General features: G+C 64.2%; 51 protein-coding genes (2 of these 51 cut by a window edge). 37 read left to right on the top strand and 14 right to left on the bottom strand.

Going from position 1 to position 57671, the window contains the following annotated elements; all coding sequences use genetic code 11:
* Positions 1 to 746, bottom strand: the 5' portion of a protein-coding gene (gene metF, locus VN934_10985) for a methylenetetrahydrofolate reductase [NAD(P)H] (protein ID HXM19316.1). 193 nt of this gene lie to the left of the window's left edge; only the first 746 of its 939 coding nucleotides appear in the window; its start codon is at positions 744 to 746; its stop codon lies off the left edge, out of view.
* Positions 747 to 832: 86 nt separating this feature from the next.
* On the opposite strand from metF, the gene murJ reads away from it, so the two are divergent.
* From murJ to VN934_10960, 5 genes are read left to right on the top strand one after another with little or no spacing between them, the layout of a single operon-like run.
* Positions 833 to 2443, top strand: coding sequence for a murein biosynthesis integral membrane protein MurJ (gene murJ / locus VN934_10980; protein HXM19315.1), 1611 nt, complete (start codon positions 833 to 835; stop codon positions 2441 to 2443).
* Positions 2440 to 3273: a purine-nucleoside phosphorylase gene (locus VN934_10975; protein HXM19314.1), complete on the top strand. Its 834-nt coding sequence runs from the start codon at positions 2440 to 2442 to the stop codon at positions 3271 to 3273. The genes murJ and VN934_10975 overlap by 4 nt, the downstream gene beginning before the upstream one ends.
* Complete coding sequence (locus VN934_10970; protein ID HXM19313.1) at positions 3270 to 4520, top strand: thymidine phosphorylase; 1251 nt, start codon at positions 3270 to 3272, stop codon at positions 4518 to 4520. Before VN934_10975 ends, VN934_10970 begins: the two co-directional genes overlap by 4 nt.
* Positions 4517 to 5386: a dTDP-4-dehydrorhamnose reductase gene (rfbD, locus tag VN934_10965; GenBank protein ID HXM19312.1), complete on the top strand. Its 870-nt coding sequence runs from the start codon at positions 4517 to 4519 to the stop codon at positions 5384 to 5386. The genes VN934_10970 and rfbD overlap by 4 nt, the downstream gene beginning before the upstream one ends.
* Positions 5383 to 5817 (top strand): DUF5069 domain-containing protein, encoded by a 435-nt coding sequence (locus tag VN934_10960; GenBank protein ID HXM19311.1) that lies wholly within the window; start codon positions 5383 to 5385, stop codon positions 5815 to 5817. Before rfbD ends, VN934_10960 begins: the two co-directional genes overlap by 4 nt.
* Here VN934_10960 and VN934_10955 read toward each other — a convergent pair.
* The 6 genes from VN934_10955 to VN934_10930 all read right to left on the bottom strand — a co-directional run bounded on the left by VN934_10955 (position 5814) and on the right by VN934_10930 (position 11339).
* Positions 5814 to 6335: a hypothetical protein gene (locus VN934_10955; protein ID HXM19310.1), complete on the bottom strand. Its 522-nt coding sequence runs from the start codon at positions 6333 to 6335 to the stop codon at positions 5814 to 5816. The genes VN934_10960 and VN934_10955 overlap by 4 nt on opposite strands.
* A gap of 9 nt (positions 6336 to 6344) precedes the next feature.
* Complete coding sequence (locus tag VN934_10950) at positions 6345 to 6899, bottom strand: hypothetical protein (GenBank protein HXM19309.1); 555 nt, start codon at positions 6897 to 6899, stop codon at positions 6345 to 6347.
* 3 nt (positions 6900 to 6902) lie between these two features.
* Positions 6903 to 7235: a hypothetical protein gene (locus VN934_10945; GenBank protein ID HXM19308.1), complete on the bottom strand. Its 333-nt coding sequence runs from the start codon at positions 7233 to 7235 to the stop codon at positions 6903 to 6905.
* Between the two features lie 130 nt (positions 7236 to 7365).
* Entirely contained in the window at positions 7366 to 8445 is a 1080-nt protein-coding gene (locus tag VN934_10940) for an SDR family oxidoreductase (GenBank protein HXM19307.1), read from the bottom strand.
* A gap of 76 nt (positions 8446 to 8521) precedes the next feature.
* Entirely contained in the window at positions 8522 to 10054 is a 1533-nt protein-coding gene (locus VN934_10935; protein HXM19306.1) for a hypothetical protein, read from the bottom strand.
* Between the two features lie 43 nt (positions 10055 to 10097).
* Positions 10098 to 11339: a PLP-dependent aminotransferase family protein gene (locus tag VN934_10930; GenBank protein HXM19305.1), complete on the bottom strand. Its 1242-nt coding sequence runs from the start codon at positions 11337 to 11339 to the stop codon at positions 10098 to 10100.
* 101 nt (positions 11340 to 11440) lie between these two features.
* Between VN934_10930 and larB the strand changes: the two genes are divergently transcribed.
* The 11 genes from larB (at position 11441) to VN934_10875 (ending at position 25303) form a co-directional block, all read left to right on the top strand.
* Positions 11441 to 12178: a nickel pincer cofactor biosynthesis protein LarB gene (gene larB, locus VN934_10925; GenBank protein HXM19304.1), complete on the top strand. Its 738-nt coding sequence runs from the start codon at positions 11441 to 11443 to the stop codon at positions 12176 to 12178.
* Positions 12175 to 13398, top strand: coding sequence for a nickel pincer cofactor biosynthesis protein LarC (gene larC, locus VN934_10920; protein HXM19303.1), 1224 nt, complete (start codon positions 12175 to 12177; stop codon positions 13396 to 13398). The genes larB and larC overlap by 4 nt, the downstream gene beginning before the upstream one ends.
* Positions 13395 to 14207, top strand: a complete 813-nt coding sequence (larE, locus tag VN934_10915) for an ATP-dependent sacrificial sulfur transferase LarE (GenBank protein HXM19302.1) — start codon at positions 13395 to 13397, stop codon at positions 14205 to 14207. Before larC ends, larE begins: the two co-directional genes overlap by 4 nt.
* Positions 14208 to 14215: 8 nt before the next feature.
* Positions 14216 to 15499, top strand: a complete 1284-nt coding sequence (locus tag VN934_10910; protein HXM19301.1) for a hypothetical protein — start codon at positions 14216 to 14218, stop codon at positions 15497 to 15499.
* Between the two features lie 14 nt (positions 15500 to 15513).
* Entirely contained in the window at positions 15514 to 16908 is a 1395-nt protein-coding gene (locus VN934_10905) for an aminotransferase class III-fold pyridoxal phosphate-dependent enzyme (GenBank protein HXM19300.1), read from the top strand.
* Entirely contained in the window at positions 16886 to 18475 is a 1590-nt protein-coding gene (locus tag VN934_10900) for an aldehyde dehydrogenase family protein (protein ID HXM19299.1), read from the top strand. Before VN934_10905 ends, VN934_10900 begins: the two co-directional genes overlap by 23 nt.
* 102 nt (positions 18476 to 18577) lie before the next feature.
* Positions 18578 to 19918, top strand: coding sequence for an acetyl ornithine aminotransferase family protein (locus VN934_10895; GenBank protein ID HXM19298.1), 1341 nt, complete (start codon positions 18578 to 18580; stop codon positions 19916 to 19918).
* Positions 19915 to 20823, top strand: a complete 909-nt coding sequence (locus VN934_10890; GenBank protein ID HXM19297.1) for a CoA-transferase — start codon at positions 19915 to 19917, stop codon at positions 20821 to 20823. The genes VN934_10895 and VN934_10890 overlap by 4 nt, the downstream gene beginning before the upstream one ends.
* Before the next feature lie 52 nt (positions 20824 to 20875).
* Positions 20876 to 21604: a CoA-transferase gene (locus VN934_10885; protein HXM19296.1), complete on the top strand. Its 729-nt coding sequence runs from the start codon at positions 20876 to 20878 to the stop codon at positions 21602 to 21604.
* Between the two features lie 71 nt (positions 21605 to 21675).
* Positions 21676 to 23745, top strand: a complete 2070-nt coding sequence (locus VN934_10880; GenBank protein HXM19295.1) for a M3 family metallopeptidase — start codon at positions 21676 to 21678, stop codon at positions 23743 to 23745.
* Between the two features lie 109 nt (positions 23746 to 23854).
* Positions 23855 to 25303 (top strand): serine hydrolase, encoded by a 1449-nt coding sequence (locus tag VN934_10875; GenBank protein HXM19294.1) that lies wholly within the window; start codon positions 23855 to 23857, stop codon positions 25301 to 25303.
* 37 nt (positions 25304 to 25340) lie between these two features.
* Here the strand turns inward: VN934_10875 and VN934_10870 are convergent, their stop codons facing one another.
* The 3 genes from VN934_10870 to VN934_10860 are packed head-to-tail and all read right to left on the bottom strand — an operon-like array spanning position 25341 to position 27542.
* Entirely contained in the window at positions 25341 to 26366 is a 1026-nt protein-coding gene (locus VN934_10870) for a hypothetical protein (GenBank protein ID HXM19293.1), read from the bottom strand.
* Positions 26363 to 26896: a zf-HC2 domain-containing protein gene (locus VN934_10865; protein HXM19292.1), complete on the bottom strand. Its 534-nt coding sequence runs from the start codon at positions 26894 to 26896 to the stop codon at positions 26363 to 26365. The genes VN934_10870 and VN934_10865 overlap by 4 nt, the downstream gene beginning before the upstream one ends.
* Positions 26877 to 27542, bottom strand: coding sequence for a sigma-70 family RNA polymerase sigma factor (locus VN934_10860; GenBank protein HXM19291.1), 666 nt, complete (start codon positions 27540 to 27542; stop codon positions 26877 to 26879). The genes VN934_10865 and VN934_10860 overlap by 20 nt, the downstream gene beginning before the upstream one ends.
* A 49-nt stretch (positions 27543 to 27591) precedes the next feature.
* Here VN934_10860 and VN934_10855 point away from each other — a divergent pair, with 49 nt between their 5' ends.
* From VN934_10855 to VN934_10800, 12 genes are all read left to right on the top strand, one after another.
* A complete protein-coding gene (locus tag VN934_10855) occupies positions 27592 to 28107 on the top strand; it encodes an acyl-CoA thioesterase (protein HXM19290.1) in 516 nt (171 codons plus the stop codon).
* Positions 28104 to 29027, top strand: coding sequence for a DMT family transporter (locus VN934_10850; protein HXM19289.1), 924 nt, complete (start codon positions 28104 to 28106; stop codon positions 29025 to 29027). Before VN934_10855 ends, VN934_10850 begins: the two co-directional genes overlap by 4 nt.
* Entirely contained in the window at positions 29009 to 29980 is a 972-nt protein-coding gene (gene gmd, locus VN934_10845; protein ID HXM19288.1) for a GDP-mannose 4,6-dehydratase, read from the top strand. Before VN934_10850 ends, gmd begins: the two co-directional genes overlap by 19 nt.
* Positions 29980 to 30936, top strand: a complete 957-nt coding sequence (locus tag VN934_10840) for a GDP-mannose 4,6-dehydratase (GenBank protein ID HXM19287.1) — start codon at positions 29980 to 29982, stop codon at positions 30934 to 30936. Before gmd ends, VN934_10840 begins: the two co-directional genes overlap by 1 nt.
* Positions 30933 to 31541, top strand: a complete 609-nt coding sequence (locus tag VN934_10835) for an isoprenylcysteine carboxylmethyltransferase family protein (GenBank protein HXM19286.1) — start codon at positions 30933 to 30935, stop codon at positions 31539 to 31541. Before VN934_10840 ends, VN934_10835 begins: the two co-directional genes overlap by 4 nt.
* Positions 31542 to 31836: 295 nt before the next feature.
* On the top strand, positions 31837 to 32676 hold the full coding sequence (locus VN934_10830; protein HXM19285.1) for a 3-hydroxybutyryl-CoA dehydrogenase: 840 nt from the start codon (positions 31837 to 31839) through the stop codon (positions 32674 to 32676).
* A complete protein-coding gene (locus VN934_10825; protein ID HXM19284.1) occupies positions 32676 to 33896 on the top strand; it encodes an acyl-CoA dehydrogenase family protein in 1221 nt (406 codons plus the stop codon). Before VN934_10830 ends, VN934_10825 begins: the two co-directional genes overlap by 1 nt.
* Positions 33896 to 35029 (top strand): ADP-forming succinate--CoA ligase subunit beta, encoded by a 1134-nt coding sequence (gene sucC / locus VN934_10820; protein HXM19283.1) that lies wholly within the window; start codon positions 33896 to 33898, stop codon positions 35027 to 35029. Before VN934_10825 ends, sucC begins: the two co-directional genes overlap by 1 nt.
* Positions 35030 to 35080: 51 nt before the next feature.
* Entirely contained in the window at positions 35081 to 35965 is an 885-nt protein-coding gene (sucD, locus tag VN934_10815; protein HXM19282.1) for a succinate--CoA ligase subunit alpha, read from the top strand.
* Positions 35966 to 36153: 188 nt separating this feature from the next.
* The gene (locus VN934_10810; GenBank protein ID HXM19281.1) at positions 36154 to 39816 is read left to right on the top strand and encodes a TonB-dependent receptor; all 3663 of its coding nucleotides are present in this window, start codon (positions 36154 to 36156) and stop codon (positions 39814 to 39816) included.
* Positions 39817 to 40044: 228 nt separating this feature from the next.
* Positions 40045 to 41094, top strand: coding sequence for a hypothetical protein (locus VN934_10805; GenBank protein ID HXM19280.1), 1050 nt, complete (start codon positions 40045 to 40047; stop codon positions 41092 to 41094).
* A gap of 120 nt (positions 41095 to 41214) precedes the next feature.
* The gene (locus VN934_10800) at positions 41215 to 41670 is read left to right on the top strand and encodes a transposase (GenBank protein HXM19279.1); all 456 of its coding nucleotides are present in this window, start codon (positions 41215 to 41217) and stop codon (positions 41668 to 41670) included.
* Between the two features lie 117 nt (positions 41671 to 41787).
* On the opposite strand, the gene VN934_10795 is transcribed toward VN934_10800, so the two are convergent.
* Positions 41788 to 42978, bottom strand: coding sequence for an acyl-CoA dehydrogenase family protein (locus VN934_10795; GenBank protein ID HXM19278.1), 1191 nt, complete (start codon positions 42976 to 42978; stop codon positions 41788 to 41790).
* A 63-nt stretch (positions 42979 to 43041) separates the two neighbouring features.
* On the opposite strand from VN934_10795, the gene ftsE reads away from it, so the two are divergent.
* The 9 genes from ftsE to VN934_10750 all read left to right on the top strand — a co-directional run bounded on the left by ftsE (position 43042) and on the right by VN934_10750 (position 53680).
* Positions 43042 to 43731, top strand: a complete 690-nt coding sequence (ftsE, locus tag VN934_10790) for a cell division ATP-binding protein FtsE (protein HXM19277.1) — start codon at positions 43042 to 43044, stop codon at positions 43729 to 43731.
* A complete protein-coding gene (gene ftsX, locus VN934_10785; GenBank protein ID HXM19276.1) occupies positions 43718 to 44602 on the top strand; it encodes a permease-like cell division protein FtsX in 885 nt (294 codons plus the stop codon). The genes ftsE and ftsX overlap by 14 nt, the downstream gene beginning before the upstream one ends.
* Positions 44599 to 45837: a peptidoglycan DD-metalloendopeptidase family protein gene (locus VN934_10780; protein ID HXM19275.1), complete on the top strand. Its 1239-nt coding sequence runs from the start codon at positions 44599 to 44601 to the stop codon at positions 45835 to 45837. The genes ftsX and VN934_10780 overlap by 4 nt, the downstream gene beginning before the upstream one ends.
* Positions 45838 to 45978: 141 nt before the next feature.
* Positions 45979 to 47424, top strand: a complete 1446-nt coding sequence (locus tag VN934_10775; protein HXM19274.1) for a S41 family peptidase — start codon at positions 45979 to 45981, stop codon at positions 47422 to 47424.
* Positions 47424 to 48776, top strand: a complete 1353-nt coding sequence (locus VN934_10770; GenBank protein HXM19273.1) for a S41 family peptidase — start codon at positions 47424 to 47426, stop codon at positions 48774 to 48776. Before VN934_10775 ends, VN934_10770 begins: the two co-directional genes overlap by 1 nt.
* 39 nt (positions 48777 to 48815) lie before the next feature.
* The gene (locus VN934_10765; GenBank protein HXM19272.1) at positions 48816 to 50753 is read left to right on the top strand and encodes an AMP-binding protein; all 1938 of its coding nucleotides are present in this window, start codon (positions 48816 to 48818) and stop codon (positions 50751 to 50753) included.
* A 35-nt stretch (positions 50754 to 50788) separates the two neighbouring features.
* Positions 50789 to 52075 (top strand): tetratricopeptide repeat protein, encoded by a 1287-nt coding sequence (locus VN934_10760; GenBank protein ID HXM19271.1) that lies wholly within the window; start codon positions 50789 to 50791, stop codon positions 52073 to 52075.
* Between the two features lie 23 nt (positions 52076 to 52098).
* Positions 52099 to 52797: a VIT1/CCC1 transporter family protein gene (locus tag VN934_10755; GenBank protein HXM19270.1), complete on the top strand. Its 699-nt coding sequence runs from the start codon at positions 52099 to 52101 to the stop codon at positions 52795 to 52797.
* Positions 52798 to 52837: 40 nt separating this feature from the next.
* Positions 52838 to 53680 (top strand): cyclase family protein, encoded by an 843-nt coding sequence (locus VN934_10750; GenBank protein HXM19269.1) that lies wholly within the window; start codon positions 52838 to 52840, stop codon positions 53678 to 53680.
* 24 nt (positions 53681 to 53704) lie between these two features.
* Here VN934_10750 and VN934_10745 read toward each other — a convergent pair whose 3' ends face one another.
* The 3 genes in view from VN934_10745 to VN934_10735 are tightly spaced (at most 7 nt apart) and all read right to left on the bottom strand, a layout consistent with a single transcriptional unit that may run on beyond the window.
* Positions 53705 to 54577 (bottom strand): carotenoid biosynthesis protein, encoded by an 873-nt coding sequence (locus tag VN934_10745; GenBank protein HXM19268.1) that lies wholly within the window; start codon positions 54575 to 54577, stop codon positions 53705 to 53707.
* Positions 54578 to 54581: 4 nt separating this feature from the next.
* The gene (gene metE, locus VN934_10740; protein HXM19267.1) at positions 54582 to 56885 is read right to left on the bottom strand and encodes a 5-methyltetrahydropteroyltriglutamate--homocysteine S-methyltransferase; all 2304 of its coding nucleotides are present in this window, start codon (positions 56883 to 56885) and stop codon (positions 54582 to 54584) included.
* Between the two features lie 7 nt (positions 56886 to 56892).
* On the bottom strand, positions 56893 to 57671 hold the 3' portion of the coding sequence (locus VN934_10735) for an acyl-CoA dehydrogenase family protein (protein HXM19266.1). 376 nt of this gene lie beyond the right edge of the window; only the last 779 of its 1155 coding nucleotides appear in the window; its start codon lies off the right edge, out of view — the gene reads right to left on this strand; it ends in the stop codon at positions 56893 to 56895.

The raw sequence follows: 57671 nt of genomic DNA, 5'->3' as shown, positions 1-57671 counted from the left end.
ACCCCGAGGTCCTGCACCGCCTCGGGCTGATCTTTGCGCGCCTCAAGTTCGGCCAACAGCGAGGCCGGAATGCTGGCTCCGCACATGCGCGTGAAGCGCGCGATCTGTTCGGCGCTGGTGATCGGCATGATGCCCGGGATGATAGGAACGCCGATGCCCGCGCGCCGCGCGCGCTCCACGAACTCGAAATAGATCTCATTGTCGAAGAACAGCTGCGTGATCAGAAATTCGGCCCCCGCCTCTACCTTCGTCGCAAGGTAGCGCAGGTCGGTCGCGGCATCCGGCGCTTCGAGGTGCGTCTCCGGATGGCACGCGCCGCCGATGCAGAAAGAGAATTCTGCGCGCGCGAGACGCACGAGATCCGCGGCGTGGCGCAGGCCGCCCGGCGGCATCCGGAATTCCTCGAAGCCGCGCGGCGGATCGCCGCGCAATGCGAGCACGTTGTCGATGCCGGCCTCTGCGACACGCGCCATCACGTCGCGTAGTTCATCCACGCTCGCGCCGACGCACGTCAAGTGCGCCATGGCCTCAAGCCCGAGTCTGGACTTGATGGAAGTCACGACTTCCAGCGTTCTTTCGCGCGTGCTGCCGCCGGCGCCGTAGGTGACGGACACGAATCCGGGATCCAAAGCGCGCAACGTCGCGACCGTGTCGAGCAGGGCCGCGACGCCTTCGTCGCTTCGCGGCGGAAAAAATTCGAAGGAAAAACAGGGGCGCTTATCCCGCAGGATGTCGCTGATCCTCACCGTTGTAGCGTTCCGAACGAAGCGCGGAGAACCCTAGCCTCGAGGTTTGGTAGGCGCGCGCCCCCAACGGTGAGAAGGCATCGCACATGGCTCTCGCAGAGCGACCGGCGCCGGCGCAAACGCCGGTTCAGGAGGAAGCGCCCCGCATACTCGCGGGTTCGACGCTCGCCGTCATGCTGGCGACGCTCGCCAGCATGGTGCTCGGGTTCGGGCGTGAGGTCGTCAACGCGCAATATTTCGGCGAACGCTGGGAGCTCGATGCGTTCATCGTCGCGGCGATCATCCCGACGCTCGTCTTCGGGGTCTTCAACGGCGCGCTCGTCAGCGCGCTCGTGCCCATTTTCTCCGACTACTTCAGTTCGGACAAGGCTGAAGAAGCGTGGCGCTTGTCGAGCACCGTCATCAACGTGCTGGTCGTGGTGCTCGCGTTCGGCGCCTTCGTGGGTTGGGCGGCGGCGCCGTGGATCGTGCACCTCGTGGCAAAGGGCTTTCCGCAAGACCATGCGCTCGAGACCATCCGCATGACGCGTATCATGATGCCGACGATCATCGCGACGTCCATCGCCGGCGTCATGCAGGCGCTGCTCAACGCGCAGCGCCGTTATCGCGCGGCCGCGTTGCAGGGCGTCGCGCTCAACGTCTGCACCATCGCGGTCGTGCTGCTGTTCTTCCGCCAGTACGGCATCTACGCGCTGGTCTTCGGCACGGCCGCGGGATTGTTCGCGCAGCTGCTCGTGCAGTTGCCGAGCTACTTCCGGCGCTGCAAGTACCGCCCCGTCATCGACCTGCGTCATCCGGGCCTCAACTCGCTGTTCGTCATCATGGGTCCGATCGTCATCGGCTCGGCGGTCGGTCAGGTGAACTTGCTGGTCGACAAGTACTTCGGTTCGACGCTGGCGGCCGGCGCCATCGCAGCCATGCAATACGCGACGAAGGTCGTCGGCTTCCCGCAGCAACTGTTCGCAGCCGCGATCGCCACCGTGCTGTTCCCGGTCCTCTCGGCGCAATTCGCGACCAAAGAAATGCCGTCGCTGCGCCTCACCGCCTCGTCCGGCTTGCGCATGACGGCGCTCATCACCGTGCCAGCGGCGGTGGGCCTGATCGTGTTGGCGCGGCCGATCATCAGCGTGTTGTTCGAGCGCGGCGAGTTCAGCCAGGGCGACGTAGTGCGCACCGCCGGCGCGATGCAGTTCTACGCGGCCGGCCTGCTCGGCTTGGCGGCCAGCATCGTGCTGACGCGCTGTTTCTTCGCCATGCGCGACTCGCGCACGCCGGTCATCGTCGCCGCCTGCGTCATGGTGCTCAACGTCGTTGCGTGCGCGCTCCTCGTCCAGCCGTACGGCGTCAACGGGCTCGCCGCATCCAACTCGTTAGCCTCACTCACCGAGGCGCTGGTGCTGTTCGCGCTCCTGAACCGGCGCATCGGCGCCGAAGATGACCTCATCGGCTCGTGCATCCTGCGCGTGGGCATCACGTCGCTGGTGATGGCCGCAGCGGCTTGGGGCGTGGAAGCCCTGCTGTGGCACGATGCGGGCACACTGTTCCAGCATGCCGCGACGCTGATCGCCGCGATTCTGGTCGGCGGCATCGTGTTCGTCGCGGTGGGCACGAAACTGCGAGTGCGCGAACTCGCGAAACTGCTGGCATTGGCGGCGAACTACGTCGGGCGCCGCGCCGTGTCCGCGGCCCAAACGTGAGCGATCTCGTCGACCGGCTCGAAGCCGCGCTGCAGTACGTGCGTGCGCGCAGCGAACTGCGGCCGCGCCTGGGTTTGATCTTAGGCTCGGGGCTTGCGAAAGTGGCCGACGCGGTTGAGAAACCGCGCGTGTTCGAATATTCAGAGATCCCGGGATTCGTCTCCACTTCAGTGGAGGGCCATGCCGGTCGCTTGCTGTTGGGGACGATCAAGGGCACGCCCGCTGCGGTGATGCAAGGCCGCGCTCACTACTACGAAAGCCGCTCGATGGACGACGTGGCGCTGCCCGTCTACCTACTGCATCGCCTGGGCGTCGAGACCCTTGTCGTCACCAACGCTGCCGGAGGCATCAACGCCGCGCTTGACGCCGGCGACATCATGATCATCGGAGATCATCTCAATCTCATGGGCGATAGTCCGCTGATGGGCAAAGCAGGAGCGAAGCTCGGTCCGCGCTTTCCATCCACGCGCGATGCCTACGATGCAGAGCTGCGCACGGTCGTACGCGAGTTGGGTAAGAAGCTGGGCCTCAAGCTGCACGACGGCGTCTACGCGGCGTTGTCGGGTCCAGCGTATGAGACCGACGCGGAGCTGCGTATGCTGGCGACGCTCGGGGCCGATGCGGTCGGCATGTCCACCGTGCCCGAAGTGCTGGTCGCACGCCACGTCTCCATGCGCGTGCTGGGCCTCTCCGTCATCGCGAACGAAGCGTCGCCGCACGCGCACGGCGAGCCCGCTCTCACGCACGAGGCCGTGCAGCGCGCGGTTGAAGCAGCGGTGCCGCGCGTGCGGGCACTCGTGGAAAATCTGGCGGAGCGATCGGCGCAGTGACGCTCTCCGCGGCCGCTATGCGCTCGCTCATCGAAAAAAAACGGGCGGGCCTAGAGCACTCGCGTGAGGAGATCGAAGCGTTGGTCTCCGCTTTCACCCGCGGCGAGATCGATGACGCTCCTGTCGCCGCCTGGTTGATGGCGGTCTGCATGACCGGCATGACGCTTGCGGAGACGGCGCACCTCACCGCCTCAATGGCGGCATCGGGCGATACGCTTGTGTGGGGCGCCGCATCCGTGGTGGACAAGCATTCGACGGGCGGTGTCGGTGACGCCGTGACGCTGGTCGCGGTGCCGCTGGCAGCCGAGGCGGGCGCGAAGGTCGCGAAATTGTCCGGCCGAGCGCTTGGCCACACCGGCGGCACGCTCGACAAACTTGAGTGCATTCCCGGATTGCGCGTCGACCTGGGCTTGGAGGAGTTCAAGTCACAGGTGCTGCGCGTCGGTTGCGCCGTGGCGGCTGCCACGGCCTCGCTCGCGCCGGCCGACAAGAAGTTCTACGCCTTGCGCGACCGCACCGCGACGATCGCGAGCGTGCCGCTCATCGCCGCGTCCATCCTCTCCAAGAAGATCGCGGGCGGGGCGCCTGCCATCGTGCTCGACGTGAAGCACGGCGCTGGAGCGTTCATGAAGACGCCCGCGGAGGCGGAGGAGCTGGGCCGCGTCATGCGCGACGTCGGCGAGCGCTTGGGCAAGCGCGTGCGCGTGGTCTTGACCGACATGAACGAGCCGCTTGCGGACTCCGTCGGCGATGCGCTGGAGCTTGACGAAGCCCTTGCGGCTTTGAGCGGCGGCGGGTCACCGCGTTTGCGCTCGGTGGCGCACGCGATCGCCGCCGCGATGCTCGAATGTGCCGGATGTAGTGCCGGGGCTTTAGCCCCGGTCTCCGGCCTTCGGAAGTTCGCCGAGATGGCGGCGGCGCAGGGCGGACGTCTGGACGAGTTCGACCGCGCCTTCAAGCCGGCGCGCTTCATCGCGGCGCCGAGCAGCGGCTACGTCCGAAGCATTGACCCGCGAACGCTGGGCGAGCTCGTCGCGGCGGGCAAGGCAGGCTTGCCCATCGAACAGGCGCGCCGTACCGGATTGCGATTGCGCAAGCGGCCGGGTGACAAGGTCGAGCGCGGCGAGCCGGTCATCGACGTCTTCGAAACCGGAGCGGCTCTTCTCGATCTCGAGCGGCTCGCGGCGTCGCTGACGCTCGGCGACGATCCGCCGGCATCGCGGCAGCTGGTTCGGGCATTGTCATGAAGATCGCCGTCATCGGTGCCAACGGTCAGGTCGGCAGCGAGATCGTCGGCGCAGCAAAGGACGCGCGCATGACGGTGCTCGCGCTCACGCGCGCGGACTGCGACGTCACGGATCCGAAGAGCCTCGCGCGTGCGTTTGCGAGCCTGAGCGAAGGCGACGTCGTCGTGAATACCGCCGCATTCCATCGCACCGACGAGTGCGAGCACCACCCTGATCTCGCGGTGCGCGTCAACGCGTCGGGCGCGTTCGCATGCGCGAACGCGGCGCGCGAGCGCGGTGCCGCGATCGCCTACATCAGCACCGATTTCGTGTTCGAGGGCGTCAAGAGCACGCCATACGTCGAAAGCGATGCGCCTCGCCCGCTTGGCGTGTATGGCGCCACCAAGGCGGCGGGGGAAGCGCTGGTCGCCGCGACCAACCCGCTTCACTATGTGGCGCGCCTCTCAAGTGTGTTCGGCGTGGCCGGGAGCAGCGGCAAAGGCGGCAACTTTGTGGAGACGATGCTGCGACTCGCGCGCGAAGGCAAGCGGCCACGAGTCGTCTCCGACATCGTGATGTCTCCGACCAGCGCGCGTGACGCGGCCCGCCTGCTGGTGGAGCTCATCGAACTGCGCGCAGCGCCCGGTACGTATCACCTGGCGAACGAAGGCGGGTGCTCGTGGCTGGAGTTCGCGGATGCCATTTTCGAAGAGAGCGGTTCGTCGCTTCGCGCGACCCCGGTGAAGAGCGCGGAGCACGTGGCGCGCTCGCCGCGGCCGGCCTACTCGGTTCTCGCGAGCGAAAAACTCGCCGCGCTGGGACTTGCAGCGCGCCCGTGGCGCGCCGGCCTGCACGACTACCTGCTTGCGAAAGGACACATCGCGTGAGCGTAGCCGCACACTGTCCGCGCCGCTGGAGCGAGGCAGTCGACGGGATCGTGTGGCTGCCGCGCATGATCGACAAAGCTCGGATGCAACAACAAGGACAGCTTGGGATCTACCTGCTCGGCCACTCGCCGGTCGACGCGAGCTTGATGAAGCGCTTGAACGTCACGACGGCCGAGTTCGAGACGATCGTCAAAGCCTCGGCGGACGATGCCGCCGTGCTCGCCGCTCTGCGGCAGCGCGGCTTTGACCAAGCGCGGATGCAGCGCTGGTCGGAGCGATTTCCTCGAACGTTCCGCTGGTTTATCCCGATATGGGACTTAGACGAAGGCTACGTCAAGCCGAACCTCATGAACCGCGCCGGGCTCCTGCTCATCCGCGCGCTCGAATGGCCGACATCCGCCTTGGTCCGGACCTTCAGACGCGCCCCTTAAGTCAACGGTCCTGCCACTTGACTCCACTTGAAGGTCAAATTTCCCTGGCTCGCGGTGATCGAGCCGTCGACCGTGCCGTGCGGGAGCAGCGTTAGCGGCGGCGAGTCCACGCTCCAGTCACCGCGGCCGGGCAACCACGGGAATCGCACCTTCACGCGACCGGGCGCTTGGCGGGCGAGCAGAAACGAATAGCGGCAGCCGCCGCGCGCGTCCGGATCGTACTTCGCGGGCAGTACGGATCCGTCGGTCATCGCGACCGAGACGACGATGTCGCTGCATTTGACGTCCTGAAAGGTCTTCGTCTGTTTGCCGCCCGCCGGCGCGGGCAGGGCAACCGACGGGATTTCGAGCACGCCTTTGTGCTTGTCGTCGTTGGACTCGCCTTGCATCTCTATCCTGACAAAATTGAAATCCGACTCCCGGTATTGCACCGCGGCGCCGGCAGGTCGCGACGATCCGCCGAACGACAGGACGAATCCGAGCGCAGGCAATAACAGTGAGATCAGAACTTTTTTCATCTTGGTCTCCTAACGCGGGGACAAAAGCCGCACAAACTCGGCATGCTTATCAAGCTGCCCTTCTCGCCTGCTCCAACCTTCCACGTTTGTCAGGTCGACCTTTTCGGGCACCGCCAGGCACACGCTCACGGCCGTTTGCAAAGAAGAACGGTCATCCCAAGAATAATAGGCGGCAAGTCGGTCGCGCACACTATCGGTCGCCGTGATGACATTGAGCATTTCCTCGCCGCGACGGACCGTGTCGTAACGCTGGATGTAATCTCCGCCAACCGCCAAAGGGCCCTTTGGAAATTCAACGGCGAACGGATTGCCGTTTCGATTTTGAAATATTCTCCGGCCGTCCAAGTCGTAGCCAAGATCGCTCATGGCGGCAACCAGTTGGCGCTGGCTCTCCTCATCGACGGCAAAAACCGCCACGAAGTCCGCGTCGTAGGATTGATACGATTGTGGTGCGTAAAACGTCGCTGCGCTGCCGCCGGTCAGAACCACCTTTAAGGCTCGTGCGCCTAACTCGGTGCAGATGGCAAAGCACACGTCCACCAGTGTCGAGTCTCGCCCGATCATCGCTTACCGGGTTGCCAGCTTCCGCGCACGTGCTGTGTCTTCGATGTCTGCAGGTTCCATCGGCTTTCCGCGGCGACGAGGCCGTTTGCGCATTGACCTGATGGACTCTTCATATTCGGGCATGGTTTCGGCGAGCCGCAATAAAAGGGCGCGCAGTTCGCGACCGTAAGCCGTTGTGGGGTTCAGGGTAACGCGGCGCTCATTTCCCCAACGACGCGTGGCCACCAAGCGCTCGCGTTCTAAACGATCGACCGCCAGCCCGACCGAGTAGGGGGAGGCTTTCACGAGCCTCGCAAGTTCACTTGGGTAGGTCTCGTTGAGCAGCGCGGTCAGCACAAGAATCCGCGTTCGAAGGGGTGAGCCGAAAATGGATGGCGCAAGATTCAATGACATGGCAGTTGTTATTATAAGCTATGTTGCAGAGTTATACTATGGGCATTGTATGGTATAGCAACTAATGTTGGTATTATACCGTATGCCGGGACGACACGGTCTGTGAATCGACCCCAAGCGCTGCGGCGTCGAGGCTCCAGACCGAGCTGAACGGCCGCTGCGATGCAGTCACGTCTTCCAGCAACGTCATCCATTTGATGTTGTAATAGCGCGGATGCGCGAGTTCGATAGGATCGTCGATGGGCAAGAAGCTCAGCATGCGTTCGATGGATTCGAGCACGGTCACGCGCGGCGTGAAGCCGATGCGCTTTTCGAGCTTGCGATTCGTGCAGCGATAGTTGCGATTGATCGCCGGCAGCGGCGCATCTTCGAGCGTCACATGACGTTGGTGCATCGAGAGCGAGCCCGATACGAGCATGGCAAGCTGGCGGATCTGAAAGTTATCGTGCACCACGTTGAAGATCTCGCCGCCGATCTCACCCGGTTCCAGTTCCAAGCAGCGCAGATGCACTTCGGCGACGTCGCTGACGTCGACCAAGGGGCGCCACATCCAACCGCCGCCGTGCAGGAAGAGCGTGCCGCGCAGCAGCGCGTCTTTGATGAACGTGTTGACCACCAGGTCAAGACGCATGCGCGGGCTGTGACCGTAGACGGTGCCCTGGCGCAAGATGACGGGAGAGAAGTCTTTCCCGGCGAGCGCGAGCAGTGAACGCTCGGCGGCGAACTTCGAGCGCGAGTACGCGCCACGCGGCGATACCTCCGAATCCTCGTCGAACGGACCGTCCCCAAGGCCGTCGTAGATGGAAGCGCTCGAGCCGAACGTGAAGCGCTTCACACCGCGGGCCTTGCACGCAGCCGCGAGCGCCTCGGTCGCGGTAGCGTTCATCTCCCAGTTCGCCTCGGGGTTGTATTCCGCGGTCGGATCATTCGAGAGACCCGCGAGATGCGCCACGCCGTCGACGCCGTCGAGCACGCTCGCGTCAAAGGCGCGCACGTCGCCTTGGACCAGCTCGATCCGATCGAGCACTTTGGCAAGCGGCTCGCACCCCCAATAGAGGCGATCCAGCACCCGCACGTGGTGGCCGGCCTGCAATAAGCGGTCGCACAGCACCGCGCCGATGTAGCCGCCGCCGCCGGTCACCAAGATTTTCATCAAGTCTCCATCAGAGTTTTCCGGGGCTAAAGCCCCGGCACTACATTAGGAACACTACATTTTTCTCATTACGCCGTTACGGGAAAATCTGGAAGCCGAGCGATCCAAAGCGTTGGCCTTCGAATCCGAACGAGTAGGACCTGCTCAGCTCCAGCGCGAGCGAGGGCGTGAGGCGGAAGCGCACGTCGGCGCTCGCGAACCACGGCTGGATGATCAGCGTGGATGGCGCGGTCGTGGAACCGGTGGCATGCGACAGCACGACGAAGAGCGAGAAAGCATTGGCATTGGAATAGTTGACGCCGAGCGACTGCACCGCGGTGTTGGTGACAAACGTGGTGGTCTGCGATGGATAGAAGTCGCGGATGGGGAGCACACTGTCGGAGAGGCTCGTGGTGACATATCGGTTCCAATGCCGCGTGAGGCTGGCGCTGAAGGTCTCGATGATCTGTTCGTGCGGCAGCGTGTCGCGCGTGCCGCGCACGTCTGCGGAAAGATTGAGCGTCGAACGCGAGCCGATCTGCCATGGTACCGCTGCCGCGTAGAGCTCGGCGCCGACATGCGACACGGTCTGCGGTATGACGGCGCTGGGCGGGAACGGTGCGAATGGCGCTTGCGGTGACGTGTGGTCGATGCCGTACTCCGTGCGCAGGTGGAAGCGAAGGTCGGACAGCAGCCCGCGAGATCCGGCGGCTTCGTCGAATCCCTGCCACGCGAACCTGCCGGCCAAGAACTGCGGCTCGCCCGTCGCGGAGAGTTCGAAATACGAGCGATGGACGGAGTCGCGCAAGTCATAGTTGTTGACCGTGCCGAACGAGGTGAAGGTCGACGAAGTGAAGGTCGAAGACGTGTGGTCATTGACCTGTTCTTGCCAGGTATAGTTGATCGTGTGCGTCGGGCCGATGAGCGGCGCCGCGGAGATCAAGCTGTAGCCTTTGCGGCCTGAGATGATGTGTTCGTCGATCCCGATGCCCACCTTCGTCACCGGATTGTACATGAAGTGCAGACCGAGGATCGAATCCCGCGTGCTCCCGATGAAGATCGGCACGTCTTCGCCGGAACCGGCCACGTTGCTGACGACGTAGCCGGGATCCGACGAGTACGTGTACACGTACGAAGGCAAGAACACCGCCCGCGCGCTCGGCACCAGCACGCGCGCGTTGGTCAGGCGCACGTCGCCGCCGAGATGCGCGACTGCGTGCGTCGCGACGACGTAAGGCGCTTCGCCGCCGAGGTCAGGCAGCGCGAGCGGTTCGCTTACGGTGCTCGCAGGCGCTGTCTGCGCGCCGATGTCGCCGCCCGCGATGGAGCGGATCGTCGGCTCAGGATCGACCCCGACCAGCACGCCGGTGCGCGAGTCGATGTCGACGCCGAGGACATCGCCGCTGAAATCTTGCCGCCCGCGCACTTTGACGTTGCCGATGGCGACGTAGTGATCGTTGCGCAGGTCCAGGACGATGCGATCGGCCCACACGTGCAGCGTGTCGTCATCGAGGTAGGCGTGGCCCTCGGCGGCAAGCGTGAGGTGACCGGCGTAAAGGTCGACGGAATCGCCGTTCAAGGTCACGGCAGTGCGAACGGTATGGGCGGCGCCGGGCGACGCCGCGAGCACGACGATCGCGGATGCGACCGCTCCCGAAAGACTACGCGCCCATTTAACGCCGACTCGCGAGATAGTCCTTCACCAGCCCGCCGAGGCGATTGATGCCCTCGATCAAGTGCTCTTCAGACGCGTTGCTGAAATTCAAGCGCATGGTGTTGCGCACGTCGCGATTGACCCAGAACGGTGCGCCTGGAACGAACGCGACTTTTTTCGCGGCCGCGACGACGAGCAGCTCTTGCGTGTCCACGGACTCGGGCATGCGCGCCCACAGGAACAGGCCGCCATCCGGATGCGTCCACGAGCAGCCATCGGGCATGGAGGATTGCAGCGTCTGCAGCATCAGGTCGCGCCTGCGCGAGTAGACCGGCAACATCTCCTTGATGTGGTCTTCGATCTGCCCCGGCTTGCGCGCGTACGCATAGACGGCGCGCTGCGTGAAGCTCGAGGTATGCAGGTCGGCGGCCTGTTTGGCGGGCACGACCTTTTCATACAGCGACGGCTCCGGGATGACGAGCCAGGCGACGCGCATCCCCGGCGCGATGATCTTGCTGACCGTGCTCATATAGATGCAATTGCGGCCTGCCGCCAGCGCCATGAGCGAGGGCAACGAGTCGCCGGAATAGCGCAAGCGGCCGTACGGGTCGTCCTCGAAGATCGGCACGCCGTACTCCGAGCAGATCGCGATGAGCTGTTTGCGCCGCTCGAGCGAGAGCGTGATGCCGGTCGGATTCTCGAAATTCGGAACCAGATAGAGCAGCTTCGGCTTGATCTTCGCGGCGCGCAGCACGCGCACGAGGTCGTCCGTGCGCATGCCGTCGTCGTCGGTGGCGACGTTGAGATATTGCGCCTCGTAAGCGTCGAAGGCTTGGATCGCGCCGAGGTAGGCCGGATTCTCGATGACGACATGATCGCCCGGATCGAGCAGCACCTTGCCGATGAGATCGAGCCCCTGCTGCGAACCGCTGATGATGAGGATTTGCTCGGGGGTGCACTTGATGTTGTTGACCCGCAGCAAGTATTCGCTGATCCATTGGCGCAGCGGGTAAAAGCCCTCGGTGATGCTGTACTGTAAGGCCGCCGCGCCCTCTTGGTCGAGCACTTCTTGGCAGGCTTGGGCGAACTCGCGCACGGGGAAGAGTTCGGGAGCCGGCAAGCCGCCGGCGAAGGAGATGACGTCAGGGAGTTCGGTGACTTTGAGGATCTCGCGAATAGCGCTGGCCTTAAGCCCCGCCATGCGCTTCGAGAAACGAAAAACCTGAGGATCCAGCTTGACATCCGATGCGGCGAGAGACATTCGCACCTCCCCACGGGGTTTCTGCGCGGCTACCACCTTTCTCCCCTCGGCGGGGCGCCTGCGAAACGCCACAGAATAGCATGAGAAACATGAGCGACCCCTTGAGAGGCCTTATTGACGCCATCGCTGCCGGGAGCGTCTCGGTGGATGAAGCGCTTTCCTATATCCGCGATAGCGAGGCGACGGCCGTGGAAGGCGCGACGCTCGATCATTTGCGCGCGGAGCGCACCGGGTTTCCAGAAGTGGTGTACTGCCCGGGGAAAACGGACCAGCAGATCGCGTCGATCGGCGTCGCGCTCGCGCAGCGCAGCGGCCGGCTGCTGGCCACGCGCGCGCCCGTTTCCGCATACCACGCATTACAAGAGCTGCTGCCCGACGCGCGTTACGACGAAGACGCCAGAGCCATCGTGTACGAGCGCGAGCCGCTTCCGCGCGTCGGTTTGGTGTGCGTGGTATCGGCCGGCACCGCCGACCGCCCGATAGCCGCCGAGGCCTCGCTTTCACTTGAGGTCATGGGGAATGCGGTCGCGCGGATCGAGGACGTCGGCGTGGCCGGACTGCATCGGGTGCTCGGGCACGTCGGCGCGCTGCGCACGGCGAACGCGATCGTCGCGATCGCCGGCATGGACGGCGCGCTACCAGGCGTCATCGCCGGACTCACCGATCGCCCCGTGGTCGCGGTTCCGACAAGCGTCGGCTACGGCGCTTCCTTCGGCGGCCTTGCGGCGCTGCTCACCATGCTCAACGCGTGCGCCGGCGGCGTGGCGGTCGTCAACATCGACAACGGTTTTGGCGCGGCGTGCGTGGCCTCGCGCATCAACCACCTCACGCTCCGATGATCGCCTATTTCGATTGCTTTGCCGGCGCGAGCGGCAACATGATCCTCGGCGCGCTGGTGGATGCGGGCTTGAGCCTCGACGCGCTCGAGCGCGAGCTGCGCAAGTTGCCGGTGCACGGGTGGACGTTGCGCGCGCAGCCGGTGCACCAGCATGGACTTGCCGCGCTGTATCTCGACTTCGAAGTGCCGGGCGAAGATCATCACGCGCACGAGCCCGGGGAGCACCGGCATGAGGGCACAGCGCACCGCCGGCTTCGCGACGTGCTCGAGGTCCTGCACGCGGCGCACTATCCGGAAGCAGTCGAGCGCACCGCGGCCTCCGCGTTTGCGCGCCTCGCCGAAGCCGAGGCGCGAATGCACCGCACGACGACGGAAGAAGTATTGTTCCACGAAGTCGGCCAGATCGACGCAATCCTCGACGTCGCCGGCGCCGCGCTCGGCCTGCACATGTTGGGCATCGAGCGCGCGTATTGCTCGCCGTTGCCGTGCGGGCGGGGCACCGTTCATTGCGCGCACGGCGACATGCCCTCACCCGCGCCGGCCACGTTGGAACTCCTTCGCGGCGTGCCGACGTACGCGCTCGATATCGAAGCCGAATTGGTGACGCCGACCGGCGCAGCGATTCTGACGAGCGTCGCGGATTTCTCACTGCGTCCGCCGATGACGATCGAACGCATCGGGTACGGCAGCGGGCGCTCGGAGTTTCCCTTCCCCAACGTCCTACGCGTCTTGATCGGGCCGCAGTCGGCCGAACCTGCGCGCGACGCCAGCGGTCCGAACGGCGTCGTGCAGATGGAGACGAACATCGACGACATGAACCCGCAACTCTACGAGCATGTGATGGAGCGGCTGTTCGCCGCGGGCGCGCTCGACGTGTGGACGCAGAGCGTCCAGATGAAGAAGGGCCGCCCGGGCGTGGTCCTCTCGACGCTTTCGGAGAGCGAACGTGCCGACGCGGTCGCCGCGGTGCTGCTGGCGGAGACGACCACGCTCGGCGTGCGCCGCTGGCCCGCGCAGCGCGTGACGCTGCCGCGGCAGACGCATCCGGTCGAGACGTCGCTGGGGAGCGTGCATGTCAAAGTCGTGGAGTCACCCTCGGGCGTCCGCGCGCGCGCCGAATACGAGGACTGCAAGGCGATTTCGCAGCGCACCGGGCGACCCTTGGCCGAAGTCATGCGGCAGGTGGACGCCGAGGTGAGTGTGTGGCTGAAGACCCGATGACCCTTTTAGCCCCGGTCGATGAATTGCGCCGCATCGTCCGCGCGTTGAGCAGCGTCGTGATCGCCTATTCCGGCGGCGTGGATAGCGCGGTGCTCGCGGCCGTCGCGCGTCAAGAACTCAGGCATCGCGCGCTGGCAGTGACCGGCCGCTCGCCGTCGGTCGCCGAAGGCGAGCTCGAGGCCGCGATCGGCCTGGCGCAGCGCATCGGCGTCGCCCACGAGATCGTCGACACGCGCGAGTTCGACAACCCGGCCTATCGCGCCAATCCGAACGATCGCTGCTTCTATTGCAAGGACGAGCTGTTCGCGCGCCTTTGCGCTCTGGCGCGCGATCGCGGCTTCGCGCACGTCGCCGACGGATTCAACGCGGACGACGGAAAGGCGCCCCTTGATGTGCGACCGGGCCGGCGCGCCGCGCTCGCTCTCGGAGTGCGCAGCCCGTTGGCGGAAGCCGGCATGGTCAAAGCCGACGTCCGCGCGCTTGCACGCCGCTTGGATCTGCCGGTATGGGATAAGCCCGCAACTCCATGCTTGTCCTCGCGCGTGCCGTATGGCACGCGCATCGAGTTGGACGACCTGCGCCGTATCGACCTGGCCGAACGTTACCTGCGCGCGCGCGGCTACGATGTCGTGCGCGTCCGTCATCACGGCGCGACCGCGCGCATCGAGGTGGCCAAAGAACAACTCGAGCGGCTGCGCCGAGAAGAGACGCGCGTCGCCGGCGTGCTTGCCGAAGTGGGCTACCGGAACATCGAGATCGACGATCGCGGCTATCGCACGGGGAGCCTGAACGAGGGTCACAACCGCTGAGCTTCGATGTGCCCCAGGTCGGACGCGGTGCGTTCACGCTGCGCTCGCTTGCAAGCGACGCGGGCCTGGCGATCGGCGGCGCCCTCGTCGCGAACGTGTTCAACTACGTCTACCATTTCGTGCTGTCGCGCCGGCTCGGGCCAGACGACTACGGCACGCTCGCCACGCTGCTGGCCGCGATCTCGATGGTCGGCGTCATCGGCAACTCTGTCTCGATGGTCGCGATGCAAGAGTCCGCGAAGCTGTGGGCGGTCGGCGTCGAACGGCGCGTGGGTGCTTTCGTGAGACACACCGGCTTGGCGGCGCTGGGCGTCGGCGCAGCGATGGGCGCCGTGCTGTTCGCCGGCAGTTTCCTGTTCGGGCGCTACCTTCACATCGTGTCGTGGCTCGTCTGGGGCGTGTTCGCCGCATCGGTGGCGATCGGCGTGTACGTCGCGTTCCTGCGCGGCGCCTCGCAAGGCGCCCGTCGCTTTGGGCTTTTCGGGGCGTCGTTCGTGGCCGAGACGGTGGTGAAGCTGACCGTGGCCGTGGCGCTGGTAGCCATCGGATGGCAGGTCGTCGGCGCCATGGGCGGCGTGCTGGTGGGCGCGCTCGCCGGCATGCTAATCATCGCCGTGCCGCTCTCGCGAGGTGACGGGGACCCGCATCCCGATCACGGTCACTTGCATCTCGGCGGCCGCGCCGCGGCGGTGTTCTCAGTGCAGGCGGCGCTTACCGCGCTCGTCTTCCTTGATTTGTTCTTCGCCAAGCACTACCTCAGCGGCACCGAGGCCGGACTGTACGGCGCCGCCGGAACGATGGCGCGTACCATACCCTTCGGCGTCGGCCTCATCTCGCTCGTCGCTAATCCGCGCGCCGCGGCTGCCTATCACATCAGTCGCGCCACGCTGAAACATCTGTTGGCGGTGGCGTTCGGAGCCGGAGTCGCGCTTGCGGTGCTCGCGGTCGCGGTCACCGCTCTGTTTCCGCGCTTCCTGCTAGGGCTCGCGTTCGGCAAACAATACCTGGCCGCAGCTCCACTGCTGCAGCTCTACGGTATCGACGGCGCGTTGCTCGCGCTGGACGGTTTGGCCGCCGGTTACCTCCTGGCGGTCGGCAACTATTCCGTCGCACCGTATCTGCTCGTCGCCTGCATCATCGAGGCGGTCGCTATGGCGCTTTTCGGCACCACCGCACCGCGTTTGCTCTATATCGCCATTGCGGTGAATGCAGCGCTGCTGCCCGCGATCGCGTGGTACACGGCCAAGACGCTGGCGGGCGCGCCGCAGGCGCAAGCGACGGCCAAGGCGTAACTCTAAGCATCCCCATGAGCAACGTCTTCTATCGCAAGCTCGGGCATGCGCTGCCGAAAATCGTGCGCGCCAAAGGCGTGTATTTGTACGACGAGCATGGCAAGCGTTATCTCGACGCATGCGGCGGCGCGATGGTGACGAGCATCGGCCACGGCGTGGAACAGATCGCCGAGGCGATGGCCACCCAAGCGAAAAAGGTCGCTTACGTCAACGGCACCGCCTTCACCAACGAACCCGTTGAAGCGCTCGCAGCCGCGCTTGCCGCCAAGGCGCCGCCCGGCGTCGATCTCGCCTACTTCCTGTGCAGCGGCTCGGAGGCCGTGGAAGCCTCGCTCAAGCTGGCGCGGCAATATCACGTCGAACGCGGCGACAGCGCTCGCACGCATATCATCGCGCGCACGCCCGGATACCACGGCAACACCTTGCTTGCCCTTTCCGCGTCGGCGCGGCCGCACTACAAAGCGGTTTACGCTCCGTGGCTGCTCGATGTCGCGATGATCGACGCACCATATCCGTATCGCGCGGGTCCGCTAGGCGAGGCGGCGCCCGCCATGACCGGCGAGGCGCTCGAGCAAGCGATCCAGCGCATCGGAGCGGAGCGCGTGGCGGCCTTCATCGCCGAACCGATCGGCGGTTCGTCTACCGGAGCTTCGGTGCCGCCGCCGGGTCACTACGCCCGCATTCGCGAGATCTGCGATCGGTACGGCGTGCTTTTCATCGCCGACGAAGTGCTGACCGGCGCCGGGCGTACCGGAAAATTCTTCGCACTCGAACATTTCAAAGACCGGATGGGGCAGCCGATAGCGCCCGACATCATCACGTTGGGCAAGGGGCTCAACGGCGGCTACGCGCCGCTTTCCGCGCTGATCGCCAAGCGTACGATCGTCCAAACGCTCGAGCGCGGCAAATTCGGCGGTCTCGTGCACGCGCAGACGTACTCGCACCACCCGGTGGCCGCAGCCGCTGCGCTCGCAGTGCTGGGTTACATCGAGCAGCATCAGCTTGTGGAGCGCGCGGCGAGCACCGGGCTGGCTCTGCTGAAGGCGATCCGCTCCGGGCTTTCCGGCCCGGGGGCGAGCAGTATCGTCGGCGACGTCCGCGGCATCGGGATGCTAGCCGCGGTCGAGTTGGTCGCGGATGTGAAGACCAAGCGGCCGTTCCCACGCTCAGCCAAACTGGCGGAAACGCTGGTCGCGACGGCGCGCGAGCAAGGGCTCGTCCTGTGGCCCAACGTCGGACACGCGGACGGGGTCAACGGGGACCTGGTGCTCATCGCCCCGCCGCTGACAATATCTAATGAAGAGACAGGCGAGTTGGTCGGATTGTTGGGCGCAGCCGTCGAAGCGACGGTCGCCGCCCTGCCTCGCAATGCCAGAGAGGATACCCATGAGCGTACGCACGCCGGCTAAGCAGCCGAAGATCACGTACTCCGCCATCGGCGCCAATATGGACGAAGTCCACGCCGAGTTCGACGCTGCGCTTGCAAAAGTGCGCGACCGCTATCTGGGCAAGCGCCACCATCCGGTCATCGCCGGAAAGGAAGTGAGCGGGGCCGGCCGAGTTTTTGAATGGCGCTCACCGATCGATCGCTCGGTTGTGGTCGGCACGTTCGAAAGCGTCTCGCCGGCGCAGATCGACGAAGCCGTCGCCGCGGCGAAGGCCGCGCAGCACAGCTGGGCCGCTCTGCCATGGCGTGAGCGGGTGGTGATCATGCGCCGCGCTGCCGAGAATATCCGGCATCATCGCTACGAGCTGGCGGCGATCATGAGCATCGAGGTGGGCAAGAACCGGCTCGAATCGCTTGGCGACGCTGAGGAGTCCGCCGATCTCATCGACTACTACGCCGACCAGGTCGAAGCGGCGGACGGTTTCTCCCGGCCGCTCGGCCAGTTGGCGCCGAACGAGCAGACCCATGACGTGCTTCGCCCATACGGCGTCTTCGCGGTGATCGCGCCGTTCAATTTTCCGCTCGCGCTTTCCACCGGCATGTCGAGCGCAGCCATGCTGGCCGGCAACGCCGTCGTCTTCAAGCCTTCGGTGATGGCCAGCCTCACCGGCACGGAGTTGGCACAGATATACGCCGCCTCGGGCGTGCCGGCCGGCACCTTCAATCTTGTCTACGGCGGCGGCGAGGAAGTCGGACAGCCGCTGCTGCGCCACCCAGGCGTCGACGGCATCGCGTTCACCGGGTCGCACGAAGTCGGCATGCAGATGTTGCGCGAGGTCGGCGCCGGCGGCGATTTCGCCAAACCCATTCTCGGCGAGCTGGGCGGCAAGAACGCCGCCATCGTCACGCCGAGCGCCGATCTCGACATGGCGGCCGACGGCATCATGCGTTCGGCGTTCGGCTTGCAAGGCCAGAAGTGCAGCGCATGTTCGCGCGCGTACGTCGACGCACGCGTGGCCGACAAGTTCCTCGAACTGCTCGTGACCAAGAGCAAGGCGATCGCGATAGGCGATCCCACCAAACGCGACGTCTATCTCGGCCCGCTCATCAGCGAAGAAGCGGCGAAGAAGTACGACGCCAGCGCCGCGGAAGCCAAGCGCGACGGTTCGGTGCTGCTGGGCGGCGAACGGCTGACCGGCCAGCCGCTCGACAAAGGCAACTACGTCGCGCCGACGATCGCCAAGCTGCCGCTCGAGCACGAGCTGTTCCAGCGCGAGCTCTTCTTACCGTTTCTCTCGATCGGCATCGTGTCCGACTTCGACGCGGCGCTCGCCGAGGCCAACCGCTCGCACCTCGGTCTCACCGGCGGTCTGTTCTCCAACGACGAGAAAGAGATCGAACGCTTCTACAACGACATGGAGGCGGGCGTGCTCTACGTCAATCGGCGCAGCGGCGCCACGACCGGCGCGTGGCCGGGCGTGCAATCGTTTTGCGGTTGGAAGGGGTCGGGCATCACCGGCAAGGGCGGTTGCGGTCCGTACTACGTGGCCCAGTTCATGCGCGAGCAATCCCGCACCAGAATGCTCTAAACCCATTTTTATAAGGCAAACGCGTGGGCGCACGCTTGCGCTCCGAACGTCTTTCGGAGCCGGCCTAAGGAGAAATCCGGTCGTGGCCGGAACTTTTCTAATATGAAGAATTATCCGCATATCGTCACGCCGCCGCCAGGGCCTAAGGCGAAGGCGCTCATCGCGCGCGATTCGCGCGTCGCATCGACGTCGCTCATCAAGGAGTATCCGCTCGCCATCGAGCGCGGCGCGGGTGCGATGATCGAGGACGTCGACGGCAACCGCTATCTCGACTTCATGGCGGGCATCGCCGTGTCGGCGACGGGCTACGCACACCCCAAAGTCGTCGCCGCCATCGAAGAGACCGCGCGCAAGTTCATGCACATCTGCGCGACGGATTTTTACTATCCGCAGTACACCGAATTGGCCGAGCGCCTCGCCGCGCTCGCGCCCGGCAAAGAGCCAAAGCGCGTCTTCTTGACCAATTCCGGCACGGAAGCGGTCGAGGGCGCGATCAAGCTCGCGCGCCAGCGCACCGGTCGCTACAACGTCATCGCCTTCGAAGGCGCGTTTCACGGTCGCTCCATGGGCGCGTTGTCGCTGAACGCGAGCAAGCTGAGGCACCGGCACCATTTCGGCCCGTTCATGCCGGGCGTGTACCATCTGCCCTACGCGAATCCGTACCGCTGCTCGATCGGACTCCCCACGACGCAGTGCGATGAAGCGTGCGAGTGTTGGTCGCGCCTCGCCGATAGTCTGTTCCATCATCGGCTGGCGCCGGACGAGGTCGCGGCGGTCATCGTCGAGCCGATCCTCGGCGAAGGCGGCTACGTCATGCCGCCGCGCGATTTTCTGCACTACTGGCGCAATTTCTGCGACCAGCACGGCGCGCTGCTGATCTTCGACGAAGTGCAGTCGGGCGTCGGACGCACCGGGTCCATGTGGGCTGCGGATCTGTTCGAAGTCGTCCCCGACGTCATCTTGGCGGCCAAGGGGCTTGGTTCGGGCATGCCGATCGGCGCGATCGTCGCGAAGGAATCCGCGATGACCTGGGAGCGCGGCAGCCACGGCAGCACGTTCGGCGGTAACCCCGTGTCCTGTGCCGCGGCGCTGGCCACGTTGGACCTCGTGGAGCAGGGCCTCATGGCGAACGCATCGCGCATGGGCGCTTTGCTGCTCGCAGGTCTGCGCAAGCTTCAGGCCGCGCACGAATTCATCGGAGACGTGCGCGGCGCCGGACTCATGATCGGCGTCGAGTTCGTCCGCGATCGAACGACCAAAGAGCACTATCATGGCATCGTTCCCCAAATCGAAGAAGCGGCGTTCAAGCGCGGGCTGCTGCTGCTCGGCTGCGGGCAAAGCACGATCCGCATCGCGCCGCCGCTCCTGATCGACGAAGAAGACGTCAACACGGGGCTGCGCATCTTCGAGGAGGCGCTGACGAGCCTGCGCGTTCCCGCTTGAACAAAGTCATGACGATGCGCGAGGCGATCTCGCGCTTCGTGCATGACGGCGACCTCGTCGTGATCGAGGGCTTCACGCACCTCATCTGTTTCGCAGCGGCGCACGAGATCATCCGCCAAAAGCGCCGCGATCTGACGCTCTGCCGGCTCACACCCGACCTCATCTACGATCAGCTCATCGCCGCCGGCTGCGCGCGCAAGCTTATTTTTTCTTGGGCCGGCAACCCGGGCCTCGGTTCGCTGCATGCGCTGCGCAGAGCGGTCGAACGGGCCGAGCCCGCACCGCTCGAGCTCGAAGAGTATTCGCATTTCGGACTCGTCGCGCGCATGTCGGCCGGCGCTGCCAACCTTCCATTCTGGCCGCTGCGCAATTATCGCGGCAGCGATCTGCCGGCCGTCAACCCGCAGATCCGAACGGTCGAGTGCCCCTACACCGGCGAAGCCCTGGCCACCGTGCCGGCGCTCAACCCGGACGTGACCATCGTCCACGCGCAGCGCGCTGATGCGTCGGGCGACACGCAGATCTGGGGACTGTACGGGGTGCAGAAGGAGGCCGCGTTCGCCGCCAAGCGCGTGATCGTCGTGGTGGAGGAGATCGTCGAAGAGAGCGTGATCCGCGCCGACCCGAACCGCACGGTGTTCCCAGGCTTTATCGTGGACGCCGTCGTGCACGAGCCGTGGGGCGCGCATCCTTCGTACGCGCAAGGCTATTACGATCGAGACAACGAGTACTACGTCGCATGGGACGAGCAGTCGCGCGAAACTGAGCGGCTCGAACGCTGGTTCAAAGAATGGGTGTATGGGGTCGCGGATCGTGCCGAGTACGTCAAGCGATTGGGGAGCGAAACCGTGGCACGCCTGAGCGCAAAGCCGCGTATCTCCGCCGGAGTCAACTACGGTTACTAGTGGAGCGGGATCTTTAGATCCCGCTGCTTACACCAACGCCGAACTGATGGCGGTGCGGGCCGCGCGCGAACTGCACGACGGCGACGTCGTCTTCGTCGGCATCGGGCTGCCGAATCTGGCGTGCAACTTGGCGCGCGCCACGCACGCCCCCAATCTGGTCCTGATCTACGAATCGGGTGCGGTGGGCGCAAAGCCCGAGCGCCTGCCGGTCTCCATCGGCGATCCGGCGCTCGTCACCGATTCGCTGGGCGTCGCCTCTATGTCCGAAGTGTTCCAGTGGTACTTGCAGGGCGGGCGCATCCAAGTCGGGTTTCTCGGCGGCGCCCAGATCGATCGCTTCGGCAACATCAACTCGACCGTCATCGGGCCGTACGCGCATCCAAAGGTGAGATTGCCCGGCAGCGGCGGCGCCTGCGAGATCGCGATCCACGCCAAGCGCGTCATCGTGGTCGCGCCGCTGTCGGCACGCACCTTCCCCAAAGACGTGGATTTTCTGACCTCGCCCGGTCAAGTCAACAAATATGGCACGCGGCGTTCGCTCGACTTGCCGGGCGGCGGGCCCGTGCGCATCGTGACCGACGTCGGCATTCTTGCGCCTTCGCTCGAGGATGGAGAGCTCGAATTGGTGGCGATCTACCCGGGCGTGAAGGCCGAGGACGTCAAACAGAAAGTCGGCTGGCCGTTGCGGGTGAGGCGCGATCTGGTTACCGTGGAGCCGCCCAGCGCCGAGGAACTGCACCTGTTGCGCGACGTATTGGACCCGGACCACCTGTATCTCTAACCCATGTATCGCCTCATTTGTAGTGCCGGGGCTTTAGCCCCGGATCTCTAGGGCGCCGAAAGGATCCTCAAGTGACCCGTACTTATCGTCTCGCCGCGACCACGTTGGCGGCCATTTTTTCGCTTAGCTCCATCCCCGCGCCGCTGTTCGCGGACGCGCCGCCGCCTGCCGGGGCGCCGCTGCCGGCGAACACCGGCATCAGCTGGAAACTCAGCCCCGACGACATCAAGACGAGTTGCGCGGCCGCACTCAAGACCGCCGGCGACAAGATCAAGACGATCGACGCGCAGGCCGCCGGCCAGAGCACCTTGGCAAGCGGCGTGGCCGCGGTCGAGGTGGTCGCCGCCGATCTTAACGACACGCTCATCGCGCAAAGCTTCCTGAGCCAAACGGCGGCCGACAAAGCCGTGCGCGACGCGTCGAACGCATGCAACCAGCAGGCCGCCAATTTCGGCGTCGAGCTCGGAGCGGATCCGAAGATCTATGCGATGGCAGAGAAGCAACACGTGAATGCGGCCCTGACGAGCGAGGCCGACCGCAAACTGGTCGAACTGTATGTCGACGCCGGCCGCCGCTCGGGCGCGGGACTTGACGACGCGACGCGAGCCCAAGTCACCAAGCTCTTCGATCACCTGAACGATCTCCAGCGGGATTTCGGCGTCGCGCTGGCTGAGGACAAGACCACGATCGCCATCTCCAAGGCCGAGGCGGCTTCGCTGCCCCACTCGTTCTTGGCGACCCTAACGGCGAGCGGCTCCGGCTACCTCGTTCCGGTGAACGAAGGCTCCATCGACCAATTCCTTCCCAACGAGACTTCGGGGGCGGCGCGTCAGCGTTACTATCGCGCGTACTACATGCGCGGCGGCCAAAAGAACGTGCAGCGCCTCGAAGAGGCGATCGCCGTGCGCGATCAGCTCGCCCACCTGCTCGGCTTTCCCACGTGGGCTGCATACGGGCTCGATGCCAAGATGGCGAAGACGCCCGAGCGCGTCACGGCGTTCTTGAGCAACATCGACGCCAAGCTGCTGACGAAGGCCAAATCGGAGATCGCGGTGCTCGCCGCGCTCAAGCGCTCACGTGGCGATCGAAGCCCGTTCCGGCCGTGGGATTACAGCTACTACGAGCGCAAACTCGTGAAATCCAAGTACGCGGTGGACGATGCCGAGGTGCGCCAGTATTTCCCGGTCGAGAAAGTGATAGCGGCCGTGCTCGGCATCTACCAGAAGATGTTGAGCGTGAGGTTCCAGGAGATCACGCCGCCCGACGCGTGGGCTCCGGAGGTCAAAGAGTTCTCGATCGTTGATGCGGCATCGGGAACGCCGATCGGCTGGTTCTATCTCGACCTGTATCCGCGCCCCGGCAAGTACGGGCACTTCGCCAATTTCGGGTTGCGCCCAGGACGCGTGCTGCCCGACGGATCGTATCAGAGGCCGGTATCCTCCATCGTCGGCAATTGGCCGCTGCCCGAAGCGGGCAAACCCGCGCTGCTCAGCCACGATGAGGTGGTGACGTTCTTCCACGAGTTCGGCCACTGCATGCACGGCACGCTGTCCAAGGCGAAATACGAAACGCTGTACGGCACGAACGTGCGCACCGATTTCGTGGAAGCGCCCTCGCAAATGCTCGAGAATTGGATGTGGCAGCCCTCGATCCTCAAAGAAGTATCGAGCAACGTGAAGACGGGCGCCCCGCTCCCCGACGCGCTCATCGCGAAGATGATCGCGCTCAAGCACGTGGACGACGGCGTGCAATGGACCACGCAAGACTTCTACGCGACGTTCGACATGACGATCCACAGCGCGGGCGCGCACGTCGACACGACCAAGACGTGGTTCGATCTGCGGAGCAAGCTCACCGCGTTCAGCGCCATTCCCGGCACCTATCCGCAGGCGAGCTTCGGTCACCTCATGGGCGGCTACGACGCCGGTTATTATAGCTACATGTGGTCGAAGGTATTCGCGCAGGACATGTTCACGAAGTTCCAGGCCGGCGGGCTGGAGAGCCCGGTCGTCGGCATGCAATATCGCACGGATATCTTGGAGCCTGGGGCCACCGAAGAGCCGGATCAACTGATGCAGAAATTCTTGGGCCGCCCGGTCAGCTTCGATGCGTTCTACAAAGATATCGGCATCACGAAATAACATGCAGCGTTCCGAGCGAAGCTCGGAAAAAATGTAGCGTTCCGAGCGAAGCTCGGATGTAGTGCCGGGGCTTTAGCCCCGGTTCGAGCTCGGAGTGAAGGGCGAACCGATGAAACGCTTCCTGCTTGCGCTCCTGCTAGTCATGATCGCAGTGCCCAGCCGCGCGGACACGATCACACCGAAGGCCGCGCTCGAGCGGCTGTTCGCGAGCGATGCCGTCAAACAAGAATGGTTCGCGCCGGTGTTCCTCGCGCAGGTGAGCGTCGATCAAGTCAAGGCTATCGTGACGCAGCTCGGTGGTCAGCTCGGCAAATACCAGCGCGTGGAGCTGCCCGCCACGAACAGCTTCTCCGTGGTCTTCGAAAAAGGCAGCGTGCCGGCCACCATCCATCTCGACGACCAGGGCCGCATCGACGGGCTGTTCTTCCGGCCGGCGGTGCTCAACGGCGGGCTGACTCCCAAGGCGGCGCTCGAGCGCCTTTTCGTGAGCGACAAGCTGCAGCCGGAATGGTTTGCGGCGTCGGTTCTCGGGCAAGTACCGCTCTCCCAACTCCAGGCGATCGTCGATCAATTCAAGTCGAATCTTGGCGCGTATAAGGCCGTGACGGAAGACGGCGGCGCGTTCTCCGTCGAATTCGAGCGCGGCTCCGTGCCGAGCACGATCGGGCTCGACGCCGACGGGCGTATCGTCCAGTTGTTCTTCAAGCCACCGGTCCTGAAGGGCAGCGGCGTCAAACAGGCCCTCGAGCAGTTCAAGGCGCTCCCCGGCACGGTGAGCGTTCTTGTTTTGCGAGATGGCAGCGACGTGGTCGCGGCCAACCCCGGCGCGGCTCTCGCGGTCGGCTCGGCTTTCAAGCTGGCGGTGCTCAACGCGCTGCGCGCGCAGATCGCGACCGGCAAGCACGCGTGGGGTGAGACCGTGCGCTTGCGCCCCGAGTGGAAAAGCCTGCCCTCGGGCATCTTACAGACCTGGCCAGTCGATGCGCAGCTGACGATCTATTCGCTGGCCGCGCTCATGATCTCTCAGAGCGACAACACCGCTGCCGACACGCTCGCGCATCTTGTGGGGCGCGCGGCGGTCGAGGCGTACGGCGAAACGCGCAATCGTCCGTATCTCACAACCCGCGAGGCGTTCATCTTGAAGGCGCCGGCCAATGCGGATCTGTTGGTACGCTACCGTAAGGGCGACGTGGCGGAACGGCGCGCGGCGGTGGCTGCGACGCTCAAGCGTCCCCTGCCCTCCGTGGCGATATTCACCGGCATGCCGCTCGCGACCGACGTCGAGTGGTTCTTCACGACGCATGAATTATGCGCGCTGATGAAAGGCGTCGCTGATCTGCCGCTGATGGGCATCAACCCAGGCGTCGCCAATCGGGCGCAATGGAAGCGCATCGCATTCAAAGGCGGCTCGGAGCCCGGCGTGCTCAATCTGACGACGATGGTGACCGCCGCGAACGGCGCGAGCTATTGCGTGTCGGCGACGTGGAACGATCGCAAGTCGCTGGACGAGCAGAAGTTCGAGATCGTCTACGGCGAGCTGCTGGCCTCGCTGAAATAACCCTAGACCGTACCCACGGACCTTTAGGTCCGTGCTGTTATGGGACCGCGGGTGGTCCGGAGGGCGGTGGAGGCGGATAACCGCCCGGCGGATACCCGCTCGGCGGATAGCCTCCGACCGGCACCGGCACGTAGCCGCTCGGCGGCGGCGGACCAGTGAGCCCCGCACGCACGCGCATGAGGCCGAGAAGCGCTGCACCCGATGCAAGCGCGCCGATTGCGATGAAGATGAGGACGCCGAACCAATGCGGCGTCACGCCGCACACCACCACCATGATGAGCAAGCCGAGCGCCACCGCGGCAAGCGGATTCGGTTCGACGACTTTTGCGACTTCGAGCAGGCGCCGGCCCACGAATGCCCCGATCGTGGCTTTGCCGATGAGGTAGGCGAGCAGGAAGGCGACGGCCACGACGGGCACGAGCGGAATGCCGATGACGGTCACGACCATCACGAGCATGACGAGCGCCAGCAGGATCGGCGCGAAGAAGCCCAAGAGCACCGAAACGAGCGGCTGCGCGGTCATGTGATCGAGCGTGATCCGCGCGCGTATCGGGAACAGCAGGAACGCCAGGAATGCGAGTATGGCGTCAGCGATCACGAAGTTGATCCAATGCAGGCCGGCGCTGAAATCGTTCGCCACATAGCTGCCGCCGTTGTCGGACCCCGACATGTTCGGCGTTTCCGTCGGCTCGCCGGTTCCCATAGGCGTGGGAACCACGTGGGGTTTGCGAGTCTTGGAATCATTGATGCGGGAGCCGCCGAAGACGACGCCGTCCCCGTCCACTTGGCCCTCCGGGTAGACATGCAGATCGCCGCCGAAGACGACCGCATCGCCGTGGACGTGGCCATGCACGGCCACGTCGCCGCCGAACACGACCACGTCGGCGACGTCCTCGCCCTCGCCGATGACGACACTGCTGCCGAATTGGACGACGTCGCTGTAGCCGCCGTGACTTCTCGCAAAGACGGGCGTCGCCAGCACCATTATCGCTGCGATGGCCTGCAGCAAGAACCACCATCTCGCCGATGCCTGAGCGGGGGCCGTCGTGTCTTGAATCCTCATCGTACTCGTGCTCCTAGTCCCCAGCTTGGCATATTCAACAGATAGATGCGAGCGACGGCGACGGCCAGCGCAAGCAGCGCTATTTCCAGCGTCGCGCCGGACAGCGCGTACGCGGTGAGATGGAAGTGTTGGACGACGTGGTAGAGCGTCTCGGCGGCGACGCCGAGCTTGCCCGAGAAAACCGAGAGGCCGGCAGTGACGCGCTGCCAGTCGATGATGCGCAGCGCGGTGAGTGCGAACAGCACCGCCCATGCGGCCGGAACGTACAAGAAGAGCAGCCACAGCGGCGCGCGCCGCGCGACCGGCGCCGGCATGACGGCGATGTGCGCCATCACCGCGTGCGTGAAGTCGGCGCGCGGCTCGATGCCGCGCACGCGCGCCAGCCGCAGCTCAACGGCGCGCAGCCGCTCCGCCTGTGCGCGGCAGTCCGCGCACGAAGTCAGATGCTGCGCGAGCGCTTCGGCTTCACGCGGTGCACAATCGTTGTCGAGGTACGCCGGGAGGCGCGCCTCACAGGCAGAGCACTTCATGTCCGCCTACCTCCGGAGTTTGATGCGTCGCGATCGCTTCAAAATCGCGCGTGCGGCCGAGCGTGCGCGCCAGCGCCGCCTTGCCGCGATGGATCAGGGTCTTGACGTTGCCGAGCGACACCCCCATGGCGTCGGCGATCTCTTGATATTCCATATGCTTGTAGTAGCGGAACGCGAGCGCCGTGCGCATCCGCTCGGGCACAGCCGCAAGCGCCTCGCGCACGGTTTTCTGTTCGTCCTCAGCGAGGATCATGGCTTCGGGAGCGGCCTCACGCCGCGTATCCGGGAGCCGCTGCTCCAGCGTTTCGTCTTCGTACAATTCCTCGATCTGCGGTCGACGCCGGTCCTTGCCGATATGAGTGCGCGCCGTGTTGCGCGCGATCTGGTAGAGCCATGTCGAGAACTTCGCCAATTGGGGGTTGAAGGTTCGCAAGTGCGCATATGCTCGGATGAAAGTCTCCTGTGCCAGATCGTTGGCGTCTTCGGCTGACCGCACGCAACCGTAGAGGAAGTTCACGATGCCCCGCTTATGCCGCTCGACGAGCGGCTCAAACGCACCAGAGTTCCCTTGGAGGACGAGGCCTACCAGCGCCTCGTCCGGCACCCCAGCGTTGATCGTCGAACCTCCCGTTGATGACTTATACACAAATCCTCGCGAAAAAGTTTCGGGACGGCCCCGGCGAAAGCCCGCGCCAATGAAGCAGTCCCAAGGCCCATCAAAGCTTGATCCCAAGCCGGTTTCCGAGTCCTCCACCACCCTGGCCAACCTCATGGAGCCGGCCGACGCCAACCCTATGGGAAACGTGCATGGCGGGGTGCTCATGAAGCTGGTCGACCAGGCGGCAGCCGCGGCAGCGATTCGCCATGCCGGTCACATCTGCGTCACCGTGAGCGTGGACAGGCTCGATTTTTTCAATCCGGTGCACGTCGGCGATATGGTGACGTTCAAGTCTTCGATCAACTACACGCATCGCACGTCCATGGAAGTAGGCGTTCGAGTCGAAGCCGAGACGCTGGCTACCCGTGAGACACGTCACGTCGCAACCGCGATTCTCATCTTCGTGGCGCTAGACGAGCAATGCCGGCCGACGCCGGTACCGCCCATCCTGCCCGAGACTTCAGCTGAGAAACTGCGCCATCGCCAAGCCGCGTTGCGCTATCGCCACCGTAAGGAACTGCGCGAGCAGGAGCGAGCGCTGCACGAACAATGAAGTGGTATGCCCGCTACGGGCTGCTGACGCTGGGCATCGCCGGTCTTTCGATGGCCGGCATTTTTTACGCCTTCGCGTCGGCACCGGTCGTCGTGATCGTGGCCTATCGCATGCTGATGGCGACGCTGCTGGTCGTGCCGCTGGCGTTTGCCGTGCGCGCGAGCGGCGGCGCGCAAACGCGCTCGCGTTTCGAACGCGCCGACGTCGTCGCCTCGATGGGTTCCGGGCTGCTCTTCGCGATCGATCTCACCGTGTGGGCCATGAGCCTCAAATTTACCAGCGTCGCCAGTGCTGCGCTCTTCGTCAGCATGCATCCGATCTTCGTCGCGCTGCTGGCATGGGCGTTCTTGCGCGAGCGGCCGACGCCGCTGATGCTCGCCGGCATCGCGCTTGGCATCCTCGGGATCGTGATCGTGGGCGCGCAGGATCTGCGCGTGTCAGGCCGCGCGCTGTTCGGCGACGGGCTGGCCCTGCTCGCGGCGCTGGCCGAAACGGGTTACCTCTTGTTCGGACGCCACGTGCGTCAACGCATCGACGCGCCGCGTTACGCGTCGGTGGTCTATGCGACGTGCGCCGTGGCGGTGCTGATCGCGGCGCTCGCCGGCGGCAATTCTCTGGTCATCTCGGCGCACGATCTCGTGTGGTGCTTTGCCTTGGCGCTCATCGCCACGGTGCTCGGCCACACCCTCGTCTCGCAATCGCTGGGCTACATGCCCGCAGCGGTCGTCGCGGTATCGTTCTTGGCGCAGCCGCTGCTGGCATCGCTCTTCGCGCTCGCGTTCCTGCACCAAGCGCTCGTGGCGACGACGGTGCTCGGCGGGCTGGTCGCGCTCGCCGGCATCGGCATCGTCGCCTACGCTAACGAAAGGTCCGGCGCTAATCCAACAGGTAAGCCTACGGCATGGCAAAGCGAGCCCTGATCACCGGCATAACCGGCCAGGACGGATCGTACTTGGCCGAACTGCTGCTCGAAAAGGGCTACACCGTTTTCGGCATGACGCGCCGCTCGAGCACGAACTCGTTCGATCGCATCGCGCATATCATCGACAAGATCACCCTGCTCTCCGGCGATCTGCTCGACGAGCACTCGCTGGCCAGCGCGCTGCGCGAAGCCAAGCCGGATGAGGTCTACAACCTGGCGGCTCAGAGTTTCGTGCCGACGTCCTGGGCGCAGCCGGTGCTCACCGCGGAGTTCACCGCCGTCGGCGTCACGCGCATGCTCGAAGCGATGCGCGCGGTGAAACCGGACGCGCGCTTCTATCAAGCGTCAAGCAGCGAGATGTTCGGCAAAGTGACAGAGACGCCGCAGAACGAGCACACGCCGTTCTACCCGCGCAGTCCATACGGCGTGGCGAAGGTCTACGGCCATTGGATCACGGTGAACTACCGCGAGTCGTATGATCTTTATGCTTGCTCGGGAATAGCGTTCAACCACGAGGGGCCGCGTCGGGGGCTCGAGTTCGTATCGCGCAAAGTCTCCGACGGCGTGGCGCGCATCAAGCTTGGGCTTGCCAAAGAACTGCGCATGGGCAACCTCGAAGCGCGCCGCGACTGGGGTCACGCGAAAGACTACGTGCGGGCGATGTGGCTCATGCTGCAACAGGAAAAGCCCGACGACTTCGTAATCGCAAGCGGCCGAACGCGTTCCGTGCAGGAGCTGCTCGAGTCGGCGTTCGCGCACGCCGGATTGGATTGGCGGAAATTCGTCGTGACGGACAAGCAGTTTCTTCGGCCCGCCGAGGTGGACGTGCTCGTCGGCGACGCCGGCAAGGCGAAACGCCAGCTCGGCTGGGAGCCGCAGATCTCGTTCGACAGCATGATCGCCGAAATGGTCGACGCCGACATCGCCGCGGTGACCAAGCAAAGCCGCTAATGCGCGCTCTGGTCACCGGCGCAGACGGGTTCGCCGGTCAATGGCTCGTGAAAGCATTGCTTCGAGACGGCGACGAAGTGGCCGGCTTAAGCCGCGCGGTGACGCCGTCGCTGACCACGCTCGATCAAAAAAGCGCCGCGGCCGTGCAGTGGCTCGCGGCTGACATCCGCGATGGCGTGGCGCTCGGCCAGGCGCTTCGCACGGTGCGGCCCGACGTCATCTACCACCTCGCCGGCCAGGCTTCCGTGAGGGCGAGCTTTGAGGATCCGATCGACACGCTGACCACGAACGCGCTCGGAACGGCCGCGCTGCTCGAAGCCGCGAGGACGGAGACGCCCGGCGCGACGCTGCTGGCGGTCGGTTCCGCGGAGGCGTATGGCGCGGTCGATCCCGCGAAGCTGCCGCTGCGCGAGGACGCGCCGCTCGTGCCGAACAACCCGTACGCGGCAAGCAAAGCCGCCGCCGAGATGATGGCGCTGCAATATGCCCGAGCAGGCTGGCTGAACGTCGTGGCGACGCGCTCGTTCAATCACACCGGACCCGGCCAAAGCACGGCGTTTGCGGTGGCGGCGTTTGCCAAACAATTCGCCGACATGCGCAAGGGTAAGTCGCCTGCGGTTCTCGCCGTCGGAAACCTGACGCCGCGACGGGATTTCCTCGACGTGCGCGACGTGGTCGCAGCCTACCGGCTGCTCGCGCGAAAAGGGACGTCCGGTAAGGCCTACAACGTGAGCAGCGGGCACGCGATCAGCATGCGCGAGGTGGTCGACGACTTGTCGCACCTGTCCGGAGCAGCGGTCGAGATCCGAGAAGATCCGGCGCTCGTGCGCGCGGTCGATACGCCCATGATCGTCGGCGACGCCGGCGCACTTCGCAGCGACACCGGCTGGCAGGCGACGATTCCGTGGCTGCGCACCTTGCAAGATCTCTACGAGTGGTTCTTGGGTCAAGCATGACGGATTGGCGCGATGTGGTCTTCAAAAATCGCGGCGCGTTGCTCGTTTCCGTCGCGCTCGCCCTCTTGGTCTTCGGCCGGCCGAGCGGCGTGAGCGCGCTGGTGGGGATTTGCGTCGCGCTCATGGGCGAAGCGCTGCGCATCTGGGCCGTCGGTTATTCCGGCGTCACCACTCGCGCAGAAGTGGTCACCGCGCCCGCGCTCGTCACCGCCGGCCCCTACGCGATCGTGCGCAACCCGCTGTATCTCGGCAACGCGATCATCGCGCTCGGGTTCTGGTTCGCTTTCGCCGGCGCGCTGCCGTGGCGGCTGGCCGCGCTGCTGCTGATCTTCGTGCTCGCGGCGGTCGGCGGCGTCTACGGCGTCATCATCCCGCATGAAGAACGCTACCTGGCGAAGACTTTTCCGCAGTACAGCGCATACATGGTCACGGTGCCGCGCATTTTTCCGCGCGGCGCAGGCCTGCCGCGCAGCGGGCAGACGGGAAAGTGGAGCAGCGCGGTGATAGCGCGGGCCGAAGTGATCACCTTGGTCTTTTTCGCATTGATGGCGACGGCGGTGCTGCTCAAGCTCGGACCGCTGCGGGCGTGGACAATCGGTCCGTAAATTTCCCGTACCGCGGGACAAGTGATATCGTTTCCTCGAACACCCGTTGGCTTGTGGGGCCAGAGAGCCCGATGCTATTCTCGTGGAGCGGATTCTAGTCGTCGGCGTTCGGCCGATGAGGCCGGGTCTGCGGAGACTCCCCTCCAGAGCAGGCTTTGGGGGGTCCGGCCTCGCGGCACCAAGCGGTCACAAACGAAGTAGCGCCGCAGACTCTTGTCCGCAATGATGGGCCGCCCGAAGGGGCGGCCTTTTTTTTTATAAAGGCCGGCCGTCTGACGCGACGTATATCCGCCAAATGAAAATACTCGTGGTCGGCGCCGGTCAAATGGGCGCCGGCATCGCGCATGTCTGCGCCGCCGCCGGCCACGACGTCGCACTCAACGACGTCGACGCCGCAGCGATCGAGCGCGGCAGATCCGGCATCGAAAAGAATTTGGCGCGCGCGGTCGACAAGGGGAAGACCTCGCGCGCGGACGCGGACGCGGCGTTGTCGCGCATCATCCCACACGCGGATCTGCGCACGCCGATCGACGTCGCCATCGCGATCGAAGCGGCCAGCGAGGACGAGTCTCTCAAAAAAGCGCTGTTCGCAACGCTGGACGGCGTGACTGCGCCGGAGACGGTTCTGGCCAGCAACACCTCATCGATCTCCATCACGAAGCTAGGGGCGGCCACCAAGCGCGCGCCGAACGTCATCGGGATGCACTTCATGAATCCGGTACCCGTCATGAAGCTGGTCGAGATCATTCGCGGCTTCGCCACCTCGGACGCCACCTTCGCATTCACCAAAAAACTCGCCGAGGGACTCGGCAAGACGCCCGTGGAGGTCAACGACTACCCCGGCTTTGTCAGCAACCGCGTGCTCATGCCCATGATCAACGAGGCCATTTTCGCGCGCATGGAGGGCGTCGCGAGCGCCGAGGACATCGACACCGTCATGAAGCTCGGCATGAATCATCCGATGGGACCGCTCGAACTCGCAGACTTCATCGGTCTGGACACGTGCTTGGCTATCATGCAAGTCCTGTACGAAGGCTTTTCCGACGCGAAGTATCGCCCATGTCCGCTGTTGAAGAAGATGGTCGCCGCGGGCTATCTGGGCAAGAAGTCCGGTCGCGGCTTCTATCATTATTAATGGATTTTGAACTAACCGAAGAACAGCGCGCCGTCCGCAAAACCGTGGCGGCCTTTGCGGCTCGCGAGATCGCGCCGCACGTCGCGCAATGGGACCGCGAGCAGACCTTCCCGATCGGCCTCATGCGCAAGCTCGGCGACATCGGCGTGATGGCGATGTCGGTGTCCGATGCGTACGGCGGCGCGGCCATGGACTCGGTCAGCGTGGCGATCGCCATCGAAGAGCTAAGCCGAGCCGATGCCGGCCTCGGCGTCACCGTGTCGGTGCACGCCGGGCTCGTCACCCGGATCATCGAGCAGTTCGCATCCGATGAGCTCAAGCGCCGCTATCTTCCGAAGATGTGCACCGGCGAATGGCTGGGGGCGTTTGCGCTCACCGAAGCCGAGGCGGGCTCGGACGCGTCCGGGATCAACACGCGTGCCCCGCGGCGCGGCGACACCTATTTTCTCACCGGCACCAAACAGTGGTGCACGAACGGCAGTCACGCCAAGGCATTCGTGGTTTTCGCGCGCACCGGCGGTGTAGGCCCGAAGGGCATCTCCGCGTTCTTGGTGGATCGCGACACAGCCGGGTTTTCGGTCGGCCGACCCACCGACAAGCTGGGCATTCGGACCTCCGACACAGTCGATCTCGTCTTTGAAGAAACGCCCGTGCCCGCGTCTCAACTGCTCGCGGGCGAGGGTGAGGGCTACAAGGTCGCGCTGGCAAATCTCGCGGTCGGGCGCATCGGCATCGCTGCACAAGCCGTCGGCATCCTGGCAGCGTGCCTCGACACCTCCGTGCGCTACGCGCTCGATCGCCACCAGTTCGGGCGACCGATCGGCGCGTTTCAAGCCGTCTCATTCAAAGTCGCAGATATGGCCGTCGACCTCGATGCGGCGCGGCTGTTGCTTTATCGCGCGGCATCGCTCAAGGACAAGGGGCGGCGCGTGGTCGAGGCGTCCTCGAAGGCGAAGCTGTTCGCTTCAACGGCGGCGCGCCGGCATGCCGCCGAGTGCGTGCAGATCCTGGGCGGCTACGGGTACACGACGGAATTCCCGGCCGAGCGCTACTACCGCGATGCCAAGATCACCGAGATCTACGAAGGCACGTCCGAAATCCAACGCATCGTCATCGCGCGCGAGCTGCTCGGGCGGCTCGACGAGCGCACGTCTACCGACCGGCCGCGTCGCGCCAGCAACGGCGCGCCGGCGCAAGAGCGAGAGAAAAACAAGACCTGATGCGACTGCTCGAATATCAAGGCAAAGAACTTTTTGCGGCGGCCGGCATTCCCGTGCCCAAGGGTAAGGTCGCGAGCAGCGTCGAGGAGGCTGTCGCCATCATGCGCGACAATCCCGCGCCCTCCGTGGTCAAGGCGCAAGTGCTCATCGGCGGAAGAGGCAAGGCGGGCGGCATCAAGTTCTGCAGCAACGCTGAGGACGTAGTCGAGCCCGCCAAAGCCATCCTCGGCATGGACATCAAGGGCGAGATCGCGAAGCGCATCTGGATCGAGCAGCGCGTGGACATCGCGCGCGAGCTGTATCTCTCGATCACCGTCGATCGGCAGAGCAAGCGCCCGATCGTCATCGCGTCGGCGATGGGCGGCATGGACATCGAAGAAGTGGCGGCCACCGATTCGTCGGCGATCGCCAAGTACCGCATCGATCCGGCCATGGGCTACTGGCCGTTCGTCGGCCGCCGGGTCGCCTTTGAAGCGGGCATTCCGAAGGAGGTCATGGGCGAATTCGTGGCCATCCTCGGCAAGCTCTACGCGCTGTTCTTCGACGTCGGGGCCATGCTGGTCGAGATCAACCCGCTCGCGGTCACGCGCGACGGGCACCTCATCGCCTCGGACGCGAAGGTCGACATCGACGATAACGGGCTCTTCCGCCACAAAGAACTCGAAGCGTGGAAAACGGATCTGCCCAGCGATCCGCTTGAAGAGCGGGCGCGCAAAGCCGGCCTCGCGTACGTGCATCTGGACGGCAACGTCGGCATCATCGGCAACGGCGCCGGTCTCGTGATGGGGACGCTCGATGCCGTCAAAGCCGCGGGCGGCGAGCCGGCTAATTTTCTGGACGTGGGCGGCGGCGCCAAAGCGGATATCGTGCGCGAGGCGGTCGGCATCGTCACCGCCGACCCGAAGGTCAAATCGCTCTTCATCAACATCTTCGGCGGCATCACGCGCGGCGATGAAGTCGCAAAGGGCCTCGTGGAAGCGCTTGGCGGAGGCTCCTGGAGCAAGGACAAACTCGTCATCCGTCTCACCGGCACTAATGAGAAGGAAGGCCGCGCCGTGCTCGAGGCCAACGCCATCCGGTCGGTTGAGACGATGAATGAAGGAGCGCGCCAAGCCGTCGCCCTCGCTAAATGATATAGAAAATGTAGTGCCGGGGCTTTAGCCCCGGATCCCGGAGGAAATGTTTTGTCGATCTACCTCAACAAAGACAGCATCGTCATCGTGCAGGGGATCACCGGGCGCGAGGGATTGTATCACGCGAACCGGATGCGCGCGTACGGCACGAAGCTCGCCGGCGGCGTCACGCCCGGCAAGGGCGGTCAGACCGTCGATCAATTCCCCGTTTTCGATAGCGTAGCTCAGGCGCGCGCCAAGACCGGCGCGAACGCCAGCGTCATCTTCGTTCCGCCGCCGGCGGCGGCGGACGCGATCTTGGAAGCGGCCGATGCCGGCATAGCATTGATCATCTGCATCACCGAAGGCATCCCGGTGCACGATATGCTCAAGGTCATGGCCGTCATACCGAAAGGCGTGCGCGTCATCGGCCCCAACTGCCCGGGCGTCGTCACTCCCGGCGAGTCGCTTGCCGGCATCATGCCGGGCCACGTGTTTTCGCAAGGCCGGGTGGGTCTGATCTCGCGCAGCGGCACGCTCACCTATGAGATCGTCGATCAGCTGACGCGCGCGGGCATCGGGCAAAGCACGTGCGTGGGCATCGGCGGCGATCCGATCATCGGCACCGTCTTCGTGGATTGTCTGGCCGATTTCCAGTCCGACCCCGCGACCGAAGCCGTGGTGCTGGTCGGTGAGATCGGCGGCACGGATGAAGAAGACGCGGCGGCGATGATCCAGCGGCGCGAATTCACCAAATCGCTCATCGCGTTCATCGGCGGCCGTTCGGCGCCCGAAGGAAAGCGCATGGGTCACGCCGGCGCCATCGTGAGCGGCAGCGGCGGCACGGCTAAAGCGAAAATCGAGGCGTTCCGGAAGGTGGGCGTCCCCGTAGCGGACAGCCCGGCCGACATTCCCGGACTTGTGGATGTAGCGTTCCGAGCGCACGCGCGGGCCTGAAAATCTGCTGAACGCTGGGACGGCGCAGCCCGGGCCCGGCAAGGTTAAGGCAGCATGAATCGCGTAACCCTGGGACATGCAAGCTTGTCGCCCCGGCGGCAAGCTGGCTTGGCAGTTCACGGGCGGCCTCTGGTCGCTCGCCGAACGTATCACCCTTCGTAATTGAATAAGAGGGAACCCAAAAAACCATGAAAGGTTATTTGAGAATTGCCTTCTTAGCTTTAGCGGTTTTGCTATGCCAGGGAACATGGGCACTGGCGGGCACAACCGGATCGCTATCAGGCACGGTGTTCCTTGAGGGCACGACGACACCAGTCGCCAATGCCAAAGTGACCGCCTCGTCGCCGAGTCAAACCCTAACGGCGACCACGGACAATGGAGGTCACTTCTCGATGATCTCTCTGGTGCCGGACACGTACACCGTGACGGTATCGGAAGAGAACGTGATCGAGACTCTCGTGCAACGCGGCGTCACGGTATTCGCCGACAACACCCAGACGGTCAATCTTCAAGCGAAGAAGTTCGTCCGGACTCTCGGCGTTATCACCAGTCGCTCGTCTGCAGACCTCGTCAAGCCCGGCACGACCGCCGACGTCTACTCGGTGAACGAGAAGGCGCAAGCGCGTACGGCGGTGCTCGGCGGCGGCGGCGGCGGCGATCAAGGTTATTCCGCGATCGCAGCGCTCCCCGGCGCGTACGTTCCTCCCGGACAGTCGGGCTGGTATCAGACCGTCTACATCCGCGGCGGAGACTACGACCAAGTCGGCTATGAGTTTGACGGCGTGCCGGTCAACCGGTCGTTCGATAACTATCCGACCACCAATCTTTCGGCGCTCGGCCAACAGGAACTGCAGTTGTACACGGGCGCGTCGCCCGCCAACTCAGAGTCGCAGGGCCTCGCCGGCTACATCAACCAAGTGATCAAGAGCGGCACGTATCCAGGCTTCGCAAGCGCGAGCTTTGGCATCGGCGGGCCGAGTCTTTACAACAAGGCCAACATCGAGTTCGGTGGGGCCACGCCCAACCGCAACTTCTCGTACTACGTGGGCATCGGTCTCGTCGACTCCGGCCCGCGGTATTTCGACAACAGCAACGGCGCCAGCATCACGCAGAGCTACGGCGTGCCGTGGGACGGCACCAATGACGGCGCAGGTTGCACTACCGGCCCCGGTGGCACGGGCAGCGGGTTCTCCGGCTGCTATGCGAACAGAGCGTACTTCGGGGCATTCCCAGTCGGCCCCGGCGGCTACGTCATGGGCCCGTACACGATGACATTTCCGGCGAAGTTGACCGATCGCGAGAACGTGTTCAACTTCCACATCGGCATCCCGCACCATCGTGACAGCGGCAAAGACGACATCCAGCTGCTGTACGACGTGTTCCAACTGTACACGTACTACTACAGCTCGACGAACGACTGGGGCGGCCCGAGTTTCTTCGCCAATAACGTTGGCAACACGTTTGACGGCGGCCCGGGCTTCGGCAACAACGGTCAGGCTGCGTTCACTCCCGGCATAGCTCGCCAGTGGAACAACGTGGCGCCAGGCCAGCTCTTCTTGGGCGCCGATCCTACCCAAGCCGGTAATGTCGTACCCTACGCGTATCCGAGCGAAGGCCAAGCGGGCCTGGGCGGCAACGTGCCGGACAACAAGCGTGACACTGCGGACAACGGCCAGGGCATCTACAAACTGCAGTATCAGCGCAACATCGGCACCAACTCGTACCTGCGCGTCTACGGCTACATCTTCTACTCGTGGTGGTTCTTGCACGGTCCACTGACATTGAACAATGACTATGTGGGCTGCTGTCCGGACGACTACGAACTGTGGACGCACACGCGCGGCGGCTCCGTCTCGTACGTGAGTCAGCTTTCGCCGAAACATCTCCTCAACGTGGACGTAGGGTACTCGACGGCGAGCACCGTGCGCGACAACAACACGCAGCAGAGGAACTCGTTCAGCGGTGCACGCCAACAGGCGGCCTTCAGGGTCAATGCAGCCAATCCGCTGACCGGCATCTGCTACTTCGGCGGCATCGCGCGCTCGTGCGAGAATACCGATGACACGGGCGTAAGCCTCGAGCTCGACAACATCGCGGCGAGCGGCCTCCCGAATCCGAACACTGGTGGGGCCTGCGCCGGCGCTTGCGCCTGGATCGCCGGCGAAACCGGTCCGTGGGCGACGTTCAACACGGTCACACCGCGCTACTACGCGGCGTCGATCCAGGACACGTGGAAGCCAACCGACAGACTGACGCTCAACCTCGGTCTGCGGGAAAACGTCTACAAGTTCGAGTTCACGCCTACGGGCGGAGGGGCTCGCGACTTCTGGCTTGCCGCGTGGAACGCGTCGCAGTGCTACGCGCCGACGTTCCAAGGCGGACAGCCGTTTGACAAAACAAACCCGCCTGTCGGAGTGGTCGGGGCGATCTCCATCACGCAGCCGTGCTCGACGCTCGTCGCGTCTGCCGGCGGCAACCCGTTCATCCCGGCGACCATGGTCAACGGAACGGCCAACGGCGGTTCGGTGACGTATCCGGAAACTGAACCCCGCATCGGCGGGACCTACACGCTGAACCCGGACGACGTGTTGCGCTTCTCGGCAGGCCGGTATTCGCAGCCCGCGAACGCCGCCTTCCAGCAGTACAACACGCTGGAGCAAAACCTGTTCGGTCAGCTCATCGGGGGACTGTTCTTCAAGTTCGGCTACAACTCGCCGAACCATACCATCCGGCCCTCCATCTCGTACAACTACGACCTGTCGCTGGAGCACCACTTCAAGAACACGCAGACGTCGTTCAAGTTGACGCCGTTCTACCGTGCGACTTCTGACCAGGTGCAGCAGCTCTTCATCGACCCGAAGACGGCGTTCGTCTCCGGCCTCAACGCCGGAAAACAAACGACGAGCGGCGTCGAGTTCGAGCTGAACTTCGGCAACTTCAACAACAACGGCTGGGCGGGCCAGTTCTCGTACACCTTTACGCACAGCCTGATCAAGTACTCACCGCTGCCCAACGGCTCGACGGTGCTGGCCTCGATCAATAGCGACATCCAACACTACAACTCGTTCACGTCGGCATGCGTCGGCGCGGTCTCATCGACGAACGCGACGAGCATGTGCGGCGTCGACGGCGGCGTCAACGCGAATGCGACCCCCGGTGGTATCGCGAATCCGTACTTCAACGCCCCGGCGCAGAAGCTGTTCGATCCGAACGGCTCCTACACGCCGTACGACATCATCCCGGCGGGCATCCAGCTCTCCGAGGTGAGCTTCATCACGCCGCACGTGGCGTCGCTGGTGCTGCAGATGAAGCACGACAAATGGGCGTTCATCCCCGCGTTCCAGTTCCACTCGGGGACGAAGTACGGCGCTCCGGAAGGCACCGTCGGATTCGATCCGAACACCTGCGGAGCGTCGACATTGGGTGCAGTCGCCCCCACCGACCCGCGCTATCCGTACGGCGGCACGGGAACGGCGGCAGACGCAACCAACTGCTCCAACTTCCTGATCATTCCCGATACGTCGACGCACGTGTTCGACGCGCCTGGCTCGTTCACGGAGCCCAGCCAGTTCTCTGGCCACTTCGCGATCAGCTATGACGCGACGTCACGCGTGTCGTACCAGTTGAACCTGGCGAACGTCATCAACACCTGCTTCGGCGGATCGAAGCAGGCGTGGGTGAACAATGATCGCCACTGGTGTTCGTACGGCGTGATCAGCGGCAACGTCCCGTCGGTCGGCAACTTCTACAACCCCGGTAACGTGTTGCAACCGCTGGTGAAGTACCCGTATCTGCCGAACGTGGCGACGTCGCCGTTCAACGCGTCGCTCAACGTCAACGTCAAGCTCTAAAGCAACAGAGCTCACAATCGAAGGCCGCCGGGTTCGCCCGGCGGCCTTTCCAATTTAGATCGCCTCAACGTTTGTAGTGCCGGGGCTTTAGCCCCGGAGGTCGCCCCGTGCTTCTGGTCGAAGCCCCGGACATCACGCGCGGGGTGCGCCGCCGGCCGAATCGAGCCGGCGCACGTGCGTTCCAGCCCCGCTTCAACCTCTTCAACAGCTAAGGAGATCGCCCGCTTGATGAGTCCGCGTCTGGGTTTTGCCATGCTCTCCGCCGGCATGCTGGCCGTGCTCGTCATCGCCGGGTGCTCCAAGACCACGACGCCCCCCGTGCCGACTCCGACCCCGACCTCGTCGGCGACGGTGGCGCCCGACACGCTGTACGTGCAAGATGCGACGTCGCGCACGGTGCGCGCATATAAGGGAGCGTCGGGAATTAACGGCGGAGCTCTTGCCAGCAACGTGTACCCGACCGCGGACATCGCCAACCCGGACATCATCTACGGAATCGCCGCGGACGTCTTGTGGTACCCGGACCAGACCAACAATCGGATTTCGGTCTGGACGACGGCATTGACCAAGACCAACGTGAATCCGGACTTCACCGTGCCGCTGACGAACCAGGAAGGCGCGGCCACGTTCGATGTCACGCACAACCTGCTGATCGTCGCGCAGAACACCAGCAATACGGTACAGATCTACGCAAGCGCTTCGACCCTCGGGCAAGGCGGCAACACCACGCCGGCCGGCACCGCGACGCTCACTATGACCGACGGCTGCGTATCGGGCGCGCCGCGCCCGCAAGAGATGTATTACGACCCCGTGCACGACCGGCTGTTCGTGAGCGACAATGGCTGCGTCATCGGCGTTTTTGACGCCTTTGGCGCCGGCGCAAACGCCGCTGCGATCGCACACACCAACTATGCGGCGACCGCGAACCGCCAGATCACCGGCCTGTTCTCACCCGACGGTCTTGCCTACAATCCGACGACGGATGTTCTGTGGGTCGCAGAGCGATCGCACCTGCAAGTCGACGTGCTCATGACGGCCAGCACCCTGAATGGCTCGGCCTCGCACGCGCAGACGATCACCAACTTCGCGGGTCCGCTCGGGCTCGCGTACGACGCGGTTCGCGACTTGCTGTTCGTCTACGACGCGCAGGCGGTCGACGTGCTGCCGAACGCGACCACCGCGAGCGGCGCCTTTAACGCGATCCCCAATCGTCGCGTGATCTTTGACGCGCAAGTGTCGCTGAGCGGCTTCGGCCTGTTCCTGGACACCACACACTAACGCCAAGACCTCCCCTGTTCGCTTCGTCGCATTCGCGATCGACGGGCTAATTGTAGTGCCGGGGCTTTAGCCCCGGTTCAACCCCTTGACAACGATACCGCGTTGCTTGAAGAACGAACCATGGCTGACGGCAGTCCTCGGCTGAAGGGCTTCGATTATACGACTCCGGGTTCGTACTTTATAACGTTTCGCGTCAGCAACCGGCAGCCGATCTTCCGCACGCCCGCGGCCGCGATCATCGCCTGCGACCATATCTTGAGGTACCGTGAACGCGAGTGGTACGGCCTCCACGCATATTGCGTCATGCCCGACCACATCCACATGGTGGCCCGGCTGCAAAGCGATTCACGCCCTCTCAGCGATATCGTCGGCACCCTCAAGGCCACAATCTTGCATAGGTGCAGAATGTCGGGTCACTCATTCTTATGGCAACGCGGCTATCACGACCACATCGTGCGGGAATATGAGAAGAGCGACGCGACCATTCGGTACACGCTCGAGAATCCGATTCGCGCCGGGCTTGTTGTAGACTTTCGCGATTACCCGTATTCTGGGATCCTCGACCCGTGGTATTAGGGATATACCGGGGCTCAAGCCCCGGCACTACAACAAGCATTACAGACGCGGCAGCACAAGAACCGGGGCTAAAGCCCCGGCACTACAAACCTGGCACTACAAACCTGGCGCTTACAATTAGAAACCCAGGAGGCGGGCGATCACCATGCGCTGCACTTCGTTCGTGCCTTCGCCGATCTCGTTGATCTTGCAATCGCGCCAGTAGCGCGACACCGGATACTCGTCCATAAAGCCGTAACCACCATGGATCTGCACGGCGGCGTTGGCGCAGCGGCGCGACACTTCACCTGAGTAGAGCTTGGACATGGCCGCCGCGAGCGCGAACTCGCGGCCGCGATCCTTGAGCCATGCGGCCTTGAGCACCGCGGTGCGCGCCAACTCGATCTCCACGGCCATGTCCACGAGTTGAAATTGTATGGCCTGGAACTTGGAGATCGGCTGGCCGAACTGCTGGCGTTCTTTCGCATACTTGCTCGCCGCGTCGTAACAGGCTTGCGCCAGCCCGACCGAAAGCGCCCCGACGCTGATGCGCCCGCCGTCGAGCACGTCCAAGAACTGTCGAAAGCCCTGACCGAGCTGGCCGAGCACGTTCTCTTCGGGCACGCGCGCGTCCTGAAACGTCAACTCGCGCGTGTCCGAGGCGCGCCAGCCCATCTTCTTATAGGCTTTGGCGCGCGAATAACCCGGCGTGTCCGTCGGCACGATGATGTTCGAGATCTCCGGCCGGTCGCCGTCGCCGCGCCCGGTCACCGCGGTGATCGTGACTCCGCCTGTGATCGGCGTCCCCGCATTGGTGATGAAGCACTTCGAGCCGTTGATGACCCACGCGCCGCCGTTCAACGTCGCAGTGGTCTTGGTCGCACCGGCGTCGGAGCCCGCCTGCGGTTCGGTGAGTCCGAACGCCCACAACGATTCCCCGGAGGTCAGCCGCGGCAGATACTCCTGACGCTGCTTCTCAGAACCGAACATGAAGAACGGAGCGGTGCCAAGCGACACGTGCGCGGCAAGGGTGATGCCGACCGACGCATCCGCTCGCCCGATCTCCATCACCGCCAGCGCGTACGAAACCGTGTCGGCGCCGGCGCCGCCGTATTTCTCAGGAAACGGCAGGCCCATGAGCCCGAGCTTGGCCATCTTTTGCACGACGTCGAGCGGGAAGCGCGACTGCTCATCCCACTCCTGCGCGTGCGGCGCGACCTCGCCCTCCGCGAAGTCGCGACATAGTTTTTGCACATCCAGTTGATCGGACGTCAGATCGAAGTCCATGGCCGCGTCGAGCTTCGCTCGAGCCGGACTAAAGTCCGGCATACCACATACAAGCCTGGCATGCCACAGGGCGGCGGAACCCGACCGCGAAACATAGACTCCAGAGTGATTCTGTTTGAGGACGTCAAGCTGGTCTACCCTAACGGCGTCCACGCCCTCTCCGACATCAACCTCCAAATAAATCGAGGCGAATTTCTTTTTCTCGTCGGCAGCACCGGACAGGGCAAGTCGAGCATCCTCAAGCTCATCTATCGCGAAGTCCGTCCCACTGCGGGCGATGTGACCGTTGACGGCCGCCCTCTGTCCCGTCTACCTGAATCGCAGGTCCCGTTCTTGCGCCGCAAAGTCGGCGTCGTCTTTCAAGACTTCAAGCTGCTGCGCCAAAAAACGGTGTGGGAGAACGTCGCCTACGCGCTACAGGTGACGGGCGCCAGTTCGCGCGACGTCATGCGCCGCGTGCCGCGCGCGCTCGAACTGGTCGGCATCGCGCACAAGAGCAAGATGTTCCAGCACGAGTTGTCGGGCGGCGAGCAGCAACGCACCGCCATCGCGCGCTCGCTCGTGAACAATCCGCTGATCATGCTGTGCGACGAACCGACGGGTAACCTCGATCCGGAGACCTCCAGCGAGATCATGGCGCTTTTGGCGCGCATCAACGCCAAAGGCACGACCGTCGTCGTCGCCACCCACAATCAGGCCAGCGTCGATCGCATGCGCCGCCGCGTCGTGCGCCTCATCCACGGGCGCATCGCGCACGACGAAGAACGGGGCCGGTACCACGTTGGATTGGGGTAAAGTCCGCTTTTTCTGGAGCGAGGTCGCTCAGAACTTCACCCGCAACGCCGCCATGGCCGTCACCGCTATCGGCACGGTCGCCATCTCGATCATCGTCCTCGGCGTCTTCCTGTTCCTGCGCAGTTCGTCCGACATCGTCATGAAGAGCGTGGTCAGCAAGCTCGAGATCGCGGTCTATCTCAAGGATGAAGTCGAGGGCCCGACCATCACCGCGATGCTCCACGCGCTGCAGATCGATCCACGCGTGGACAGCGCGCGCTTCGTCAGCAAGAATCAGGCGCTCGCGGATCTGCGCAAACGCCTGCACGGTCAGGTCGATCTCGGGCTGATCAACAGCAACCCGCTGCCCAACTCGATCATCATCCATACGATCGATCCCGAGAACGTGCCGGTCGTCGCGCAAGAATTCACGAGCCGGCCCGAAGTATCGTATGTGAACTATGGCAGTCAGCACACGCAGAAATTATTGCGCGCAGAGACGGTCTTCGGCTACATCGGTATCGGCATCATCGTGCTGCTGCTGATCGCGAACGCGCTGATCATCTACAACACCATCCGGCTCACCGTGTTCGCGCGCCAACGCGAGATCAATATCATGCACTTGGTGGGCGCGACGCGCTGGACCATCCGATGGCCGTTCGTGCTCGAAGGCGTGCTGTCAGGATTGATCGGCGCCGCCGTGGGGCTGGCGGTGTTATGGCCGACCTACCATGCGCTGGTTCCCAAGCTTGCCCTGAATCTGCCGTTCCTCCCGCTCGACCTCTCGGCGGTGCCCGTCGGGCACATCGCATTGGAACTGCTCCTCATCGGCGGACTCATCGGCATGTTCTCGAGTTGGATCTCGGTCAGCCGCTTCGTAGAGACCGCGTGAAGCGGGTCGTCCTCGCCCTCGCGCTCCTGCTGCTGATCCCGAGGCCCGGCGATGCCGCGGCCCCGAAGCAACCGCCGGTGCCGCTCTCCGAGAAAATCAAGCAGAAACAGCAGCTGATCGAGGCCACGCGTCACAAGCTGCAGCAAAAACGCGGTCAGCTGCACCAGGCGCGCTACAAAGTGCAGACGATCTCATCGCAACTGGACGACACCAACGGCGCCATCACGCGCGTGACCTCGGCGCTGGGCGACCTCGACGGCCAGATCGCGCTCACCGAGAAACGGCTGGCCGTCCGTCAAGGCCAACTCGCGGCGACGCGCGCCAGCCTCGACCGCCACACCGGGGCGCTTGACCGCCGCATGGTCGACATGTACGAGCGCGGCGCGACCTCGTATCTCGACGTGCTGCTCAGCGCCACCTCGTTCGACGATTTCATCGAGCGCTGGGATTTCTTGACCATGGTGGTGCGCGCCGATACGGCGCTCATCTCGCGCATCGACGCCGAGGAGCAGCGCTATCGGAAGATCGTCGCGGATCTCACCCAAACCCAGGCCGATCTGAACGCGCAGCGCCAGGACCAGGAGACCAAGCGCGGACAGCTGGCGCAGTTGGCCGATCGGCGTCGCGAGCTGCTGTATGCCGCGCAGGTCCAGCGCAATCAGATAGCCGAGCAGGTGAACCAGCTCGAAGAACTGACGGCAGCCGAAGAAGCGCGCTTGCAAGACCTCATCCGCGAGCAAGAGCGTCAAGCGCAAGAAGCCATTCGCCGAGCGAAACTCGCCGCGTGGCAAGCGCGCCGCGCAGCCGCCATCGCCGCAGGCTTGCCCGTTCCGAAAGAGCCGCTTGAAGGCTCGGGCCACTTCATATGGCCCGTCAATGGTCCGGTCGTGTCGGGATTCGGCATGCGCTGGCATCCGATTCTCGGCGGCTATCGCATGCACACGGGCATCGACATCGCGGCCTCCTACGGCGACCCGATCGTCGCCTCGGACGACGGCACCGTCATCATGGCCGATTGGTATGGCGGATACGGCGAAGCGATCGTGGTGGCGCACGGCAACGGGCTATCCACGCTGTACGCGCACTGTTCGTCGATGCTCGTCAGCAAGGGCATGAACGTCCAACGAGGACAGCTGATCGGCCGGGTCGGGGCGACGGGCTATGCCACAGGGCCGCACCTGCATTTTGAGATCCGCGTCAACGGCGTTCCTGTGAATCCACTGAGCCGATTGTGAGCGGCCGATGAGCGACATTGAGCGACAGAAGGCGGTTTTGCAACAGCGAACAGGGAATCAGGTCTAACAGAACAATACAGACTTTCTACACGTTCTAGAGTACAACGGCGTCCCGAAAAAAGAAACGCCTGAAAGGAACCCGTGTCCTTCACCCGCCTTGCCGCTACCGTTTTAGCAGCCGTTGTCATCCTCGCCGGCGCAGTGCTGGTCGCCGAGCGCGCCAATGTGCTGCCGCGCCCGTCAGCTTCGCAGTATCCCCTGCTGGCGTTCAGACTCGGAAACGAGCGCCACGATTTCACCATCGGCGCGAATCCGGCAAACCCCCAAGACCGCAGTCAAGATCTGCAGATCCTTGACCTTTCGCTCAAGCGCGTCAACGATAATTTCTACAAGCCGGTGAGCGACGCCGGCTTGCTCACGGGCGAACGGCGCGGCCTGCTCGCGTTCTTGAAGAAGAAGAAGATCGACGGCCAGCTGCCGCAGCCCGATGCCGCCACGGGTGATCCCGACACCGACGCGGCGGCCGCCAACAAGATCCTCAACGCCGCATTTGACCGCTACGGCGCGCGCGTCAGTCTTGACGATCTGACCACGGCCGCCGTCAGCGGCATGCTCGGAACGCTTTCCGATCCATACACCGTCTTCTTGAGCCCGCGCGAAGTGAGATCGTTGAACGAGCTCATGCGCGGCGGCGACTTCGGCGGCATCGGCATCTATATCGGCAAAGACCCCAAGACCAAAGACGTCGAAGTCCTCAACCCGATTGAAGGCACCCCGGCGTCGCGCGCCGGTCTGAAACCGCTCGACATCATCGTCGCCGTCGACGGGCACGAGACCAAGCCTATCGACCTCGACTCGGTCATGGGGCTGATCCGCGGCAAGGTCGGCACGGCCGTCAGACTCGACATCGAACGCAAGGGCTCGGCGCGAAAGACGTACACCGTCGTGCGCGAGCAGATCCACGTGCCGTCGGTGTCCTACCATCTCATCGGTAAAGACGTCGGCTACGTGCAACTCTATGACTTCGGCGACACCTCCGAACGCGAAGTCACCGATGCGCTGGACAAACTTTTGGCCAAGGGCGCAAAAGCGATCGTCTTCGATCTGCGCAATAACGGCGGCGGCTTGCTCGACGCGGCGGTGCAGGTGTCGTCCAAGTTCATCGCCGACGGGCCGATCGTCTCGACGGTCAACCGTCGCGGCCAAGTGGAGACCCAAGACGCGTATCAGGACGCGATCCAGCCCAAGCCGCTCGTCGTGCTGGTGAACCAGTATTCGGCCAGCGCCTCGGAGATCACGGCGGGCGCCATCCAGGACTCGCGCGTGGGCGTGCTGCTCGGCACCAAGACCTACGGCAAGGGCGTCGTGCAGACCATCTACGATTTGCCCGGTAACAGCGCCATCAAGATCACGACCGCGCGCTACCTCACGCCCGACGGCCGCGACATCGACAAGCGCGGTATCGAGCCCAACATCAGAGTGCCGATGGATCCGAAGATTGTCGGCCTCCAAGGCAAGGACGTCCAGCTCCAAGCTGCGGTCGATTACCTGCGCAAGCAGATCGCGCTCGACACTAGGAACCCATAATGAAAAAACTCATCACCGGCACGCTCTTCGCCGCGATCCTCGCCGGCGTTTCGTTGCTCGCAGCGCCCGCGCGCGCTGCAGACGACGTCAACAAGTCCATGCTGGACTACTCGTTCCTGCGCGCCACGATCGATTTCTACAAACAGGTCGACTATCAGGCGCTGCTGGACGGCGCCGTATCCGGCTTCAAGACCGCGGTGAAGAACAAGGGCGGTGATCCCACCCACGTGCCGGTGGTCCGCCACCTGGGCAGTGACAGCGCCGATATCGCGGCGCTCAATGAAGAGCTGAAAGTCGTCAATCGCGAGTACGGGCGCACCGTCGGCGAGCGCGAGCTCGCGTACGGCGCCATCTCCGGCATGATGCAGTCGCTGCGCGATCGCTGGACCGTGTTCATGACGCCCCAAGAGTACCGCAGCCTCAACGAAAACCTTGAGGGCGGCGGCTTCCCTGGCGTCGGCGTCGTCATCGATGTGGACCCGGCGACGAAATCGCTGCTGATCGTGCAAGTGCTCGACGGCGGCCCGGCCGCAAAGGCGGGCATGCAGCCTGGTGACGTCATCCTGACGATCGACGGAACACCGACCAAAGGCCTGAGCACCGTCGACGACAGCAAACTCATCCGCGGCAAAGCCGGCACGAAGGTGCAGCTGGTCGTGCAGCGCGTCGGCGCGGACAAGCAACTGGTGTTTTCAGTCACGCGCGATTTCATCCACGAGCCGAGCGTCCTGACTCGCATGATCGACGACCACGTCGGCTACGTGCGCGTGCTGGTCTTCGGCACGACCACCGGCGACGAGATCACGCGGGCGCTCGCGGGCCTGGAGAAACAGGGGGTCAAGGCTTACATCCTCGACCTGCGCAACAACGGCGGCGGCTATTTGAACGCGGCGATCGACGTGGCGTCCAAATTCGTCGCTGACGGGCCGATCGTGGAGATCGACCAGCGCCAAAAACCCCTGACGACCATCAACGCTCAAGACAGCGCCGTGGCGTCGCGGCCGCTCGCGGTGCTGGTCAACGGCTACACCGCCAGCGCATCGGAGATCGCCTCCGGGGCGATCCAGGATTCGGGTACGGGCGTGCTCATCGGCACGAAGACCTACGGCAAGGGTGAAGTGCAGACGATCTACCCGCTGCCGGACGGCAGCGCCATCAAGATCACGACCGCGCGCTACCTCACGCCGAGCGGACGCGACATCAATACGATCGGCATCAAGCCGGACATCGAAGTGCCCGACGTCAAGGTGGAGAACATCGGCAATCTGCTGCTCGACTCGCAATTGCAGCGCGCGGTGTCGTTCGTGCGCGACCAACTCACGCCGCCGGCCCCAGCCCCCGTAACGCACTAACCAGGTCGCCTCTCGCGTCCACGCGAAAACCGGCCGCCCGTGGAACGCGTCTGGACTCCTAGCCCCGAATGCATCGAGCGCGCCAACGTGACCGCGTTCATGAAGCGCGTCGGCTGCGCATCGCTCGAAAAGCTCTTCGACTACGCGCGCGCGGACATCGCGCGCTTCTATCACGAACTTGTCTCCGCGATGGGGCTCGCGTGGTTCGCGCCTTACGAGACGACGCTCGATCTCTCCAAGGGCGCGCCGTTCGCGCGCTGGTTCGTGAACGGCCGCTACAACGCGACGTACAACTGCCTTGATAAGTGGATCCAGGCGGGCCGCGGCGGCGAAACCGCGCTGGTGTGGGAAGGCGAAGACGGGGCGGTGCGGCAGTTCACGTTCGACCACCTGCTCGCGGAAGTGTGCAAGCTCAGCGCAGCTTTGCGCAGGCTTGGGACGAAGCGAGGCGACGTCGTCGGCATCTACATGCCGCTCTTGCCCGAGACGGCGATCGCTTTGCTGGCGCTCGGGCGCATCGGCGCCATCGCAGCGCCCGCATTTTCCGGATACGGCGCGCCCGCGCTGGCCACGCGCTTAGCCGACGCCAACGCTGCGATGCTGTTGACGGTCGACGGCGCGCCGCGGCGCGGCAAGAACGTCATCATGAAGACGACCGCCGATGAGGCGCTGCGCCAGGTCCCCAGCGTAAAAAAGGTGTTGGTATACCGGCGCACGGGTGATGAAGTCCCGTGGACCACGGGCCGCGATCTCGACTGGGCGGCCGAAGTGGCGCTCGAGGACGATTTCATGCCGGCCGAGCAGACAGCTTCGGACGAACCGTATCTGCTTTTGTACACCTCCGGTTCGACCGGCAAGCCGAAGGGCGCGGTACACGGCCACGCCACGTTTCCGGTGAAAGTCCAGATCGACCAATACCTGTGCTTCGACGTCAAGCCGGGCGATCGCATGTTGTGGTTCACCGACATGGGTTGGATGATGGGCCCGTTTCTGGTGCTCGGCGCGCTGGGGTTGGGCGCGAGCATCATGCTCTACGAGGGCACGCCCGACTACCCGAAGCCCGACCGACTGTGGGAAGTGGTGGCGCGCCACAAGGTCACGCATCTGGGCATCGCGCCGACGGCGATCCGATCGCTGATGGTGCACGGCGATGACCTGCCGCGCAAACACGACCTTTCAAATCTGCGGATTCTGGGCTCGTCCGGCGAAGCGTGGAATCCCGAACCGTATAAGTGGTTCGCGAGCGTCGTTGGCGGCGGGCAGGTGCCCATCATCAACTATTCGGGCGGCACGGAGATCAGCGGCGGCATTCTGGGCTGCTATCCGATCAAGCCGTTGACGGCGTGCAGCTTTCATGGGCCGGTCGCCGGCATGGACGCCGATGTGGTCGACGAACAGGGCCGGTCGCTGCGCGACGGGCACGTCGGCGAGCTCGTGGTGCGCCAGCCGTGGCCCGGCATGACGATGGGTTTCTGGCATGACGACGAGCGCTATCTCAACACGTATTGGTCGCGTTTCCCGAACGTATGGGTTCATGGCGATTGGGCGAGCGTCGATGCCGAGGGCTATTGGTATATCCACGGCAGGTCCGACGACACGATCAACGTCGCCGGCAAGCGTGTGGGCCCCGCCGAGTACGAAAGCGCGCTGGTGTCGCACCGCGGTGTGCGCGAGGCGGCGGCGATATCCGTGCCGGACGAACTCAAGGGTGAGGCGGTGGTCTGTCTGGTGATCGTGCGCCCGGGCACGGTGGAAAGCGAAGCTTTGCGCGATGAACTCACCAAACTCGTGAGCACGACGCTCGGCAAAGCCTTGGCGCCCAAGCGCATCCAATTCGTCGACGATCTGCCGCGCACGCGCAACGCCAAGATGATGCGCCGCGTCGCGCGTGCGCGTTATCTCAAAGCGGAGAGTCTGGGGGATCTTTCAGCGCTGGAAAACCCCGCCGCACTGGAAGCGATCGACGCCGCCCGATGAAGCACGTCTTGGTCTGTTTTTTATTGGTTTGTGGTATGCCAGACTTTAGTCTGGCTCTCACCAGTGCTCCGCCCACCCCGGCGCCATCACCAACCCCCTCGTCCTCAAGCTCGTTGACGCCCGCGGCTTCGCAAGCGATCGAGATTCTCCGCGACGGCATCGACAAAGCGAACGCGGGCAACTGCGCGGAGGCTGTGAAGGCGCTCGAGCGCGGCATCGCGATGGATCCGCACAGCGTCAACGCGCCGACCGCCAATTTCGTCCTGGCGAGTTGCCGCTACTATTTGGGCGACAAGCCCGGCGCCATCGACGCATATAGCCAGGCAATCGCGTTGAAGCCCGATTACGATGAGGCGTGGGCCGACCGAGGCCGCATCCGCGACGAAGCCGGCCGGCACAGCGCCGCCGTGCAAGACCTCAGCAAAGCCATCGAACTGCAACCGCAGAATTCGACGTACTTCACCAGCCGCGGCATAGCGCGCGGCTGGCTCAAGGATTACAAAGGCGCGATCGACGATTTCACCAAAGCGATCGCGCTCAACGACCAGGACGCGCGCAACTACCTCAACCGGGCGGTCGCGAAGCGGGCGCTGCGCGACATGCCGGGCGCTCTCGCCGACATCGACGCAGCGCTGCGCGCGAATCCCGAATCTGCCGAGGCGCATCGATTCCGCGCGACGCTGCTCATCGCCAAGGGCGACTTCAAAACGGCAATCACCGAACTCGACAAAACTCTTCGAGCCAGTCCAGGCGACGAAGCCGCCATCTCCGCGCGAGGGTCGGCGTTCGAGGCGCTGGGCGATTACAAGCGAGCCGCCGCGGACTTCGACACCGCCATCGCGCTTGATCCACGAGATTTTTTCGCCGTGGTCAACCGAGGCCTCGCCCGCTTTCACCTCGCCGACTACCGCGGAGCGATCACCGATTATGGCGCTGCGGTCGCGCTCTATCCCAATAGTTCGCGCGCGCACGACGGGCGGGGCGCCGCGAAGGCGAAACTGAACGACGCGCCGGGCGCCCTTGCCGACTTCACGGCAGCCATCGCGCTCAACCCGAAAGTAGAAGAGTACTATCGGCACCGCGGCATCACGCGCTTCGCCATGCGCGATTACACCGGCGCGCTGACGGACCTCAACAAGGCGGTCAGCATGGCGCCAAACGACGCCATCGCCTTTCTCACTCGGGGACTCGTCCGGTCGCGGCTCGGCGACTCAAGCGGAGCCGTGGGCGACGTCCGGACCGCCGTCGCGCTATCTGCGAAATCCGGCGACCGGCAGACGCTGCGCGCGGCGACGTCGCAACTCTTGAAACTCACGCACTAGGCTCTGGCATAAGGGGGAAGCGCATGCCGCAGACGCCGCATCTCGAACATCATTTCACCGCCAGCGATACCATCCGCGACATCGTGATCGGCATGTCGGACGGGTTGACGGTTCCCTTCGCGCTCACCGCAGGTCTATCGGGGGCGGTGAACTCGACGCACGTAGTGGTGATCGCGGGCTTGGCCGAGATCGCCGCGGGCGCGATCGCCATGGGTCTCGGCGGGTTTCTGGCCGCGCGCAGCGACGTCGATCATTACGCGAGCGAGCAGCAGCGCGAGCGAGAGGAAGTCAAGACCAAGACGCAAGCGGAGGTCGAAGAAACCGAAGGCATCTTCGCCTCGTACGGTCTGAGCAAGGCTCACACCGCTCCCATCATCGCCGTGATGCAAGCCAACCCGGAGGCCTGGGTCGACTTCATGATGCGTTTTGAACTCGGATTGGAAAAGCCCGCAGCGGGTCGCGCGCTTTCCAGCTCGACGACGATCGGCCTGTCGTACGTGGCCGGCGGTCTCATCCCGCTGTTACCTTATTTCATCTTCCCTTCGTTGGCGCCGGCGCTGCTGTGCTCCATCGGCGTGACCGGCGCTGCGTTGTTCATTTTCGGATTCTTCAAGGGTCGTTTTACCGGCCAGAATGTGGTCCTTTCGGGGTTACAGACGCTGTTCGTGGGCGGCCTAGCCGCCGCGGCGGCCTTTGGTTTGGCGCGCCTGATCTCCGGCTAGCCCGGCTAACCCGCCCTGAGTCGATAAGGAGCAACCACACATGATCACGAGGCTCGCTGCAATCTCCACCATCGTGGCCATCTCGACGCTCGTATTCGTAGCAAGCGTGCGCGAAGCGAAACCGCAAGCCCAGTCGCTGGCGGAAGCGTATGCCACGATCGCGAGCAAGCAGTTCGTCGATCTCACGCACAGTTTCTCTCCCGACACGCCACATTGGAAGGGCTTCGACAAAGAGACCGTTCGGACGCTGTATTGGTACGACCCGAAGCCCGGAACGCGCGGATCCGGATTCTTCGCACAACAATTCTGTCACGTCGGCCAGTGGGGCACGCACGTCGATCCGCCCGCGCACTTCGTCGAGGGCGGCCGCACCGTCGACAAGATTGACCCGAAGGAAATGGTGATGCCTTTCGTCGTCCTCGACGTACACGAGAAGGTCGCGCGCGATCCCGACTACGTCCTTTCGGTCGACGACGTCAAGGCGTGGGAGACCAGGCACGGCTCCGTCCCGCAGCACGCTTTCGTCGCGATGCGGACCGACTGGTCGAAGCGTTGGTCGGGCGGCAACGCCGCCATGGCCAATAAGGACTCCAAGGGGATCTCGCACTACCCGGGCTGGAGCCTACCCGCGCTCGAGTACCTCTACGAGACGCGGCACATCACCGCCTCAGGCCACGAAACGACCGACACCGACCCCGGCATCGCGACGTCGAAGGAAGACTATTCTCTCGAGAGCTGGATCCTACATCACGACCACTATCAGATCGAATTACTGGCGAACCTCGATAAAGTGCCCGAGAGCGGCGCAATCGCGATCGTCACGTTTCCGAAGCCGGCCGGCGGCTCCGGTTTCCCGGCTCGCGTGATCGCAATCCTTCCGTAGGGAGTCCGCGGCCGGGGACCGGATCTACCGCTTGGCTTCGTCGGTCAATCGCAGCGCCGCGAGAGCGGAGAACGCGAGAATCGTGAAGATCGCGGCGAGGGCGGCTGTCTGATAGATGTCGTGCGACATCCACACGTGGCCCGTGGCGTCGACAAACCGGGCGTTCTCTGCCGGCACGAAATAGGTCACGACATAGCGCACGCCGAGCAGCGCGTACATGACGATCGCGGGCGCCCAAAAAGCCGCTGCTGACCGCACGCCTTGCGAAGCGGCGGCGCTCGCGGGCCTCGCTGCGAGATAACCCGCGAAAATCGCGTAGAAGATGAAGACCGTTAAGAGCCAGCCCGCATAGTTCTCAAACGGCACGCCGAAATAGCCGCCGCCGTTCTCCCAGATCCATCCCTTATTGGCGGTCGACGTCGCCGGGTCGAACATGAAATCCCAGCTCGCCATCAAGAAGGACGCGACGACCGGCAGGGCCCAGCGCGCAAACGCGTCGATCGGCTGACCGATCCGGCCAAGCAACACCAGCGCGAGCGTCCATGACAAATAACCGGCGCCGAAGTAGGCGCCGCCGATGGTGATCGGCACGAGGAAGATCTTTGGCCCAAGCACGCCGGTGTAGTGGTAATGACCGAACGGAAAGCCCGTCACGATGCTGAGGTTCTCGGCGATATTGCTCACGACCAGACACACGACGACGAACACCGCGATGCCCTTGCCGCCGTAGTACGCGGCGCCATGCACGAGGGCAAAGGCGACCAGCAAGATCGTCGTGATGATGCCATTTGGCCCGGGGGCGACGAGATGCGGCAGCAAACTCGTCAGGAACGTGAACGCGGCGAGGAGCGCCGCGATCGCCCAGAGCGCGAGCGCGCGCTCGCGAGATCCGCTCATGCCGTCAAGCGGGCGTCTTGGTGTATTGCTCGCGCAGGCGCTTGGCCGCCGCCACCATATTGGTCAGCGCCGGAAGCACCTCTTCCCAGCGCCGCGTCTTCAAGCCGCAATCAGGATTGACCCAGAGTTGATCCGGCGCGAGCGCCTGCACGGCTTTTTCAAGCAGCGCAGCCATCTCGTCGGCGCTGGGGATACGCGGCGAATGGATGTCGTACACGCCGGGGCCGACTTCGTTGGGGTACTTGAACGTCCGGAACGCCTCCAGGATCTCCATGTCGGAGCGCGACGACTCGATCGTGATCACGTCGGCGTCCATTTCGGCGATCGACGGCAATATCTCGTTGAATTCCGCATAGCACATATGCGTGTGGATCTGGGTATGGTCGGCCACGCCGGAGGACGCGACGCGAAATGCCAGCACGGCCCACTGCAGATAGGCGTTCCAATCCCGGCGCTTGAGAGGCAGACCCTCGCGCATGGCCGGTTCGTCGATTTGGATCGCCTTGATGCCCGCGCTTTCGAGATCGGCTACTTCATCGCGGATGGCCAGCGCGATCTGAAGCGCGGTTTGCGAGTGCGGCTGGTCATCGCGCACGAACGACCACTGCAAGATCGTGACGGGACCGGTGAGCATGCCCTTCACCGGCTTTGGGGTCAGCGATTGCGCGTAGCGTATCCAGTCCACCGTCATCGGCGCCGGCCGGAAGACATCGCCGAAGATGACGGGCGGTTTCACGTAGCGCGATCCGTAGCTTTGCACCCAGCCGTTTTGGGTGAACGCGAAGCCCGACAGACGCTCGCCGAAATACTCGACCATGTCGTTGCGCTCAGCCTCGCCGTGGACGAGCACGTCGAGGCCGATGCGTTCTTGCTCGCGCAGCGCGTGCTGGATCTCAGCCTTGATAAAGCCTTCATAAGCGGCGGCGTCGATCTCGCCCTTTTTGAACTTCGCCCGCGCCTCGCGGATCGCACCGGTCTGCGGGAAGCTGCCGATCGTCGTGGTCGGGAACATCGGCAGGTCGAGCCGGTCGTGCTGCACGGCTCGTCGTTCTGGGTACAGGCTCTGGCGCACGGCGTCGGCAGTGTCGAGCGAAGCGACACGCTTTTTCACCGCCGGGTTGTGGATGCGCGAAGACGAGCGCCGCGCAGCACCGGCGGAACGAGAGGGCGCGAGCGGTTCGTGCTCGTGGCCTTTGCGGCTGAGCAGCGCGCCTTTGAGCAGCGCGATCTCGTGCAGCTTCTGCACCGAGAACGCCATCCATGATTTCAGCTCTTCATCAAGCTTGGTCTCCAACGCCAAGTCGATGGGCGAATGCAGCAGGCTGCAGGAGGGCGCGATCCACAAGCGATCGCCGAGCTGCGAGGCAGCCGGCAAGAGCGCGTGCAGCGCTGCATCAAGGTCGGTGCGCCAGATGTTGCGGCCATCCACGATGCCCAGCGAGAGCACTTCGTCTTCCAGCGCCAACTTCAGAAACGCATCGAGCTGTTTCGGCGCCCGGACGATATCGAGATGTACGCCTTCCACCGGCAGCGCTTCAAGTTCCAGCGCCACCTGCTCCACCGAATCGAAATACGTGGCGAGCAGGATTTTCGGCCGGCCGCCTCGTGCCAAAGCCGCATAGGCGCTTTGGACCGCCAAGATCCACTCGGGTTCCAGGTCGAGCGCCAGCGCCGGCTCGTCGATCTGCACCCACGAAGCGCCTAGGCGTTGCAAGTCGTCGAGCACCTGCGCATACACCGGGAGCATGCGCTCGATCAATTCCAGCGGTGCGCGATGCGAGTGGTTGGCGCCGTCGTGAACGCGCCATTTGCCGAGGCGCCAGTACGTGAACGGACCGAGCAGCACCGGCTTGGCGGGCATGCCGAGCGCGAGCGCCTCGCGCGTTTCGTCCACGATCTTAGAGCTTGAAAACGCGAACGTCGTCTCCGGCGTGAACTCGGGAACGATGTAGTGATAGTTCGTGTCGAACCATTTGGTCATCTCCATCGCCGGCTGGCTCGACGTGCCGCGCGCCATCGCGAAGTAGGTCGAGAGGTCGACTGGTCCGCCGCGCCAACCGTAGCGCGCCGGCACCGCGCCGAGCATGGCCGTCGTGTCGAGCACGTGGTCATAAAAAGAAAAATCGCCCACCGGCACGAGGTCCATGCCGGCGTCGCGCTGCACCTTCCAGTTCTGCGCGCGCAACGCGCGGCCGGTCTCGACGAGCGCTGCCGCATCGGTTTGTCCGGACCAAAAACCCTCAAGCGCGCGTTTGAGTTCGCGCTTGGGCCCAATTCGGGGAAAACCCAAACTATGTGCTAACGCCATTTTTCGACTACTTACCGAGGATGTGGCGCCCGATGACGATGCGCTGGATCTGCTGCGTGCCTTCATAGATCTGCGTGATCTTGGCGTCGCGCATCATGCGTTCGACCGGGTATTCGGTCATATAGCCGTAGCCGCCGACCAGTTGCACCGCATCGGTGGTCACGCTCATCGCCACGTCGCCGCATTTGAGCTTGCACAGCGCGCCCCAATAGGTGACGTCGGGCGCGCTCTCGTCGCACTTACGCGCCGCTTCGTACAGCAACAAGCGCGCCGCTTGCGTCTCCAGATCCATGTCGGCGATCATCCACTGCAGACCTTGCTGTTTGGAAAGAGGCTTGCCGAACGCCACGCGCTCCTTGATGTACTTGGCGGCGAAGTCCAGCGCGCCTTGGGCGATGCCGAGCGCTTGGGCCGCAACGCCGGGTCGCGATTTATCCAAGGTGCGCATCGCTATTTTGAAGCCTTCTCCTTCGGCGCCCAACAAGCGATCGGCGGGGACGCGGCAATTCTCGAGCACGACCTCGTTGGTCGGTGACCCGCGGATGCCCATCTTGTGCTCGACCTTGCCGAGCTTGAAGCCCGGGTCGTCGGTGTGGCAGATGAATGCAGAAATGCCCTTGGAGCCCTGCTCCTTGTCGGTCATCGCGAAAACGATGCAGATGTCGGCCACCGACACGTTGGTGATGAACACCTTGGTGCCGTTGAGCACGTAGTGGTCGCCGTCGCGCACCGCGCTGGTACGCATGTTGGATGCGTCCGAACCCGAGGTCGGCTCGGTCAGCGCGT

The sequence above is a fragment of the Candidatus Tumulicola sp. genome (genome assembly GCA_035601835.1).
Taxonomy (GTDB): Bacteria; Vulcanimicrobiota; Vulcanimicrobiia; order Eremiobacterales; family Eremiobacteraceae; genus DATNNM01.
Note: the sequence above shows the minus strand (reverse complement) of the source record. Positions and strands in the feature narration are given on the sequence as shown.

Bases quoted from the DNA above. Each gene is read 5' to 3' on its own strand.
- VN934_10800 (HXM19279.1), top strand. From the start codon at position 41,215: ATGGCTGACGGCAGTCCTCGGCTGAAGGGCTTCGATTATACGACTCCG.
- VN934_10825 (HXM19284.1), top strand. From the start codon at position 32,676: ATGGATTTTGAACTAACCGAAGAACAGCGCGCCGTCCGCAAAACCGTG.
- VN934_10870 (HXM19293.1), bottom strand. From the start codon at position 26,366: ATGAGGATTCAAGACACGACGGCCCCCGCTCAGGCATCGGCGAGATGG.
- VN934_10905 (HXM19300.1), top strand. From the start codon at position 15,514: ATGAGCAACGTCTTCTATCGCAAGCTCGGGCATGCGCTGCCGAAAATC.
- VN934_10865 (HXM19292.1), bottom strand. From the start codon at position 26,896: ATGAAGTGCTCTGCCTGTGAGGCGCGCCTCCCGGCGTACCTCGACAAC.
- VN934_10955 (HXM19310.1), bottom strand. From the start codon at position 6,335: ATGAAAAAAGTTCTGATCTCACTGTTATTGCCTGCGCTCGGATTCGTC.
- VN934_10755 (HXM19270.1), top strand. From the start codon at position 52,099: ATGCCGCAGACGCCGCATCTCGAACATCATTTCACCGCCAGCGATACC.
- VN934_10840 (HXM19287.1), top strand. From the start codon at position 29,980: ATGCGCGCTCTGGTCACCGGCGCAGACGGGTTCGCCGGTCAATGGCTC.
- metE (HXM19267.1), bottom strand. From the start codon at position 56,885: ATGGCGTTAGCACATAGTTTGGGTTTTCCCCGAATTGGGCCCAAGCGC.
- VN934_10895 (HXM19298.1), top strand. From the start codon at position 18,578: ATGAAGAATTATCCGCATATCGTCACGCCGCCGCCAGGGCCTAAGGCG.
- murJ (HXM19315.1), top strand. From the start codon at position 833: ATGGCTCTCGCAGAGCGACCGGCGCCGGCGCAAACGCCGGTTCAGGAG.
- VN934_10745 (HXM19268.1), bottom strand. From the start codon at position 54,577: ATGAGCGGATCTCGCGAGCGCGCGCTCGCGCTCTGGGCGATCGCGGCG.
- rfbD (HXM19312.1), top strand. From the start codon at position 4,517: ATGAAGATCGCCGTCATCGGTGCCAACGGTCAGGTCGGCAGCGAGATC.
- VN934_10750 (HXM19269.1), top strand. From the start codon at position 52,838: ATGATCACGAGGCTCGCTGCAATCTCCACCATCGTGGCCATCTCGACG.
- VN934_10855 (HXM19290.1), top strand. From the start codon at position 27,592: ATGAAGCAGTCCCAAGGCCCATCAAAGCTTGATCCCAAGCCGGTTTCC.
- gmd (HXM19288.1), top strand. From the start codon at position 29,009: ATGGCAAAGCGAGCCCTGATCACCGGCATAACCGGCCAGGACGGATCG.
- VN934_10950 (HXM19309.1), bottom strand. From the start codon at position 6,899: ATGATCGGGCGAGACTCGACACTGGTGGACGTGTGCTTTGCCATCTGC.
- VN934_10770 (HXM19273.1), top strand. From the start codon at position 47,424: ATGAAAAAACTCATCACCGGCACGCTCTTCGCCGCGATCCTCGCCGGC.
- VN934_10830 (HXM19285.1), top strand. From the start codon at position 31,837: ATGAAAATACTCGTGGTCGGCGCCGGTCAAATGGGCGCCGGCATCGCG.
- VN934_10810 (HXM19281.1), top strand. From the start codon at position 36,154: ATGAAAGGTTATTTGAGAATTGCCTTCTTAGCTTTAGCGGTTTTGCTA.
- sucC (HXM19283.1), top strand. From the start codon at position 33,896: ATGCGACTGCTCGAATATCAAGGCAAAGAACTTTTTGCGGCGGCCGGC.
- VN934_10875 (HXM19294.1), top strand. From the start codon at position 23,855: ATGAAACGCTTCCTGCTTGCGCTCCTGCTAGTCATGATCGCAGTGCCC.
- VN934_10760 (HXM19271.1), top strand. From the start codon at position 50,789: ATGCCAGACTTTAGTCTGGCTCTCACCAGTGCTCCGCCCACCCCGGCG.
- VN934_10835 (HXM19286.1), top strand. From the start codon at position 30,933: ATGACGGATTGGCGCGATGTGGTCTTCAAAAATCGCGGCGCGTTGCTC.
- larC (HXM19303.1), top strand. From the start codon at position 12,175: ATGATCGCCTATTTCGATTGCTTTGCCGGCGCGAGCGGCAACATGATC.
- VN934_10940 (HXM19307.1), bottom strand. From the start codon at position 8,445: ATGAAAATCTTGGTGACCGGCGGCGGCGGCTACATCGGCGCGGTGCTG.
- larE (HXM19302.1), top strand. From the start codon at position 13,395: ATGACCCTTTTAGCCCCGGTCGATGAATTGCGCCGCATCGTCCGCGCG.
- VN934_10900 (HXM19299.1), top strand. From the start codon at position 16,886: ATGAGCGTACGCACGCCGGCTAAGCAGCCGAAGATCACGTACTCCGCC.
- VN934_10930 (HXM19305.1), bottom strand. From the start codon at position 11,339: ATGTCTCTCGCCGCATCGGATGTCAAGCTGGATCCTCAGGTTTTTCGT.
- VN934_10850 (HXM19289.1), top strand. From the start codon at position 28,104: ATGAAGTGGTATGCCCGCTACGGGCTGCTGACGCTGGGCATCGCCGGT.
- VN934_10795 (HXM19278.1), bottom strand. From the start codon at position 42,978: ATGCCGGACTTTAGTCCGGCTCGAGCGAAGCTCGACGCGGCCATGGAC.
- VN934_10805 (HXM19280.1), top strand. From the start codon at position 40,045: ATGAGTCCGCGTCTGGGTTTTGCCATGCTCTCCGCCGGCATGCTGGCC.